The sequence below is a fragment of the Streptomyces sp. NPDC003016 genome (assembly GCF_053591455.1).
Genome location: NZ_JBSFTV010000031.1, coordinates 1 through 56,661, shown reverse-complemented (window position 1 = coordinate 56,661; position 56,661 = coordinate 1). Strand labels below are relative to the sequence as shown.

At 71.2% G+C, this 56,661-nt stretch carries 49 protein-coding genes and 1 pseudogene (1 of these 50 only partly in view); 23 read left to right on the top strand and 27 right to left on the bottom strand.

Annotation, left to right across the window (positions count from 1 at the left end; genetic code table 11):
* From ispG to ACWDZ4_RS25075, 4 genes are all read right to left on the bottom strand, one after another.
* Positions 1–883, bottom strand: the 5' portion of a protein-coding gene (gene ispG, locus ACWDZ4_RS25090) for a flavodoxin-dependent (E)-4-hydroxy-3-methylbut-2-enyl-diphosphate synthase (RefSeq protein ID WP_451510637.1). The gene continues 272 nt to the left of window position 1, outside the view; the window shows 883 of its 1,155 coding nt (coding positions 1–883); it begins with the start codon at positions 881–883; its stop codon lies beyond the left edge, outside the window.
* Between the two features lie 139 nt (positions 884–1,022).
* Positions 1,023–2,324, bottom strand: a complete 1,302-nt coding sequence (locus tag ACWDZ4_RS25085; RefSeq protein WP_451510636.1) for a M50 family metallopeptidase — start codon at positions 2,322–2,324, stop codon at positions 1,023–1,025.
* The gene (gene dxr / locus ACWDZ4_RS25080; protein WP_451510635.1) at positions 2,321–3,574 is read right to left on the bottom strand and encodes a 1-deoxy-D-xylulose-5-phosphate reductoisomerase; all 1,254 of its coding nucleotides are present in this window, start codon (positions 3,572–3,574) and stop codon (positions 2,321–2,323) included. The genes ACWDZ4_RS25085 and dxr overlap by 4 nt, the downstream gene beginning before the upstream one ends.
* Before the next feature lie 47 nt (positions 3,575–3,621).
* Positions 3,622–4,422: a hypothetical protein gene (locus ACWDZ4_RS25075; RefSeq protein WP_451510634.1), complete on the bottom strand. Its 801-nt coding sequence runs from the start codon at positions 4,420–4,422 to the stop codon at positions 3,622–3,624.
* A 129-nt stretch (positions 4,423–4,551) separates the two neighbouring features.
* Between ACWDZ4_RS25075 and ACWDZ4_RS25070 the strand changes: the two genes are divergently transcribed.
* Complete coding sequence (locus tag ACWDZ4_RS25070) at positions 4,552–5,058, top strand: DinB family protein (protein WP_451510633.1); 507 nt, start codon at positions 4,552–4,554, stop codon at positions 5,056–5,058.
* A gap of 56 nt (positions 5,059–5,114) precedes the next feature.
* Here the strand turns inward: ACWDZ4_RS25070 and ACWDZ4_RS25065 are convergent.
* Both ACWDZ4_RS25065 and ACWDZ4_RS25060 read right to left on the bottom strand, forming a co-directional pair.
* Positions 5,115–5,455: pseudogene (locus ACWDZ4_RS25065) on the bottom strand (3-phosphoshikimate 1-carboxyvinyltransferase); the annotation flags it as partial.
* A gap of 97 nt (positions 5,456–5,552) precedes the next feature.
* Positions 5,553–7,493, bottom strand: coding sequence for an acyl-CoA dehydrogenase family protein (locus ACWDZ4_RS25060; protein WP_451510632.1), 1,941 nt, complete (start codon positions 7,491–7,493; stop codon positions 5,553–5,555).
* A 563-nt stretch (positions 7,494–8,056) separates the two neighbouring features.
* On the opposite strand from ACWDZ4_RS25060, the gene ACWDZ4_RS25055 reads away from it, so the two are divergent.
* Positions 8,057–9,103 carry a hypothetical protein gene (locus ACWDZ4_RS25055; RefSeq protein WP_451510631.1) on the top strand — a complete coding sequence of 349 codons (1,047 nt, stop codon included), beginning with the start codon at positions 8,057–8,059 and terminating at the stop codon, positions 9,101–9,103.
* 35 nt (positions 9,104–9,138) lie between these two features.
* Here ACWDZ4_RS25055 and ACWDZ4_RS25050 read toward each other — a convergent pair whose 3' ends face one another.
* From ACWDZ4_RS25050 to ACWDZ4_RS25040, 3 genes are all read right to left on the bottom strand, one after another.
* Positions 9,139–9,681, bottom strand: a complete 543-nt coding sequence (locus ACWDZ4_RS25050; RefSeq protein WP_451510630.1) for an NUDIX hydrolase — start codon at positions 9,679–9,681, stop codon at positions 9,139–9,141.
* Between the two features lie 9 nt (positions 9,682–9,690).
* A complete protein-coding gene (locus ACWDZ4_RS25045; protein WP_451510629.1) occupies positions 9,691–10,815 on the bottom strand; it encodes an adenosylhomocysteinase in 1,125 nt (374 codons plus the stop codon).
* Positions 10,816–11,245: 430 nt separating this feature from the next.
* The gene (locus ACWDZ4_RS25040) at positions 11,246–11,656 is read right to left on the bottom strand and encodes a hypothetical protein (RefSeq protein WP_451510628.1); all 411 of its coding nucleotides are present in this window, start codon (positions 11,654–11,656) and stop codon (positions 11,246–11,248) included.
* 119 nt (positions 11,657–11,775) lie between these two features.
* Here ACWDZ4_RS25040 and ACWDZ4_RS25035 point away from each other — a divergent pair, with 119 nt between their 5' ends.
* Genes ACWDZ4_RS25035 through ACWDZ4_RS25025 form a run of 3 tightly spaced genes read left to right on the top strand, consistent with a single transcriptional unit; the run spans position 11,776 to position 14,275 of the window.
* Positions 11,776–12,837: a helix-turn-helix domain-containing protein gene (locus ACWDZ4_RS25035; protein WP_451510627.1), complete on the top strand. Its 1,062-nt coding sequence runs from the start codon at positions 11,776–11,778 to the stop codon at positions 12,835–12,837.
* A gap of 27 nt (positions 12,838–12,864) precedes the next feature.
* Positions 12,865–13,536, top strand: a complete 672-nt coding sequence (locus ACWDZ4_RS25030; protein ID WP_451510626.1) for a YdcF family protein — start codon at positions 12,865–12,867, stop codon at positions 13,534–13,536.
* Positions 13,478–14,275: a WbqC family protein gene (locus ACWDZ4_RS25025; protein WP_451510625.1), complete on the top strand. Its 798-nt coding sequence runs from the start codon at positions 13,478–13,480 to the stop codon at positions 14,273–14,275. Before ACWDZ4_RS25030 ends, ACWDZ4_RS25025 begins: the two co-directional genes overlap by 59 nt.
* Positions 14,276–14,448: 173 nt before the next feature.
* Here ACWDZ4_RS25025 and ACWDZ4_RS25020 read toward each other — a convergent pair whose 3' ends face one another.
* From ACWDZ4_RS25020 to ACWDZ4_RS25010, 3 genes are all read right to left on the bottom strand, one after another.
* Positions 14,449–15,894 (bottom strand): aldehyde dehydrogenase family protein, encoded by a 1,446-nt coding sequence (locus ACWDZ4_RS25020; protein WP_451510624.1) that lies wholly within the window; start codon positions 15,892–15,894, stop codon positions 14,449–14,451.
* Between the two features lie 347 nt (positions 15,895–16,241).
* Positions 16,242–17,876 (bottom strand): PucR family transcriptional regulator, encoded by a 1,635-nt coding sequence (locus ACWDZ4_RS25015; protein WP_451510623.1) that lies wholly within the window; start codon positions 17,874–17,876, stop codon positions 16,242–16,244.
* A gap of 109 nt (positions 17,877–17,985) precedes the next feature.
* Positions 17,986–20,358 carry an ATP/GTP-binding protein gene (locus ACWDZ4_RS25010; protein WP_451510622.1) on the bottom strand — a complete coding sequence of 791 codons (2,373 nt, stop codon included), beginning with the start codon at positions 20,356–20,358 and terminating at the stop codon, positions 17,986–17,988.
* Positions 20,359–20,711: 353 nt separating this feature from the next.
* Here ACWDZ4_RS25010 and gabT point away from each other — a divergent pair, with 353 nt between their 5' ends.
* Both gabT and ACWDZ4_RS25000 read left to right on the top strand, forming a co-directional pair.
* On the top strand, positions 20,712–22,046 hold the full coding sequence (gene gabT, locus ACWDZ4_RS25005; RefSeq protein WP_093798770.1) for a 4-aminobutyrate--2-oxoglutarate transaminase: 1,335 nt from the start codon (positions 20,712–20,714) through the stop codon (positions 22,044–22,046).
* A gap of 93 nt (positions 22,047–22,139) precedes the next feature.
* Positions 22,140–23,081: a phosphatase PAP2 family protein gene (locus tag ACWDZ4_RS25000; RefSeq protein WP_451510621.1), complete on the top strand. Its 942-nt coding sequence runs from the start codon at positions 22,140–22,142 to the stop codon at positions 23,079–23,081.
* 86 nt (positions 23,082–23,167) lie between these two features.
* Here the strand turns inward: ACWDZ4_RS25000 and ACWDZ4_RS24995 are convergent, their stop codons facing one another.
* From ACWDZ4_RS24995 to ACWDZ4_RS24965, 7 genes are all read right to left on the bottom strand, one after another.
* Positions 23,168–24,586: an NAD(P)/FAD-dependent oxidoreductase gene (locus ACWDZ4_RS24995; RefSeq protein WP_451510620.1), complete on the bottom strand. Its 1,419-nt coding sequence runs from the start codon at positions 24,584–24,586 to the stop codon at positions 23,168–23,170.
* A gap of 21 nt (positions 24,587–24,607) precedes the next feature.
* Positions 24,608–25,414: an ABC transporter permease gene (locus ACWDZ4_RS24990; RefSeq protein WP_451510619.1), complete on the bottom strand. Its 807-nt coding sequence runs from the start codon at positions 25,412–25,414 to the stop codon at positions 24,608–24,610.
* Entirely contained in the window at positions 25,414–26,346 is a 933-nt protein-coding gene (locus ACWDZ4_RS24985) for an ABC transporter permease (RefSeq protein ID WP_451510618.1), read from the bottom strand. The genes ACWDZ4_RS24990 and ACWDZ4_RS24985 overlap by 1 nt, the downstream gene beginning before the upstream one ends.
* The gene (locus ACWDZ4_RS24980) at positions 26,343–27,494 is read right to left on the bottom strand and encodes an ABC transporter ATP-binding protein (RefSeq protein WP_451510617.1); all 1,152 of its coding nucleotides are present in this window, start codon (positions 27,492–27,494) and stop codon (positions 26,343–26,345) included. The genes ACWDZ4_RS24985 and ACWDZ4_RS24980 overlap by 4 nt, the downstream gene beginning before the upstream one ends.
* Positions 27,495–27,546: 52 nt before the next feature.
* Positions 27,547–28,794, bottom strand: a complete 1,248-nt coding sequence (locus ACWDZ4_RS24975; RefSeq protein WP_451510616.1) for an ABC transporter substrate-binding protein — start codon at positions 28,792–28,794, stop codon at positions 27,547–27,549.
* Between the two features lie 51 nt (positions 28,795–28,845).
* A complete protein-coding gene (locus ACWDZ4_RS24970) occupies positions 28,846–30,360 on the bottom strand; it encodes a gamma-aminobutyraldehyde dehydrogenase (protein ID WP_451510615.1) in 1,515 nt (504 codons plus the stop codon).
* A 394-nt stretch (positions 30,361–30,754) separates the two neighbouring features.
* Positions 30,755–31,486: a DUF4190 domain-containing protein gene (locus tag ACWDZ4_RS24965; protein WP_451510614.1), complete on the bottom strand. Its 732-nt coding sequence runs from the start codon at positions 31,484–31,486 to the stop codon at positions 30,755–30,757.
* A gap of 120 nt (positions 31,487–31,606) precedes the next feature.
* Between ACWDZ4_RS24965 and ACWDZ4_RS24960 the strand changes: the two genes are divergently transcribed.
* The 8 genes from ACWDZ4_RS24960 (at position 31,607) to ACWDZ4_RS24925 (ending at position 37,987) form a co-directional block, all read left to right on the top strand.
* Positions 31,607–32,635: an adenosine deaminase gene (locus ACWDZ4_RS24960; RefSeq protein ID WP_451510613.1), complete on the top strand. Its 1,029-nt coding sequence runs from the start codon at positions 31,607–31,609 to the stop codon at positions 32,633–32,635.
* A gap of 19 nt (positions 32,636–32,654) precedes the next feature.
* Entirely contained in the window at positions 32,655–33,389 is a 735-nt protein-coding gene (locus ACWDZ4_RS24955) for a glycerophosphodiester phosphodiesterase (protein ID WP_451510612.1), read from the top strand.
* A 30-nt stretch (positions 33,390–33,419) separates the two neighbouring features.
* On the top strand, positions 33,420–34,193 hold the full coding sequence (locus ACWDZ4_RS24950; protein WP_451510611.1) for an SAM-dependent methyltransferase: 774 nt from the start codon (positions 33,420–33,422) through the stop codon (positions 34,191–34,193).
* Positions 34,194–34,257: 64 nt separating this feature from the next.
* Positions 34,258–34,632, top strand: coding sequence for a hypothetical protein (locus ACWDZ4_RS24945; protein WP_451510610.1), 375 nt, complete (start codon positions 34,258–34,260; stop codon positions 34,630–34,632).
* Between the two features lie 356 nt (positions 34,633–34,988).
* On the top strand, positions 34,989–35,318 hold the full coding sequence (locus ACWDZ4_RS24940) for a hypothetical protein (RefSeq protein WP_451510609.1): 330 nt from the start codon (positions 34,989–34,991) through the stop codon (positions 35,316–35,318).
* Positions 35,318–36,559 (top strand): putative T7SS-secreted protein, encoded by a 1,242-nt coding sequence (locus tag ACWDZ4_RS24935; protein ID WP_451510608.1) that lies wholly within the window; start codon positions 35,318–35,320, stop codon positions 36,557–36,559. Before ACWDZ4_RS24940 ends, ACWDZ4_RS24935 begins: the two co-directional genes overlap by 1 nt.
* Positions 36,560–36,602: 43 nt before the next feature.
* The gene (locus ACWDZ4_RS24930; protein ID WP_451510607.1) at positions 36,603–37,295 is read left to right on the top strand and encodes a hypothetical protein; all 693 of its coding nucleotides are present in this window, start codon (positions 36,603–36,605) and stop codon (positions 37,293–37,295) included.
* Between the two features lie 35 nt (positions 37,296–37,330).
* Positions 37,331–37,987: a hypothetical protein gene (locus ACWDZ4_RS24925; protein ID WP_451510606.1), complete on the top strand. Its 657-nt coding sequence runs from the start codon at positions 37,331–37,333 to the stop codon at positions 37,985–37,987.
* Positions 37,988–38,066: 79 nt separating this feature from the next.
* Here the strand turns inward: ACWDZ4_RS24925 and ACWDZ4_RS24920 are convergent, their stop codons facing one another.
* Complete coding sequence (locus ACWDZ4_RS24920) at positions 38,067–39,230, bottom strand: polyamine ABC transporter substrate-binding protein (RefSeq protein WP_451510677.1); 1,164 nt, start codon at positions 39,228–39,230, stop codon at positions 38,067–38,069.
* A 105-nt stretch (positions 39,231–39,335) separates the two neighbouring features.
* Entirely contained in the window at positions 39,336–40,775 is a 1,440-nt protein-coding gene (locus ACWDZ4_RS24915) for a gamma-aminobutyraldehyde dehydrogenase (RefSeq protein ID WP_093798783.1), read from the bottom strand.
* A gap of 165 nt (positions 40,776–40,940) precedes the next feature.
* On the opposite strand from ACWDZ4_RS24915, the gene ACWDZ4_RS24910 reads away from it, so the two are divergent.
* From ACWDZ4_RS24910 to ACWDZ4_RS24890, 5 genes are all read left to right on the top strand, one after another.
* A complete protein-coding gene (locus ACWDZ4_RS24910; RefSeq protein ID WP_451510605.1) occupies positions 40,941–41,447 on the top strand; it encodes an Lrp/AsnC family transcriptional regulator in 507 nt (168 codons plus the stop codon).
* Positions 41,432–42,811 carry an aspartate aminotransferase family protein gene (locus tag ACWDZ4_RS24905; protein WP_451510604.1) on the top strand — a complete coding sequence of 460 codons (1,380 nt, stop codon included), beginning with the start codon at positions 41,432–41,434 and terminating at the stop codon, positions 42,809–42,811. The genes ACWDZ4_RS24910 and ACWDZ4_RS24905 overlap by 16 nt, the downstream gene beginning before the upstream one ends.
* Before the next feature lie 226 nt (positions 42,812–43,037).
* Positions 43,038–43,766 carry an ABC transporter ATP-binding protein gene (locus tag ACWDZ4_RS24900; RefSeq protein WP_451510603.1) on the top strand — a complete coding sequence of 243 codons (729 nt, stop codon included), beginning with the start codon at positions 43,038–43,040 and terminating at the stop codon, positions 43,764–43,766.
* Positions 43,748–44,899: a hypothetical protein gene (locus ACWDZ4_RS24895; RefSeq protein WP_451510602.1), complete on the top strand. Its 1,152-nt coding sequence runs from the start codon at positions 43,748–43,750 to the stop codon at positions 44,897–44,899. The genes ACWDZ4_RS24900 and ACWDZ4_RS24895 overlap by 19 nt, the downstream gene beginning before the upstream one ends.
* A gap of 112 nt (positions 44,900–45,011) precedes the next feature.
* Positions 45,012–46,139 (top strand): LOG family protein, encoded by a 1,128-nt coding sequence (locus tag ACWDZ4_RS24890; RefSeq protein ID WP_451510601.1) that lies wholly within the window; start codon positions 45,012–45,014, stop codon positions 46,137–46,139.
* Here the strand turns inward: ACWDZ4_RS24890 and ACWDZ4_RS24885 are convergent.
* Both ACWDZ4_RS24885 and ACWDZ4_RS24880 read right to left on the bottom strand, forming a co-directional pair.
* Complete coding sequence (locus ACWDZ4_RS24885) at positions 46,125–47,249, bottom strand: glycosyltransferase family 4 protein (protein ID WP_451510600.1); 1,125 nt, start codon at positions 47,247–47,249, stop codon at positions 46,125–46,127. The genes ACWDZ4_RS24890 and ACWDZ4_RS24885 overlap by 15 nt on opposite strands.
* The gene (locus tag ACWDZ4_RS24880; RefSeq protein WP_451510599.1) at positions 47,246–48,430 is read right to left on the bottom strand and encodes a glycosyltransferase 87 family protein; all 1,185 of its coding nucleotides are present in this window, start codon (positions 48,428–48,430) and stop codon (positions 47,246–47,248) included. Before ACWDZ4_RS24880 ends, ACWDZ4_RS24885 begins: the two co-directional genes overlap by 4 nt.
* A 142-nt stretch (positions 48,431–48,572) precedes the next feature.
* Here ACWDZ4_RS24880 and ACWDZ4_RS24875 point away from each other — a divergent pair, with 142 nt between their 5' ends.
* The 3 genes from ACWDZ4_RS24875 to ACWDZ4_RS24865 all read left to right on the top strand — a co-directional run bounded on the left by ACWDZ4_RS24875 (position 48,573) and on the right by ACWDZ4_RS24865 (position 50,930).
* Positions 48,573–49,754 carry a sensor histidine kinase gene (locus tag ACWDZ4_RS24875; RefSeq protein WP_451510598.1) on the top strand — a complete coding sequence of 394 codons (1,182 nt, stop codon included), beginning with the start codon at positions 48,573–48,575 and terminating at the stop codon, positions 49,752–49,754.
* Positions 49,748–50,413 carry a response regulator gene (locus ACWDZ4_RS24870; protein ID WP_451510597.1) on the top strand — a complete coding sequence of 222 codons (666 nt, stop codon included), beginning with the start codon at positions 49,748–49,750 and terminating at the stop codon, positions 50,411–50,413. The genes ACWDZ4_RS24875 and ACWDZ4_RS24870 overlap by 7 nt, the downstream gene beginning before the upstream one ends.
* Before the next feature lie 121 nt (positions 50,414–50,534).
* Positions 50,535–50,930, top strand: a complete 396-nt coding sequence (locus ACWDZ4_RS24865) for a pentapeptide repeat-containing protein (protein ID WP_451510596.1) — start codon at positions 50,535–50,537, stop codon at positions 50,928–50,930.
* Between the two features lie 59 nt (positions 50,931–50,989).
* Here the strand turns inward: ACWDZ4_RS24865 and ACWDZ4_RS24860 are convergent, their stop codons facing one another.
* From ACWDZ4_RS24860 to rlmN, 4 genes are all read right to left on the bottom strand, one after another.
* The gene (locus ACWDZ4_RS24860; protein WP_451510595.1) at positions 50,990–52,102 is read right to left on the bottom strand and encodes an ABC transporter ATP-binding protein; all 1,113 of its coding nucleotides are present in this window, start codon (positions 52,100–52,102) and stop codon (positions 50,990–50,992) included.
* Positions 52,102–53,721 (bottom strand): ABC transporter permease, encoded by a 1,620-nt coding sequence (locus tag ACWDZ4_RS24855; protein ID WP_451510594.1) that lies wholly within the window; start codon positions 53,719–53,721, stop codon positions 52,102–52,104. Before ACWDZ4_RS24855 ends, ACWDZ4_RS24860 begins: the two co-directional genes overlap by 1 nt.
* Positions 53,722–53,759: 38 nt before the next feature.
* The gene (locus ACWDZ4_RS24850; protein ID WP_451510593.1) at positions 53,760–54,851 is read right to left on the bottom strand and encodes a thiamine ABC transporter substrate-binding protein; all 1,092 of its coding nucleotides are present in this window, start codon (positions 54,849–54,851) and stop codon (positions 53,760–53,762) included.
* 217 nt (positions 54,852–55,068) lie between these two features.
* Positions 55,069–56,175, bottom strand: a complete 1,107-nt coding sequence (gene rlmN, locus ACWDZ4_RS24845) for a 23S rRNA (adenine(2503)-C(2))-methyltransferase RlmN (protein WP_451510592.1) — start codon at positions 56,173–56,175, stop codon at positions 55,069–55,071.
* Positions 56,176–56,661: the final 486 nt, after the last annotated feature.

Below are 56,661 nucleotides of genomic sequence, written 5' to 3'. Positions count from 1 at the left end.
CGGCGAGCTTGTACACATCGACCTGGGCGCGCCCGCAGGACGGGCAGGACACGATCTCCAGACGGCGCTGCTTGAGGTTGAGCGCCTCCAGGATCTGCAGGCCGACCTTGACCTCCTCGGCCGGCGGGGCCGACAGCGAGACCCGGATGGTGTCGCCGATGCCCTCGCTCAGCAGCGCGCCGAAGGCGACCGCGGACTTGATGGTGCCCTGGAAGGCCGGTCCGGCCTCCGTCACACCGAGGTGCAGGGGGTAGTCGGACTGCGCGGCGAGCTGGCGGTAGGCGTTGACCATCACGACCGGGTCGTTGTGCTTGACCGAGATCTTGATGTCGCCGAACCCGTGCTCCTCGAAGAGGGACGCCTCCCACAGGGCGGACTCGACGAGTGCCTCGGGGGTGGCCTTGCCGTACTTCTGCAGCAGGCGGGCGTCGAGCGATCCGGCGTTGACGCCGATGCGGATCGGGGTGCCGGCGGCGGAGGCCGCCTTGGCGATCTCCTTCACCTTGTCGTCGAACTGCTTGATGTTGCCCGGGTTCACCCGGACCGCCGCACATCCGGCGTCGATGGCGGCGAACACGTACTTCGGCTGGAAGTGGATGTCCGCGATCACCGGGATCTGCGACTTGCGGGCGATGGTCGCCAGCGCGTCCGCGTCGTCCTGGGTGGGGCAGGCCACCCGTACGATCTGGCAGCCCGAGGCGGTCAGCTCCGCGATCTGCTGAAGCGTCGCACCGATGTCGGAGGTCCTGGTCGTCGTCATCGACTGCACCGAGATGGGTGCGTCCCCGCCGACCGCCACTGATCCGACCTGGATCTTGCGGCTGACCCTACGGTCGGCGAGCTTCGTCGGAACGGACGGCATTCCGAGAGAAATTGCAGTCATCTGCTGTGCAACCCCAAGGTGTGGATCAAGGTCCCGAGATCGGCGGGCTCCGAGGATCGAGGTTACGTCACCTCGAAACCCCGGAGCACATCACGTCGGCGAAACCACCCCATCGCGGGCGGCCGGTGAACCGCTCGTATCAGGAAATTCGAACAGGGTTCACCACGTCCGCCACCAGGACGAGGGCGGTGAAGCAGATGAAGATCCCGGCGACGACGTACGCCACGGGCATCAGTTTGGCGACGTCGAAGGGGCCCGGGTCGGGCCGTCGGAAGACCTTCGCCACGTTGCGCCTCAGCGACTCCCACAGGGCTCCCGCGATGTGTCCGCCGTCGAGCGGCAGGAGCGGCAGCATGTTGAAGAGGAAGAGGGAGAGGTTGAACCCCGCGATGAGGAACAGCATCATCCCGACGGTGTTCTCCATGGGCAGCCCGAGCCCCAGGATCTCGCCGCCGACGCGGGCCGCGCCGACCACGCCCATCGGGGAATCGGCCTTGCGCTCCTCGCCGTTGAACGCGGCGTTCCACAGGTCGGGGACCTTGGACGGCAGGGCGATGAGCGAGTCCACGCCGGACTCGATCATGACGCCCATCCGGTCCACCGAGTCGCTGAAGGACAGCGGAGTGACGGCCGTGCCGGGGCCGAAGCCGAGGTAGCCCGCCTCGACGTACTCGTCGGCGACCGGCTGGCCCTGGGCGTCCTTCTTGGCCACCTTGTTGGCGATCAGCTCCGCCTGGAGGACCTTCTCCCGGCCGTCGCGCTCGACCGTGATCGAGGCGGGGCCGACGGTGTCGCGGATGCGCTCCGAGAGAGTGGCCCAGTCCTCGACGGGCTTGCCGTCGAAGGCGACGATCCTGTCGCCCTTCTGCAGGCCGGCGGCCTTGGCGGGCGACGCGGGGTCGCTCGTGCGGCAGTCGCGGTTCTCACTCTGCGCGACCACGCAGGGGACGACCTGGTCGACCGTGGTCGTCTGCTGGTTCAGGCCGATCGTCATGAAGACGCCGAGGAAGATCGCCACGGCGAGGATCAGGTTCATGAAGGGGCCGGCGAACATCACGATCACGCGCTTCCACGGCTTGCGCGTGTAGAAGAGGCGGGTCTCGTCGCCGGGGCGCAGTTCCTCGTACGCCGCCGAGCGGGCGTCCTCGATCATGCCGCGCCACGGGGAGGTCGACCTGGACTCTATCCTCCCGTCGGCCTTGGGCGGGAACATTCCGATCATGCGGATGTAGCCGCCGAGCGGGATCGCCTTGATGCCGTACTCCGTCTCGCCCTTGTGGCGCGACCAGATGGTGGGGCCGAAGCCGACCATGTACTGCGGCACGCGGACGCCGAAGAGCTTGGCGGTCGAGAGGTGACCGAGCTCGTGCCAGGCGATCGAGAAGAGCAGCCCGGCGAAGAAGATGACTATCCCGAGGACCGTCAACAGGACCGTCGTCATGCGCGAGCCTCCGCTGTTGCCTGTGCTGCGATTTCACGGGCCCGGGCTCGTGCCCAGGCCTCGGCTTCCAGGACGTCCGCGACCGTGAGCGAGGTTCCCGTACGGGGAGTCCCGTGCTCGGCCACGACTTCGGCGACCGTATCCACGATTCCTGTGAACGGCAGCCGCCCGGCGAGGAACGCGTCGACGCACTCCTCGTTGGCGGCATTGAACACCGCGGGGGCCGTGCCCGCGAGCGTACCGACGTGGCGGGCGAGTCCCACGGAGGGGAACGCCTCGTTGTCGAGCGGGTGGAACTCCCAGGTCGAAGCCTTGGACCAGTCGAAGGCGGGGGCGGCGTCCGGAACGCGTCCGGGCCAGCCGATGCCGATGGCGATCGGGCCGCGCATGTCGGGCGGTGTCGCCTGGGCGAGCGTCGAGCCGTCGGTGAACTCCACCATCGAGTGAACGTACGACTGGGGGTGGACGACGACCTCGATGCGGTCGAAGGGGATGTCGTAGAGGAGGTGCGCCTCGATGACCTCCAGCCCCTTGTTGACCAGGGTGGCGGAGTTGACCGTGATCACCGGGCCCATCGCCCAGGTGGGGTGGGCGAGGGCGTCCTCACGGGTGACGTGGGCGAGCTCGGCCTTCGTACGGCCGCGGAAGGGGCCGCCGGAGGCGGTGACGACGAGTTTGCGGACGTCGGCGCGGGTGCCGCCGGCGAGGGCCTGGAAGAGCGCGGCGTGCTCGGAGTCGACCGGGATGATCTGGCCGGGCTTGGCGATCGCCTTCACCAGCGGGCCGCCGACGATCAGCGACTCCTTGTTCGCGAGGGCGAGGGTGCGGCCCGCTTCGAGGGCGGCGAGGGTCGGGGCGAGGCCGATGGATCCGGTGATGCCGTTGAGCACGGTGTGGCACGGGGAGGCGGCCAGCAGGGTGGCGGCGTCGGGGCCGGCCAGGATCTCGGGGAGGGGCTCGCCGGTGCCGTACTGCTCCCCGAGCGCCTCGCGCAGGGCGGGCACGGCGTCCTCGCGGGCGACCGCGACGGTGTGGACACGCAGCTGCCGCGCCTGCTCGGCGAGCAGGCCGACCCGGCCGCCGGCCGCGGAGAGCGCGGTGACGCGGAAGCGGTCGGGGTTACGGAGCACCAGGTCGATGGCCTGGGTGCCGATGGACCCGGTGGAGCCGAGGACGACGATGTCCCGGCGGCCTTCGGACGGGTCGAAGGCGATGTGCGGGTCGGCGAGGGGGGCTGGGCTGTCGCTCATGCCCCCCATTGTCACCGCAATGGCTCACCGGCCGGACAGCGCCCGGATCAATTGGCGCCGGTCGCCGCCCGGAACTTCGCCCACTGGGCGTCCAGGACTTCCCGCGGCACTCCCCCGGTGTCCTTGGCGTCCTCGGTGCCGGGGATGTCGGCGCGGAAGGAGAGCGTGGCCGAGCCGGACCGTACGACCGTGAGGTACTCATGGAGCTTGAGCTTCCGCTTCGCGTCGAGGATCGTGAAGCGGTACGCCTCGGCCTCGTCCGCGCCGGCCCCGAAACCGGGCGCCTCGACCGGCTCGGCCTCGAGGTACGTGCCCCTGGCGACGGCCCGCTCCTCGCTGAAGCCGCCGGCGCACTCCTTGCCCGCCTTGTCGAGGTCCTTCATGACGCGGGCCGCGTCGCCGTCTCCGTACGAGCGGAGCTGGACGTCGACGGTGAGGCCGAGCGTCGCACCGGGGTCGTCGACCTTGCGGCTCACCTCGGTCCTCAGGTCGTAGTCGGTGACGTCGGCGGCGAGGCTGACGAGGGGCTGGCAGACGGCGGGGTCGGCGGTGTAGTCGTCGCCGTGGGGAGCGCCGAGGGTGAGCTCGGACGCGGTGTACCCGCCGACCGTCTCCCCGTCGGTGAAGGACGCGGCGGTGAGCTGCGCCTCGGTGAGCACCTTGGGCCCCCTCGCGCTCGCGGTGGTCCCGGCCCGGCCCCCGGGCTTCTTGTCGTCCTGGCCGTCGTCGCCTCCGCCACCGCCCCCGCCACCGTCGCCGCCGCACGCGACCGCGCCCGCGAACAGGACACCGCCCATCGCGAGAGCCGCCCCGCGCCGCAGCCTGCCTTGCTTACCCGCCCCGAACATGCCTGACCTCTGGTTCTGTTGATGCGTGAGTGACCGCACGGTGGTGGTGCACGGGGCGGCCGGCTCCATGGCTCCGCCCCTCCCGGTCCCGTAGAGACCCGTAGAGACCCGTACAGAGAGGCCTTCCCCTTGAACACCGAACGAATCGATCCGCCCCTGACCGCGGGTGAGCGCGAGACGCTGCGTGCCTTTCTCGACTTCCACCGCGCGACGCTCGCCATGAAGTGCGACGGGCTGACCGACGAGGAGCTGCGCCGGCGGTCGATGCCGCCGTCGACGCTGTCACTGCTGGGGCTGGTGCGTCACATGGCCGAGGTGGAGCGGGCGTGGTTCCGGCGGGTGATCAACGGCGAGGACATACCGCTGGTGTGGTCGGACGAGGGCGACTTCCAGGTGGCGTACGACGCCGGTTCCGCCACGCGGTCGGAGGCGTTCGCGGCCTGGCAGGCGGAGGTCGGGCACGCGCGCCGCATCGAGCGGGAGGCGGCGTCGCTGGACGTGACCGGCCACCTGGCGAAGACGGGCGAGGACGTGTCGCTGCGGCTGGTGATGCTGCACCTGATGCACGAGTACGCCCGGCACAACGGCCATGCCGACTTCCTCCGGGAGGGCATCGACGGGGCCGTCGGGGCGTGAGGCGGGCGGCGTGCGGCGGGCTCCGGCGTGGGCGGTGGCACCGCTCCGTCCGCGGGCTACCCGGTTCGCCGCAGCGCCGCGAGGACCTCGTGGAAGGCCGGGAAGGTGTTCCGTACGCAGCCGGGGCCGTCGAACGTGACGCCGGGCGCGGCGCGCGGTGACGTGACCGGGAAGGACATCGCCATGCGGGGGTCGCCGTGCGTCGCGGTCTCGGCGGGGCGGGGGTGCCGGGCCGGATCTCGATCCAGTCGGGGCCGGTGGCGACCGTGATGCCCATCCGGCGCAGGTTCTCCGCGCACGCCTCCAGCCGGTCGCACTCCTTCACGCGGGTGTTGGCCACGTCCTCGACACGGGCCGGTCCGGCGGCGTACGGCGCGATGGCCGCCGGCGCCGGCACGGGCGGCGGACCGTTTCGCCCTGTGGACGTACCGGCGTCCGGCGGGGCGGCCGGCCTTCCGCCGGCCGCCCCGCCGGGCTGCGGGTGCGCGGGTTCCTCAGCGGATCGGGCGGTGGACGTTCTCCCGCTGCGAGGGGCCGGGGGCGGCCTCGGCGATCCAGGGGCCTTCGCCGCTCGGGTCGATGATGCCGGCCTCCAGCCAGGTGTACGTGCCGGACAGGACGCCCTTGACGACCTTGTGGTCGAGGTCGTCGGTGTTGGTCCACAGCCGGTTGAAGAGTTCTTCGGTGCGGATGCGGGACTGGCGGCAGAAGACGTCGGCCAGTTGGTACGCCTCGCGGCCGTGATCCGTGGTCGTACGCAGGAGTTCGGCGCGTACGCAGGCCGCGCTCATCGCGAAGAGCTCCGCGCCGATGTCGACGATGCGGCCGAGGAAGCCCTGCTTCGTCTCCATGCGGCCCTGCCAGCGGGACATGGCGTAGAAGGTGGAGCGGGCGAGTTTGCGGGCCGTGCGTTCGGCGTAGCGGAGGTGGACCGAGAGGTCCGGGTGGCCCGCCGGGTGGAATTCGGCGTACGAGCGGGGGAGCTGGCCGGGGCCGGTGACCAGCTTCGGGAGCCACTTGGCGTAGAAGCCCGCCGCGTTCGCGCCCGCCTTCGCCTTCGCCGACAGGGGCTTGTCGGGGTCGATGATGTCGCCCGCGACCTTGAGGTGGGCGTCGACCGCCTCGCGCGCGATCAGCAGGTGCATGATCTCGGTCGAGCCCTCGAAGATGCGGTTGATGCGCAGGTCGCGCAGGATCTGCTCGGCGGGGACGGCCCGCTCGCCGCGCGCCGCCAGGGAGTCCGCCGTCTCGAAGCCCCGGCCGCCGCGGATCTGGACCAGTTCATCGGCCATCAGACAGGCCATCTCGCTGCCGTACAGCTTGGCGAGGGCCGCCTCGATGCGGATGTCGTTGCGGTCCTCGTCGGCCATCTGCGAGCAGAGGTCCAGGACCGCTTCGAGGGCGAAGGTGGTGGCGGCGATGAAGGAGATCTTCGAGCCGACGGCCTCGTGGAGGGCGACCGGCTTGCCCCACTGCTCGCGCACCGACGACCACTCGCGGGCGATCTTCAGGCACCACTTGCCCGCGCCGACGCACATCGCGGGCAGGGACAGACGGCCGGTGTTGAGCGTGGTGAGGGCGATCTTGAGGCCGGCGCCCTCCGGGCCGATGCGGTTCGCGGCGGGGACCCGTACCTGGTGGAAGCGGGTGACGCCGTTCTCCAGGCCGCGCAGGCCCATGAAGGCGTTGCGGTTCTCGACGGTGACGCCCGGGGAGTCGGCCTCCACCACGAAGGCGGTGATGCCGCCCTTGTGCCCCTCGGACGCCGGGACGCGCGCCATGACGACGAGCAGGTCGGCGACCACGCCGTTCGTCGTCCAGAGCTTCACGCCGTCCATGACGTACGTGTCGCCGTCGGGCACGGCCGTGGTCGCGAGCCGGGCCGGGTCGGAGCCCACGTCGGGCTCGGTGAGGAGGAAGGCGGAGATGTCGGTGCGGGCGAGGCGCGGGAGGAAGGCGTCCCTCTGCTCCTGCGTGCCGAAGAGTTTGAGCGGCTGCGGTACGCCGATCGACTGATGCGCCGACAGGAGGGCGCCGATGGCCGGGTTCGCCGAGCCGACGAGCGCGAGGGCCTTGTTGTAGTACACCTGGGTGAGGCCGAGACCGCCGTACTTGGTGTCGATCTTCATGCCGAGCGCGCCGAGCTCCTTGAGCCCGTTGACCACCTCGTCGGGGATCTTCGCTTCGCGGTCGATCCGCGCGCCGTCGATCTTCGTCTCGCAGAAGTCCCGCAGTTTGGCGAGGAACGCCTCGCCGCGCGCGGTGTCGTCCGGCGGCGGCATCGGGTGGGGGTGGATCAGGTCGAGCCGGAGGCGGCCGAGGAAGAGTTCCTTGGCGAAGCTGGGCTTGCGCCAGTCCTGTTCGCGCGCGGCCTCGGCGACCTGGCGCGCTTCGCGCTCGGAGACCTTGGGCTGCTGGGTCGGTTGTGCGGACATGAGGAGCTCACCTCGCCGCGAGTCGGGGCCCGGCCGGTCGCATTACCGCCCGGTTTTACTCGTCCGTATCTACCCGATTCCCGGCATCCTCACCACCCCTGGCACACCGATCGGTTCGCGGGGCAAGGAAACGGCCGGAGCCCCCGCACAGTGCGTTCCTCACGCCGCCCCTGACCTGCGGTTTCGCTCTGACCTGCACGAACGGCCCAACACTTCGGCCCGCATCTCCACTCATCCGACCGCATCTCTTCGCATACGCCCCCACCTATGTTCCCGCGGGAACACCCTGGGGAACACCCACTTCGGAAGCACTCGAGACTCGCAGGCGTCCTCAACACAGCAGCAGAGCGCCCAGCGGGTCTTCCCTAGGGCCAGTTCACGAGGCCCGAGGGCGTCTGGGCTCACAGTTCCCCTTGGCCATACTCCCGCGTCGGCTAAGAGGTCCTGCGAAGAAGGGTTTCGGGCCTACACACCGAGGCCATGAAGCACGCAGGACAAGGTCATATGACCCATGGAGCTGGGAGTGGCGTCGGCTCCGGTGTCTCGCAGGCTGCGGCGAACCCGTGAAGCGCAATGTGCATGCGTGGGTGGAGCTCTGCGGAACGCGGTCCGGCAGTTGGCTCTCTGCCACCCGCATAGACGCGGGAAGGGGATTCGCCGACCCGCTTCCAACCCCTGTCGGTGAGTCGCTGTACATGCTGGGAGCCGCACACCGGGCTTGCCTGGACGCGGCGGTCGACCTGCTCCGACAGCGACGCGCCGTCTTCGATCACCCTCTCCAGGAAGCGTTCGTCGACGTACCTCCGCATGGGCAGGCACACACCAACTGGCTACCCGTGCAACGCGGCCGGTGTCCCTTCTGCCAGGACCTGCACCCGAACCCGACCAAGGAGCACATCTACCCAAAGTGGCTGATCAAGGAGCTGCGTCGGCTGGGCATGAGGAACAGTTCGACCGATCCCCGACAGCGAAAGATCGAATGGCCTACCACTCCGGTGTGCCAGCAGTGCAACAACAACTGGATGTCGGTTCTCGATAACGATGCCTCTTCGATCTTGCTGCCCATGTTCTTCACCACACGTCTCGTGAGTGAGCAAGAGCAGGTTCGACTGGCTCTGTGGGCGGCCATGAAGGCGGTGTTGTTCGACTCTGCCGGCGAGGCTGTGATCCCTCACGGATTCGGTCAGAGCCTGGAGATCTTCCGTCGTCCGCACCCCGGCATGCACGTATGGATCGCTGCGTATCACGACGTCAATCCCCTGTCCCTGGTTGTTCGGCCCATTTACGCGTCTCAGGAGACTGATGGGGGGCGTGACCAGCTCAACGGTTGGTGCGCCACCTTTTCCGTGCTGCGAGTCGCCTTTCAGGTCTTCATCCCGTTCGTGGAAGGAGACCTCGCTCCGCTCCCGGACTTTCACGGCTCGGTGGTCAGGTTGTGGCCCCCGTCGGGCGAGGTTCTGGACTGGCCGCCGCCGTACTACTTCGACAGCAAGTCCATCAACGGCCTCGCGGCACGGATCAACGACAACCGGGAGGCCGTTCAGGTGGAGGTCACCCTCATCGAGGCTGTTCGGGAACCCGGGCCGCCTGGCACTGCACCTAACCCGTAGGCCGGGACCCCGGGACCAGGCGACTCCGGAGTGCTTCAGCGCAGGGCTGCGAGTACCCGAGCCCGCAAGGTCTCTTTTTCGATCGTGTCTGCGTAGCGCCAGGCCGCAGCCGTGACCTCCTCTTCCTGGAGCTCAACCGCCTCGGTGTGGGTGCGGAAGATGTAGCGGAAGTCGAAGTGGCGGTGGCCGGGCTCGTCTTTGGCCGGGTTGGCGGGGATGTGGTGGGCGTCGATGTGGAGGGGACGGTGGCCAGCGGGGATGAGCGCCGAGGCCGGGATGCCAGTCTCCTCGGTGAGCTCGCGCTGTGCGGCTTCGAGGAGGCTCCCGTCCTGGGGTTCCAGGTGACCTCCGGGGAGGAGCCAGCGGTTCAGCGCACGGTGCTTGATCAGGAGGATGCGGCCGGCGGGGTCGGCGAGGATCACTCCAACGGTGGCGTGGCCGTCGAAGGTCTTGCGGCTGGTGACGTCGTGGTCGGCGTCGAGCAGTTCACCGATGGGCGAGAGGCGCCACTTCTCGTCGGGGTGCGCGTCGAGGTACTCGTCGAGCGTCTCACGGATGTGGCCGGGCTTGATGGGCAAGGCATCTCCTCAGTGGTGGAAGCAGTCGAGCCAGGTCGCGGCGATGGCGGCGCGGTCGGTGGGGCTGATCTCGTGCATGCCGGGCTCCAGGCCGCCACGGGCGAGGGCGGCGGAGGCGGCGAGTATCTCGGCCTGGACGAGGAAGATGAACGGGCCCACGCTGGCGCCGTGCAGGAAGTTGACGGCGTTGCCACCGTTGAGCAGGTCGAAGTGGTGGTCGACGGTCAGGTAGCGGGTGACGTGCTCGCCGACGTGGACGCGCTGATAAATCGGCGGCAGCCCTGCGAGGTCGAGCTCGTCCTCGCTGCTGGTCACCGTGGCGACGTAGGCGCCGACGCGCAGCCTCGGGAAGTCCTGGCCCCGGAGTGCCAGGGAGCCGGTGGCGCACAGGACCAGTCCAGCCTCGGCGAGGCTGGACTCGCGGTCGGAGGTCACCACGAAGCCCTGCGAGAGGGCCTGGGTGCGCTTGACGGGGTCGATGTCGTGGACGGTGACATGCACGCCCTTGCCGTGGAGCAGGCGAGCAATACTTGAGCCGAGTTTGCCAAAGCCGATCACGAGGGCAGAGCGGCCGATCAGGATGTCGCCACGGGAGCGCATGAGCGCCTCGGTCGAGAAGACGATCGACTGGCCGACGAGGTAGTCCTCGGGGTCCTTCAGGGGCGAGCGGGCCACGGAGACGACGGGGCAGGGCAGCTTGTCGAGTTCGGCGTACCGGCGATGGCCGTTCTCGGTGTCCTCGACGACGCCGAGGAGCCGGCCGGAGAAGCGGTCGCAGAGCACACCGAGCGTATGGGCGAAGTAGCCGCCGACGTCCAGCAGTACGACCGGCCGGCCCGCTGCCCGTGCCTCCAGGAAGCCGAGTGCCCGGTCGGGGTCGGCGAACAGCTCACGGGACAGTTCGGCGCAGCCGTATCCGTCCTCCTCGATCTGGCGAAGGGCGTGCGGGTCGACCGACTTCGGCTTGGGCAGGACGGTCCGCAGGTCGGTGACCGTGCCCACGCCGCGCACGAAGGCCGGCCGCTCGGGCAGCACGTGTGTGATCAGGACCGAGGCAGGGCGTTCAGCGGGCATGAACCGTCGGGCGATGCGCTCGAAGTACGTGTCGAGACGGGCCCGTTCCAGTGTGTCCATGGTGGTGTCTCCTCTGGGACGGCGGTCAGGTGTCGCACAGGGTCGGTGTGCTGTGGCCCCAGGGCGCGGCGAAGGGCAGCGGGGTCGGTCAGGGTCTCGTCGTCGGGCAGCTCACACCATCCGCCGGTGTGACCGTCCGAGCAGGTGGGGTCCGGTGCCACGAGCCAGGAACCGGTCCCAAGCAGGTGCACGGGCAGGTCTTGCCAGAGGCCGCCGCTCCCGGTGGGTACGGCGAAGTACAGGCGTTGGCTCAGGCGGTCGTACAGCACAGGACCGAGTTCCTCCTCGGCAGCCCGGAGCCGGGCGAGTGCGAGGAAGCCCGTCTCGGCCGGTACCCGCACCGCGTCCCAGTCCTGACCGGGAGGAAGAAGGCGGAGGTCGGGGAGCTTGTCTACGTGGGCGGCGCTCCTCAGGGAATCGCGGAGGGACATCAGGCTCCTCCGCGTTGCCGGACGACCGGCCGCGCCTCAGCCGAACGCACCCTGTCAGGTCGGGGGCTGATTCTGCGGACGACGATCAGGGAGGCCCCGGTCTTCTCGATGCGGTGCCCGCGCTCGGCAGCGAGCCCCTTCGGCCCCAGGTGGCTGCGCGAGGGCACGACCACTCCGTAGATGCCGGCCAGGGCGAGCACGTCGAGGAGGCCGACGAAGGCCGGGGCGAGCGGATTCGTGGTCGCCTCGCGCTCCGTGAAGACGCCGTGCAACGACAGCTCATGCTGAAGGCAGTACTCGGCAAGGGAGTCGATCAAGGCCGCGTGCCGGGCTGCCGAGCCCGCCGTATGGCGCAGGTAGCCGTAGACGTGGACCTCACCGACCTCGCGGTGTTCCGTGATGTGTTCCATGCATTGAGCGTCCCGGTGACTGAACGGCCTCGAAATGACCGTCTGTTGTACTTCCGTTGCACTTCCCACCCCTCACGTGCGCTCGGCGTGCTTCGATACGCGGCGGAGGGAGGCAGCCCGTGGTCAGCGTGCAGCAGTGGACCGGCCGAGAGGCCAAAGCTCTGCGCTCGGCGCTCCGGATGAGCACCCGCACCTTTGCGGAGCACCTGGGCGTAGCGCTGCGCACCGTGGCCAAGTGGGAGAAACACGGTGCCGACACTCACCCGCGCCCCGACACGCAGGCCATCCTCGACACCGCTCTCGCCCGCGCCGACGAAGCTGCGCACGCGCGCTTCGACGAGGCGTTGCACGGCCGGCGGGCCGCCCCGTCCGTGGATCACGAGGCATGGACAGAGGACATCGACCGCGCCATCGTCTGCCTCAGCCACCAGCGGTTCACCTTCGCCTCGGACCTGCTGAACAGGTGGCTGGGCCGCCACGAGCCGCGCGGCCTCGACGACAAGGGCGCCTATCTCTACGGCCGTTCCCTCGTCCTCCTCGGAGACTTACAGCGCGACCAGGGCGCCATCCTCGGGCCGCTCTCCGCACGCCACTCCTACCTGCGCGCGCATGGACTGTTCCACGACCTGGCCATCCCTCGGCGCACAGCTCAAATCGAGCTCTCCCTCGCCGTGGTCACGGAGATGGCCGGGCAGCTCGAAGCCTCGGCCCGCCGGTACGAGCAGTTGGCCGCCGACGATCGCCTCAGCCACCGCGACCGGGCCCGCGCCCGTCTCTGGGTGGGCACGGCACTCAGCAAGCACGGCAACAACGAGTACGCCACCCAGGTCATGCGCTCCGCGATCAGGGACTTCGAGGAACTGGGCGAGCCCGAGGACTGGTCGGTCGCCCACCAGAAGCTCGCCCTCGCTCATCGCGGGGCCGGCGAGCTCGGCCAGGCACTGCGCTACATCAGCATCGCCCGCTCGACCGGATCCGTCGACTCCCCCATGCAGCACGTCCGGCTGGACACCGCGTACTCGCACATCCTTCTGTCCGACCCAGCCACCCGCGATGATGGGTTGACCGTTCTCGACGACGCGGCGCGCATGGCCTCCCAGCACGGCCTGAGCCACCAGCTCCGCAGCATCGAGGGAATCCGGCGGTCGTACGACGACCCGCGGACTCTCGTGTCGAGGTGAAGGCAGCGATGATCGAGGGAGTCCCCCGTGCCGGACCGCACAGAGCGCACCATTACCAACGAGCAGTGGAACGACGCCGTGCTGATCTGGCGCTATCACCAGATGAGCCACGAGGTACGGCCCTGCTCGGCGGCCATCGGCCTGGGCAGCCACGACCTCGGCGTCGCCACCACCACCGCCGACCTCTATGGGACCGGCTTGTTCCCCGTCGTCGTCTTCAGCGGTGGAAACAGCCCGACCACCGCGGCCCGCTTCCCGCGCGGCGAAGCAGTCCACTACCGCGAGCACGCTCTCGACCTGGGTGTCCCCGACGAAGCGATCCTGCTGGAGACCATGGCCGGGAACACAGGCCAGAACATCACGCTGTCCCGTGAGGTGCTGCGCGAGGCTGGCGTGGAGGTGGAGTCGCTGCTCCTGATCTCCAAGCCGTACATGGAGCGCCGCTCGTACGCCACCTGCCGCAAGCTCTGGCCGGAGGTCGAGGTCGTCTGTGCCTCCGAGCCGCTGGAGTTCGACGACTACATCAAGTCCATCGGCGACGAAAAGCTCGTCGTCGACATGCTCGTGGGTGACCTGCAACGGGTCATCGAGTACCCGGCGCTCGGCTTCGCCGTCGAGCAGGACGTACCGAGGGATGTCCATGACGCGTACGAGCGCCTCCTGCGCGCCGGTTTCGACAGCAGGCTCATCAGCTCCTGACACCGGCACCGTCCCTCCGGGGGCGGTGTGCGCGATCCACCAGCCGAACTTCTTCCCACGGCTGTCCACGCTGGCGAAGCTGTTTGCATCGGACGTGTGGATCGTCCTGGACGGCGTCCAGTTCGCCCGCCGGGACTACCAGCACCGGGCCCGGCTGGCCGCCCTGGCAGACCCTGGCGACAGGCGGTGGCTGTCCCTGGCCACCCACCTGCCGCAGGGCCGCAGCACGCTGATCCGCGATGCGCGGCGTGCCGATCCCGAACGCTGTCGCCAGCGGGTCCAGCAGCTCACCCACCAGGCGTACGGGCGGAGCTCGAACTGGCCCGCCGTGAAGGCGGTCGTGGACCGTGCGCTGGAGGAGTTCAACTCCACGAAGCGGACGGCTGCTGTCGCCGAGGCGTCGACGTTGGCGCTTCTGACGGCCGTGGAGTGGTCCGGGACGGTCGTCCGCAGCAGTGCACTGACCGCTCGCACCGGCCGATCTACGCGCCTCGCGGACCTCACTGCGGCAGCGCACTGCAGGACGTACCTGTGCGGCCGCGGCGGCATGCGCTACGTCGAGCACCGTGCCTTCTCGGACGTCGACGTGGCCGTCGTGCCCTTCCTGCCACCGGAGAGATCGGTGCCGCCGTGGGAGCATGCGCAATCCATCAGCGCCCTGTGGGCCTTGGCTGCGGTGGGCGCTCGTGGAGTGCGCCACCAGTTGCAGGACGCTGCTTCCCGCGCGCGTGGAGCGTAGCGACGGGTCGCGGAAGCACGCTCAACTTGGCCAAGACCGTTGGGCCGGTGTTCCCACGCGTTCTGGAGATTCAGCCGAGATCCGACGCTTTTCGCAGGTCAGGGCAGGGAAAAGGGGAACGGCCGGAGCCCCCGCACAGTGGGCTCCGGCCGTGGCTCAGGTGTCGTACGAGATCAGAGGGCGAGGCCGGTGAGGACCATGACCCGCTCGTACGTGTAGTCGTCCATCGCGTACCGCACGCCCTCGCGGCCGACGCCGGACTGCTTGACGCCGCCGTACGGCATCTGGTCCGCGCGGTACGAGGGGACGTCGCCGACGACCACGCCGCCGACCTCCAGCTCGCGGTGGGCGCGGAAGGCCGTCTGGAGGTCGTGCGTGAACACGCCCGCCTGGAGGCCGTACTTGGAGTCGTTGACCGCGGCGAACGCCTCGGCCTCGCCGTCGACCCTGCGCACCGTCAGGACCGGGCCGAAGACCTCCTCGCAGGAGATCGTGGTGTCGGCCGGTACGTCGGCGAGCACGGTCGGGGCGTACGACGCGCCGTCGCGCTTGCCGCCGGTGAGCAGCGTCGCGCCCGCCTTGACGGCCTCCTCGACCCACGACTCGACGCGCTTGGCGGCGTCCTCGCTGACCAGCGGGCCGACGTCGGTGGCGGCGTCGTTCGGGTCGCCGGTCACCTGGGCCTCGACGGCCGCGACGATCTTCGGGACGAGACGCTCGTACACGGACGCGTCGGCGATCACGCGCTGCACGGAGATGCAGGACTGGCCGGCCTGGTAGTTCGAGAAGGTCGCGATGCGGGTCGCGGCCCAGTCCAGGTCCTCGTCCGAGGCCCAGTCGGCCAGGACGACGGCCGCGCCGTTGCCGCCGAGCTCCAGGGTGCAGTGCTTGCGCGGCACCGAGTCCATGATCGCGTAGCCGACGGTCTCGGAACCGGTGAAGGAGATGACGGGCAGGCGCTCGTCCTGGACCAGCGCCGGCATCTTGTCGTTGGCGACGGGCAGGACGGACCAGGAACCGGCCGGGAGGTCGGTCTCGGCGAGCAGCTCACCCAGGATCAGGCCGGACAGCGGCGTCGCGGGCGCCGGCTTGAGGATGATCGGGGCGCCGACGGCGATGGCCGGGGCGACCTTGTGGGCGCACAGGTTCAGCGGGAAGTTGAAGGGCGCGATGCCGAGGACGGTGCCGCGGGGGAAGCGGCGCGTCAGGGCGAGGCGGCCGGTGCCGCCGGCGTCGGTGTCGAGGCGCTGGGCCTCGCCGCCGTTGAAGCGGCGGGCCTCCTCGGCGGCGAACCGGAACACGGACACGGCGCGGCCGACTTCACCGCGCGCCCACTTGATCGGCTTGCCGTTCTCGGCGGAGATCAGCTGGGCGATCTCTTCGGTGCGCTCGGCGAGACGCTTGCTGACGTGGTCGAGGGCGGCGGCGCGGACGTGCGCGGGGGTCGCCGCGAACTCGGCCTCGACGGCGTACGCGGCCGCGACGGCCTCTTCGACCTGCGCGTCGGTGGGGATGCTCACCGACGCGACGAGCCGCCCGTCCCAGGGGGACGTGACGTCGAACGCGTCCTCGCCGGTGGCCTGGCGGCCGGCGAGCCAGAAGGCGTGGGGGGAAGTCATGTCGTTTCCGGCCCTTCCGAGGGGGTGGGTGCTGATGTCCCCCACGGTAGGGGTGCGGAGGCAGGAGGTCGTTTGTCCGGGGTGGAGTGCTGCGGGCGCGCGGGACGCCGCTTTGGAGGACGACACGTGCGTACGCCCTGGCGGGGCGGGGCGGTACGGGCGCCGGGGAAGGGGCGGGGGCACGGAATTCTCCCCTCCCCCGCCCCTTCCCCTCCCGCCCCTCCCCGGAACCGGGGCGCCGCCCCGGGCCCCGCTCCTCGAGCACCGGAGGGGCTGGGACCGACCGCGGGTCCTGGGGCCGTGCGGCCGGGGCGGAGCCGGAACGTGCCGCCCTCCGCACCGCCCACTCAGCCCGAGCCCGTCCCCGGCCCCGCCGTCGCCTTCAGCGCCAGCCACAGCTCCATCCGCACGTCCGCGTCGTCCAGCGAACGGCCCAGGATCTCCTCCACCCTCCGCATCCGGTAGCGCAGCGTGTGACGGTGGACGCCCAGGTCCGCCGCCGCCGCGTCCCACTGCCCGTGGCGCGAAAGCCACGCCCGCAGGGACGCGATCAGGTCGCCCCGGCCCTTCGCGTCGTGCTCGCGCAGCGCCCGCAGCATCCCGTCGGCGAAGGACCGCACCGCGTCGTCCGCCAGCAGCTGCATCACCGACCCCGCCGCCAGCTCCTCGTGCTCGACCAGCGCACGCCCCCGTCGTCGCGCCACCGACAGGGCCTGTTCCGCCTGCTTGTACGCCCCGACCGCCGCGATCGGCCCCGCCGGTGCCGACAGTCCCACCACCAGCTCGTCCTCGCCCGCCGGCTCGTGCGGCCGCGCCGCGTCGCCGCGCCGTGCCTCCGTATGGGCGAGACAGGCGTCCACCGCGTCGCCCCCGTCCGCCGCGAGCACCACCAGCCGGCCGCCGTCCGGCACCACCAGCACCGGCTCGCCCGCCCGCAGCGCCGCGGATTCCATCGCGTCGGCCAGGCCCTGGAGCGGGTCGGACACGCCTACGGCGGACGCGTTCTCCGGCTCCGCGGCCGCCGGCTCGGCGATGAGGAGGCGGAACGGGGCGTCGAGCAGCGCCCCGTACAGATCGCCGGCGACGGCCCGCGCGTGGTCCGGCTCGCCCGCCAGCAGCATCCGCAGCACCGCCGCACCCAGCCGCTGCTCGGCCGCCTGCAGGGAGCGCGACCGTTCGGTGGTCAGGGTCAGGAGCGCGATCGCCGAGTGCACGGCGTACCGCTCGGCCGTCCCCAGCGGGGCCCCCGTCCCGACCGCCAGGACGCCCCGCACGCGCCGTCCCGCGCCCAGCGACTGCAGTTCGACCCGGTCGTCCGCCTCGGCGTCGCCGTCCGTCCCGCCACTGCCCACGACGGAACTCGCAGGCGCCGGCCGCTCCCGCAGCCGTTCGACGTCGGCGGTGAGCCGGGCGGCGCGGCGCGCGGCCCAGTCGGGCGCGGCGGCGACCACCGCGCCGGAGACGTCGTACAGCGCGGCCCAGCCCTTCACGTGCGACGCGAGGCGGGCCAGCAGGTCACCGGGCCCGTCTCCGGACAGCGCCGCCTTCGTCAGCTCGCGCTGCGCCTCGAAACCGGCGGTCACCGCGCGGTACTGGTCGGCGGCGTTCGCGGCGGAGACGGCCTTGCTGATGGCGAGGAAGGGCGTACGGCGCGGCACTTCCAGCAGCGGCAGGCCCTCCTCGGTGGCGGCGTCGACGAGAGCCTGCGGAATGCCGTCGTAGTGGACGCCGATGGCGAAGCCGAGCCCCACGACGCCGGCGCCGGCCAGCCGCCGCACGTACCGGCGCATGACCTCGGGGTCCTCGGCCTCCAGCTTCACCGCGGTGACGAGGAGCAGCTCGCCGCCCTCCATGTACGGCACGGGGTCGGGGAGCTCGCTGACGTGGGCCCAGCGCACCGGCGTGTCCAGCCGGTCCTCCCCGGCGCGGACGGTGAGCTTGAGCGCCGAGTGGTGGACGAGGGAGGCGAGGGTGGGCGGCATGGACGGTCAGACCTTAGGACGGAGGATTTTCGCCGTCGCGTATGAACGGCTCATATCGATTCTGCCAGGCTGTACGGGTACCCGGCACCGCGCCGCTCACCTCCGCCGCTCACCTCCGCAGGTCGACGAGCAGCGGCGGGGCGTGCTCCCCGCGCACCGTCGTCAAGGAGAGCACCGCGTGTCCGGCGGGCACCGAATGCGCCAGGTCCGACGCGGACCACCGCTCCCGCTCGACCTCGCGCACCGTGACGGCGTCCCGCGTGACGGCCTTTCCGGTGACCAGTTTGCGCAGGGCGTGGACCGCCCGGGTGAACGGCTGATCGGCGAAGACCGTGTGCTGGGCGACCTCTCTGGTCTCGACCCACTCCGTGCCCCACGCCTCCGCGAACTGCTTGCCGTCCCAGGTGGTCACCCCGGAGAAGACCATGGCGCAGCCCACCGCGCCGAGCAGCGGTTTGTGCAGCGTCTCCGCCACGTCGTCGACGGTCCGCAGGCAGAGCACGACCCCCGCGTTGGCGGTCCGCAGCCGCCGGATGCCCCGGACCGTTTCGGCCGTGAGCGTGCCGGCGGCGTCGTCCAGGACCAGGCAGCTGAAGAGCGAGGAGTCGGAGCGGCTGGTGGCCATGGCCGTGAACTGGGCCAGGATCAGCCGGGCGAGCAGCCGCGACGCCTGGGCGTGGCCGCGTTCCGGCAGGTCGACCCGGACGCGCAGCGGGTGCCCGCGCAGGGCCCGCAGGGAGAAGGACCGCTCCTTCGCCGTGTCGAAGAAGTCGGCGAAGGCGGGACGGTCGAGCAGGAAGAGCCGGTCGGCGAGCGCCGCGCAGGGGTCGGCCGCGCTCCCCCTCTGCCGTAGGTGGGACGCCAGTTCGCGCTGCATGGCCTGGTTGTCGTCGGCTTCGAGCGCCTGGCGCAGCTCCTCGAAGGGGGCGGGTGCGCCGTGCAGGAGTTCGCCCAGTTCGGGCACGTCGGGAAACCGTCCGTGGGCGGCGCGGTACGGTCCGAGCAGCTGGGCCAGGGCCGTCGCGGCCCGGCGGCTGTCGACGCCGGGCAGATCACCGACGAGTCCCTCCGCCAGTACGGCCGCCGCCTCGTCGGCGTCGGAGGTGCCGCCGTACAGGTCGAAATCGTGGACGGACGCGGCGTCACCGGGTTTGACCACGATGTCGTACGCCTCGTCGGGGCCCAGCGGGGTGCCTTCGGCGCAGACCACCATGACGCTGCACTGCCCGGCGAGTGCCTGCAGGGCGAGCGACTCGGCGACGGGCCGGACGAGCCGGTGCGTCTTGCCCGCGCCGGGAGGGCCGACCGCGAGCAGGGAGGTGCCGAGCAGCGCGGGTTCGAGGGCGACTCCGCAGCCGCGGTGCTGGTAGGGGTTCCGGTCGTCGTCCGCGTAACTGCCGAGGCGCACCTGGCCTGCGAGCAGGTCGTGGGTGGCCGTGCGTCCGGGCAGATCACGGTCGCCGGAGGGGTGGGTCCAGGCCGCCCCGCCATGACGGCGGACGGCGTCGGCGAAGGACGCCGTCCGGGCGGGATCGCGCCGCACCGAGCTCCAGACGTGCCGTACCCGTACGCAGTCGACATCGTTCATCCGGCCGGCGGCCACCTCGGCGGCGAGCCGGTCCGCCACCTCCCGCTGGCCGGCCTCCCTGAGGTCCGGCCAGTCGGCCGCAGGGGTGTCGGGAACCGCGAGGGCCTGGCTCCGGGGAGGCTGCGCAGTGCCCCCGGCGGAGCGCCGCCGGAGCGAGCGTACGGCTCCGGCCCAGTCACCGAGCCGGGCGAAGGGCCACAGCAGGGCCGCCGTGATCAGCGCGTACAGGAGGTAGACGACCGTCGCCGCCGCATAGCGGTTGCCGCCGCCCGCCAGCCAGGCGTCGGGCACCAGGATCATCACCGGCGCGACGACGGGGACGTTCCCCGTCCAGGTGGCCGCCTGGACGAAGGCTGCGCCCAAGGCCGTGGCCGAGGCGCGGAAGGGCTGCCCGCGACTGACGACGAAGCGCCTGAGGACCTCCGTCCAGTTGCCGAGCCGGCCGAAGCCGTAGACCAGCAGCGCCGCGAAGAGCCCCTGGTACACGACTACGGCGTCGTACCCGTCCCTCGTCCGTGCCCCGCCCCTGAAGCCCGGGTACCACCACTCGGCGGGCGTGAGCAGCTTCATCGGGACGTCCCAGTACGGGATGTACCCGTTCCACCAGAGCGTCCAGGTCAGGATTCCGGACAGCAGCGCGATCAGCGCTCCGAGCAGCAGCCCCCGGTTGGCGACCACGTCCGGCTGTGCCTGCGGCGGCCTCGGGACGTGACCGTACTTCCAGATCCCGGGGGCCGGCGCGCGCCGCGGCGTGTTCAGCCACTCACCGAGTGCCGAACGGGCCGCGGGAGCCTGCGCCGGGACGGGTGGGGCAGCCGGCGGCGGCGGTGGCCCCGCCGGTGTCACCGGAGTGGCCTTGGCGCCCGGTGCGTCGTATGTGCCCTCGGTGTCCATGTGCTGCCCCTCGTCCCCTGACCGGCTCAGTGCGTGCCTGTGCCTGTGCCTGCGCAGGACCTCAATCTAGTGCCCGGGGCTGGGCAGTTCACCGTCCCGCGCCCGGCCTGCGGGACGCGCCCCGGCCGCTGCCCCTTCCCGCGGCCGGCCCCGTCCCCGCGCCCGTCCCCCGGGCGCCGGGCGGGGCGGACGCTCCGGGCAGGGGCGGAAAACCGGCGCGGCGGTCCATGGCGCTATGTCCGTCACGGACAACGACACCTCCGCACTTCTCCCGAACGGAACATGCCTCCTCCCACCCCCCACCCCTAGCCTGCGAAGTAAAGAAGCGTCCGGAACACCCCCAGGAGCCCCCCATGACCGCAATCCCGCAGGAGCGCCGCGTCGTCACCGCGATCCCCGGCCCGAAGTCGGCCGAGCTTCAGGCCCGGCGCACCGCCACGGTCGCCGGTGGCGTGGGCTCCGTGCTGCCCGTCTTCACCGCGCGCGCGGACGGCGGCATCATCGAGGACGTCGACGGCAACCGTCTGATCGACTTCGGCTCCGGCATCGCCGTGACGTCGGTGGGCGCCTCCGCCGAGGCCGTCGTACGCCGCGCCTCCGCGCAGCTCCAGGACTTCACCCACACCTGTTTCATGGTCACGCCGTACGAGGGCTACGTCGAGGTCTGTGAGGCGCTCGCCGAGCTGACCCCGGGCGACCACGCCAAGAAGTCCGCGCTGTTCAACTCGGGCGCCGAGGCCGTCGAGAACGCCGTCAAGATCGCCCGCGCCTACACCAAGCGCCAGGCGGTCGTCGTGTTCGACCACGGCTACCACGGCCGTACCAACCTCACGATGGCGCTGACCAGCAAGAACATGCCGTACAAGAACGGCTTCGGCCCGTTCGCCCCCGAGGTCTACCGCGTCCCGGTCGCCTACGGCTACCGCTGGCCGACCGGCGCCGAGAACTGCGGCCCCGAGGCCGCCGCGCAGGCCATCGACCAGATCACCAAGCAGGTCGGCGCCGACAACGTCGCCGCGATCATCATCGAGCCGGTGCTCGGCGAGGGCGGCTTCATCGAGCCGGCCAAGGGCTTCCTGCCGGCGATCGTGAAGTTCGCCAACGACAACGGCATCGTCTTCGTCGCCGACGAGATCCAGTCCGGCTTCTGCCGCACCGGCCAGTGGTTCGCGTGCGAGGACGAGGGCATCGTCCCCGACCTGATCACCACCGCCAAGGGCATCGCGGGCGGCCTGCCGCTCGCCGCCGTGACCGGCCGCGCCGAGATCATGGACGCCCCGCACGGCGGCGGCCTGGGCGGCACGTACGGCGGAAACCCGGTCGCCTGCGCCGGTGCGCTCGGCTCCATCGAGACGATGAAGGAGCTCGACCTCAACAAGAAGGCGAAGCGCATCGAGGAGGTCATGAAGGGCCGTCTGGCCGCCATGGCCGAGAAGTTCGACATCATCGGCGACATCCGTGGCCGTGGCGCCATGATCGCCATCGAGCTGGTGACGGACCGCGACACCAAGGAGCCGAACGCGGCCGCGGCCGGCGCGCTCGCCAAGGCGTGCCACGCGGAGGGCCTGCTGGTCCTGACCTGCGGCACCTACGGCAACGTGCTGCGCTTCCTGCCGCCGATCGTCATCGGCGAGGACCTGCTCAACGAGGGCCTGGACATCATCGAGGCGGCCTTCGCCGGCGTGTGACCGGGCGCGAGCTGTGAAGAAAGGGTGGGGGGCCAATGGCGGGATGGAGATCCTCCTGTCGGTCCCCCACCCCCTGCCGTACGGTTTCTGCAGATGAGAGAAACACCCCGCTCGCAGGAGACTGCGGGCGGCTCCAGGTCGGAGCCCTCCCTGCCCCGCCCTGGTCGTGCCTTCGCGCACGCGGCCGGAGCCTTCGGCTCCGGAACTCCTCACCGATCGGACGGCCGCTCGCCCCACACCCCCCGGGGCGCGCGGCAGCCCGGTCCGGGCGGCTGCCCCGGAACTACCCCCCCTGTTCCGGGGCAGCCGCCTTTCCTCTCCGGGAACTCCGAGGACTCCGGGAATTCCGAGGACGCCGGGAACTCTGAGGACTCCGAGGACTCCGGGAACCCCAAAAACTCCGGGTTCCCCGGGCCCTTCGCCCTCTGCGGGCTCTTCGGGCTCCTCTTCGCGCTGATCACCTGGCAGGTCGCCGCAGCCGGCCCCCTGCGCCGCGCCGACGAGCGGACCGGCCTGGCCCTCGTGGGCCACGGCCCCGCCCCCTTCACGGAGTTCCTCGCCGATCTCGGCAACACGGCGGTCGCGCTGCCCGTGCTGGCCGCGGCCGTCGTCTGGGCGCTGTGGCGCGACGGCCGGGGCGCACTCGCCCGCGCGACGGCCGCCGTGCTCGCCATGGCGGCCGTGCCCGCGCTGGTCGTCCCGCTCAAGTCCTGGATCGCCCGCCCGGGCCCGCTCACGCAGGACACCGGCTACTACCCGTCCGGGCACACGGCGACAGCGGCCGTCGCCTACTGCGGTGCGGCCCTGCTCCTGCGCGCGTACGTACGCCGCCACCGGTGGTGGCCACCGGCCCTCGCCCTCGTGCTCACGCCCGCCACCGGCGCCGGCCTGGTCCTGCGCGGCTACCACTGGCCGCTGGACGTCCTCGGCAGCTGGTGCCTGTGCCTGGTACTGCTTCTGCTCAGCCACCGTCTTCCGGCGCGGTACGCGCGGCCGCCTCGCGCCTCCCGGACCCCGGCGGCGCCGGACCGGTGAGCGTGCCCGGCCCGCCCGGCAGGACGGGCCGGGCACGGCGGGGATCCTTCCCCGGGCCCGGCCCCACTCATCCGGGCCCGGCCCCCTCAGCTGTCGAAGCCGAGTCCCAGCTTGTCCATGGCCTTCAGCCACAGGTTGCGGTGGCCGCCGTTGTCGTCCGACCGGGCCAGCGACCACTTGGTGATCCCGATACCGGCCCAGGCGAAAGGTTCCGGCGGGAAGGGCAGCGGCTTGCTGCGGACCATCTCCAGCTCCGTACGCTCGGTCCGCTCACCCTCGAGCAGGTCGAGCATGACGTCCGCGCCGAAGCGGGTGGCGCCGACGCCCAGGCCGGTGTACCCGGCGGCGTACGCCACCTTGCCCGCGTGGGCCGTCCCGAAGAAGGCGGAGAAGCGCGAGCAGGTGTCGATCGCACCGCCCCACGCGTGGCTGAAGTTCACGCCCTCCAGCTGCGGGAAGCAGCGGAAGAAGTGGCCGGCCAGCTTGAGGTACGTCTCCGGGCGGTGGTCCATCTCGGCGCTGAGCCTGCCGCCGAAGGGGTAGACCGCGTCGTAACCGCCCCACAGGACGCGGTGGTCGGCGCTCAGCCTGAAGTAGTGGAACTGGTTCGCGCTGTCGCCCAGCCCCTGCCGGTTCTTCCAGCCGATCGAGGCGAGCTGGTCGTCGGTGAGCGGCTCGGTCATCAGCGCGTAGTCGTAGACCGGGACGGTGTACGGGCGGACCCGCCTGACCAGCGACGGGAAGATGTTGGTGCCCAGCGCCACCCGGCGGGCGAAGACCCGGCCGTAGGGCGTGCGCACCGCCATCCCGGCGCCGGTGGAGACCAGGTCCAGGCCCCGGGTGTGCTCGTAGATCCGTACGCCCAGGCCGAGGCACGCCTGCTTGAGTCCCCACGCCAGCCTGGCCGGGTTCAGCAGGGCGACGCCCCGCCGGTCGAGCAGCCCGCCGATGAAGGTGGGCGAGTCGACCTCGGCGCGCACCGCGTCCTGGTCGAGGAGTTCGAGGCCGTCGGTGAAGCCCAGCTTCCGGGCCTCCTCGTACATCTGCTTCAGCTCTTCGAGCTGGTGCGGCTCGGTGGCGACGTCGATCTCGCCGGTGCGCTCGAAGTCGCAGTCGATGCCGTACGCCGCCACCGCCGCCTCGATCGCGTCGAGGTTGCGCTCGCCGAGCTCCTCCAGCTTCGCCAGCTCACCGGGCCAGCGGGAGATGCCGTTGCTCAGGCCGTGGGTGAGGGAGGCGGCGCAGAATCCGCCGTTGCGGCCCGAGGCGGCCCAGCCCACCTCGTGCCCCTCGATCAGTACGACGTCCCGCCCGGGGTCGCGCTCCTTGGCGAGGAGCGCGGTCCACAGTCCGCTGTATCCGCCGCCGACGACGAGCAGATCGCAGCGCTCGTCTTCGGTGAGGGCGGGCCGCGGTGCGGGCCTGTCGGGATCGTCCAGCCAGAACGACACCGGCTTCGCGCCGGAAAGGGATTGTGCTGCACTACGCATGGCAACTGGGGCCATGGTTTCCAACTCCTTCAGGACTTACTGGGGCTGCGCGCTTTTCTTCCGGCGGCTCGCAATGAGCTGACCGCCGAGAACCGTCAGCACGGCGATGGCGAACATGGCCGTGCCGATGACGTTGATCTGTACGGGCGTGCCGCGCTGCGCCGATCCCCACACGAACATGGGGAAGGTGACGGTCGAGCCCGCGTTGAAATTGGTGATGATGAAATCGTCGAAGGAGAGCGCGAAGGCGAGCAGCGCTCCCGCCGCGATTCCGGGCGCCGCGATCGGCAGGGTCACCCGTACGAACGTCTGGACCGGACCCGCGTAGAGATCGCGCGCGGCCTCTTCCAGGCGCGGGTCCATCGACATCACGCGCGCCTTGACCGCCGTCACCACGAAGCTCAGGCAGAACATGATGTGCGCGATGAGGACGGTCCAGAAGCCCAGCTCGGCGCCCATGTTGAGGAAGAGCGTCAGCAGCGAGGCGGCCATCACGACCTCGGGCATCGCCATCGGCAGGAAGATCAGCGAGTTGATCGCGCCACGCGCCCGGAAGCGGTAGCGGACCAGCGCGAAGGCGATCATCGTGCCGAGCGCGGTGGCGCCGACCGTCGCCCAGGCGGCGATCTGGAGCGAGAGGGAGAGCGAGCCGCACAGATCGGCGACGCCGCACGGGTCCTTCCACGCGTCCAGCGAGAATTCCTGCCAGGCGTAGTTGAAACGCCCCTTCGGATTGTTGAAGGAGAACACCATGACGACGATGTTCGGCAGGATCATGTAGGCGAGCGTCAAAAGCCCCGCGAGGACGACGAGATTGCGCCGTATCCAGCGAATCAAAGGCATCAGACCAGATCCTCCGTCCCGGACTTGCGGATGTACACGGTGACCATGGCCAGCACGATCGCCATCAGGATGAAGGACAGCGCGGCCGCCGTCGGATAGTCGAGCACCCGCAGGAATTGCGACTGGATGACGCTGCCGACCATTTTCGTGTCGGTCGAGCCGAGCAGTTCCGCGTTGACGTAGTCGCCGCTCGCGGGAATGAAGGTGAGCAGCGTGCCCGAGACGACGCCCGGCATGGAGAGCGGGAAGGTCACCTTGCGGAAGGTGGTCGCCGGGGTGGCGTACAGGTCGCCGGCCGCCTCGTGGAGCCTGCCGTCGATGCGCTCCAGGGAGGTGTAGAGCGGCAGGATCATGAAGGGCAGGAAGTTGTACGTCAGACCGCAGACCACGGCCATCGGCGTGGCCAGCACCCGGTCGCCCTCGGTCCAGCCGAGCAGGCTGGTGATGTCCAGGACGTGCAGGGTGTTCAGTACGTCGACCACCGGGCCGCCGTCCGCGAGGATCGTCTTCCACGCGAGCGTACGGATCAGGAAGCTGGTGAAGAACGGCGCGATGACCAGCACCAGGACCAGGTTCCGCCAGCGGCCCGCCTTGAAGGCGATCATGTAGGCGAGCGGGTAGCCGAGCAGCAGGCACAGCAGGGTGGCGGTGCCGGCGTACAGCAGCGACCGGACGAACTGGGGGGAGTAGTCGGTCAGCGCGTCCCAGTACGTCCGGAAGTGCCAGGTGACCTCGAAGCCCTTCTCCAGCGAGCCGGTCTGGACCGAGGTCGACGCCTGGTAGACCATCGGCAGCGCGAAGAAGACGATCAGCCACAGGATGCCGGGCAGCAGCAGCCAGTACGGTACGAGCCGCTTGCGGGTGGCGGGCTTGCGCGGAGCGGGCGGCTCCACCGGTGCGGGCGCCAGGGGCGGCGCGTCGGTGACGCTCACGCGCTCTCCTCCACCGTCTCCACGCCCGCGTCGATGTCCTGGTCGGCGTCGAGCCCGAAGGTGTGCGCCGGGTTCCAGTGCAGGACGACCTCGGCACCGGGCACCAGCCGGGCGTCGCGCTCGATGTTCTGGACGTACACCTCGAAGTCGGAACAGGCCGGGCTGTCGACGATGTACTGGGTCGAGACGCCGATGAAGCTGGAGGCGACGATCCGGCCGGTGATCCTGTTGCGGCCGGTCGCGACACCGCCCGCGTCGTCGGCGTGCGCGACCGAGACCTTCTCCGGGCGTACGCCGACGAGCAGCTTGCCGCCGCTGCGAGGCTGTGAGGCGCACCGCTCGCCGGGGACGCGGAGCTTGGCACCGCCGCAGGTGACGACGGTGTCCTCGCCCGAAGCCTCGACGACCTCGGCCTCGATGAGGTTGGACGTACCGAGGAAGTTGGCGACGAACGTCGTCCTCGGGTTCTCGTAGAGGTCGGCGGGGGCGCCGAGCTGCTCGACGCGGCCGCCGTTCATCACCGCGACCTGGTCGGCCATGGTCATGGCCTCCTCCTGGTCGTGCGTGACGTGCACGAAGGTGATGCCGACCTCGGTCTGGATGCGCTTGAGCTCCAGCTGCATCTGGCGGCGCAGCTTGAGGTCGAGGGCGCCGAGCGGCTCGTCGAGGAGCAGCACCTGGGGGTGGTTGATGAGCGCGCGGGCCACGGCGACGCGCTGCTGCTGGCCGCCGGAGAGCTGGTGCGGCTTGCGGCCGGCGAAGGCTCCGAGCTGGACGAGGTCCAGCATGTCGTCGACCTGCTTCTTCACCGACTTGATGCCGCGCCGGCGCAGGCCGAAGGCGATGTTCTCGCAGACGCTGAGGTGCGGGAAGAGCGCGTAGCTCTGGAAGACGGTGTTGACCGGGCGCTTGTACGGCTGGAGGTCGGTGACGTCCTTGTCGCCGAGGAAGACCGTGCCGGTGCTCGGGTCCTCCAGACCCGCGATCATCCGCAGGGTGGTGGTCTTGCCGCAGCCGGACGCGCCGAGCAGGGCGAAGAAGGAGCCCTGCGGGACGGTCAGGTCGAGCGGGTGCACGGCCGTGAACGAGCCGTACGTCTTGCTGATCCCGGAGAGGCGGACGTCGCCGCCTGCTGTCTTCTGCGTCATGGGGTGTGGTCCCAGGGTGGTGAGAGGGGGCGGAAGCGGACAGCGGCTCGGCTCAGGCGCCGATGAGCTTGGCGAACTTCTCCTCGTACGCCGTCTCTTCCTTGCTGCTGAGCGAGCGGAAGGCGCGGGACTTGGCGGCCATCGCCTTGTCGGGGAGGATCAGCGTGTTGGAGGCCATCGACTCGTCGATCTTCGCCAGTTCCTCGCGGACGCCCTCGACCGGGCACACGTAGTTGATGTACGCGGCGAGTTCGGCGGCGACGGGCGGCTCGTAGTAGTAGTCGATGAGCTTCTCGGCGTTGGTCTTGTGCCGCGCCCTGGCCGGGACCAGCAGGTTGTCGCTGGAGGTGATGTAACCGGCTTCCGGGATGACGAACTTGATGTCCGGGTTGTCGGCCTGGAGCTGGATGACGTCACCGGCCCAGGCGAGACAGGCCGCGAGGTCTCCCTTGCTCAGGTCCGAGGTGTAGTCGTTGCCCGTGAAGCGGCGGATCTGCTTCTTGTCGACGGCCTTCTGGATCCGGGCGACGGTGGCGTCGAAGTCGTCGTCGCTGAACTTCCCCGGGTCCTTGCCCGAGTCGAGCAGCGTCATGCCGATCGAGTCGCGCATCTCGGACAGGAAGCCGACCTTCCCCTTGAGGGAGGGGTCCTCCAGCATCTGGCTGACGGAGTCGACCTTCTTGCCGCCGGTCGCCTTGGAGTTGTACGCGATGACCGTGGAGATGCCGGTCCAGGGGTACGAGTAGGCCCGGCCCGGGTCCCAGTCGGGAGAGCGGAACTGCGCGGAGAGGTTGGCGAACGCGTGGGGCAGGTGCGCCGGGTCGAGCTTCTGCGCCCAGCCGAGCCGGATGAGCCGGGCGGCCAGCCAGTCGGTGACGCAGATCAGGTCGCGTCCGGTGTCCTGGCCGGCCGCGAGCTGCGGCTTGATCTTCCCGAAGAACTCGACGTTGTCGTTGATGTCCTCGGTGTACTTGACCGTGATCCCGGTGCGCTTGGTGAACGCCTCCAGGGTGGGCCGGCTCTTCTCGTCCTCGCTGACGTCCATGTACTCGGTCCAGTTGGAGAAGGCGACCCGCTTCTCCTCGGCCGAGTGGTCGTCGGAGGCCGGCGCGCCGCCCTCCCGCTTGGCGGGCGGGATGCCGCACGCGCTCAGTGTGCCCACGCCGCCGACCGCCAGCGCGCCGACGCCCGAGGCGCGCAGCAGCGAGCGGCGGGTGAGGGCGCCCCTGCCGGTGCTCAGGCTGCGGCGCACGGCGGCCATCTGGGCCGCGGAGAGGCGGTCGGGCTCGTACTGCTCCATGCGTAAGTGCCCTTTCGGGTGGGTGGGGCCGCTGGTCGTGCGGCGCAGTGACTATCGGTCCCCGAAGATCGTGCGGTGCCAGTCCTTGCGGGCGACCGCGGTGTTGTCGTACATCACGTGCTTGACCTGCGTGTACTCCTCGAAGGAGTACGACGACATGTCCTTGCCGAAGCCGCTGGCCTTGTAACCGCCGTGCGGCATCTCGCTGATGATCGGGATGTGGTCGTTGACCCAGACGCAGCCCGCCCTGATCTCGCGGGTGGCGCGGTTCGCGCGGAACACGTCGCGGGTCCAGGCGGAGGCGGCGAGTCCGTACGGGGTGTCGTTGGCGAGGCCGATGCCCTCGTCGTCGGTGTCGAAGGGCAGCACGACGAGGACCGGGCCGAAGATCTCGGCCTGGACGATCTCGCTGTCCTGCGGGGCGTCGGCGACGAGCGTGGGACGGTAGTACGCCCCCTTGGCGAGATCGCCGGCGGGCGCTTCGCCGCCGGTCACCACCCGGGCGTACGCACGGGCGCGCTCGACGAAACCGGCGACCCGGTCGCGCTGGGCGTGGCTGATGAGCGGCCCGAGGTCGGTGGAGGGGTCGAAGGGGTCGCCGAGCCGCACGCTCTCCATCAGCTCGGCGACGCCCGCGACGAAGGCGTCGTAGAGCGGGCGCTGGACGTAGGCGCGGGTCGCGGCCGTGCAGTCCTGCCCGGTGTTGATGAGCGAGCCCGCCACCGCGCCGTGCACCGCGGCTTCGAGGTCGGCGTCGTCGAAGACCACGAAGGGCGCTTTGCCGCCGAGTTCGAGGTGGAGGCGCTTGACGGTGGAGGTGGCGATCTCGGCGACGCGCCTGCCGACGGCGGTCGACCCGGTGAAGGAGGTCATGACCACGTCCGGATGTCCGACGAGGTGCTCGCCGACGTCCTTGCCGGCGCCGGTGACGATGTTGATCACACCGTCCGGGATGCCGGCCTCCTTCGCCGCCTGCGCGAACATGACCGAGGTCAGCGGCGTGATCTCGGCGGGCTTCAGGACGATGGTGTTGCCCGCCGCGATCGCCGGCAGGATCTTCCAGGCGGCCATCTGGAGGGGGTAGTTCCAGGGGGCGATGGACCCTACGACACCGATCGCCTCACGCCGTACGTACGAGGTGTGGTCGCCGGAGTACTCGCCGGCCGCCTTGCCCTCCAGGTGACGGGCCGCGCCCGCGAAGAAGGCGGTGTTGTCGACACTGCCCGGCACGTCGAACTCGGTGGACAGCTTGATCGGCTTGCCGCACTGGAGCGATTCGACGTACGCGAAGTCCTCGGCCTGCTCGGCGAGCACGGCGGCGAAGCGGTGCATCGCCTCGGAGCGCTCCCCCGGGGTGGCACCCGACCAGCCGGGGAACGCCGCGCGGGCGGCCGCGACCGCCGCGTCGACGTCGGCGGTGGACGCCAGCTCGTATGCGTAGACCTTCTCGCCGGTCGCGGGGTCCACGACGGCGTGTGTCCGACCCGAGGTGCCCGCGCGCAGCTGTCCGGCGATGTACTGCGCACCCTCCGCGAATCGGTCCTGCACCGGGAAGCGGTTGACCATGACGCTCTCCTCCGCCGTTCTCCCCGCTCGGCGGGTGTCGGCGTAGCTCCAGCTGGATTTGAGTGCCGATCCTGACAGAGCCACACAGGGTCAACAAGGGATTCCGTTGTTGCCTTTTGGTTACGCGACGGAATCGGTCGACCATGTGTCGCGTCGAGGAGGAAATACCGTACGGAGTGTCCGTGGCGCGCGCCGAAACGGCGTGGCATGGCCACGTTACCGGGCGAAACCCCAGGTGAAGCGGGTGTCGGCGGTGTTTTCCCTCCCCGCGCCCGGCCGGACGCCCTCGGACGCCGGACGGGCCGGATTCTCCGGGTGAGAATCCGGCCCGCAGGGCGTCCGCGAAGTGTCCGGGAGGTGGGACGGGGGGAGGGAGGACCGGCCGGACGCCGCTCTAGCCCCGGGCGGGGGCCTCGACCACCAGCGAGGAGTGCGCGTAGGGGTCGTACGAGTCGAGTTCCCTGTCGCGCTCGTCCTCGGACTGGACGACCGCCCAGACGATGACCGCGATGAACGCCGCGCCGGCCACGAAACCGACGATGCCGAGGATGATCCCCGCCAGCGCCATGCCGCTGTTCGTCGCCTCGCCGCGCTGGGCGCGCTTGCGGCCGAGGATGCCGAAGATCAGCGCGAGGATGCCGAGGATGATGCTGAGGCCGTAGGCGCAGAAGAACGTGACGGAGATGATGCCGAGCACCATCGCGGTGATGCCGAAGCCGTTCGCCGGGCCCTGCTGTCCGCTCCAGGCGGCCGGGCCGCCGTATCCCGGATATCCGGGATAGCCGCCGGTGCCGTACGGGGCCGGGGCCTGCGGGGCCGGGTAGGCGGGATAGCCGTACTCGCCGGGCGGGGTCTGCGCCGGGCCGGTGGGGGCGAGGGGCGGCGGCGGTACCGCGCCCTGCTCCGGGGCAGCTCCCGTTCCCGTCCCCGCGGTGCCCGTTCCCGTGCTCGGGCCGAAGCCCGGTGCCGGTTCTCCGGTCGGCACCGATGTGATCGTCTGCTGGTCGTGCACCGGAGGCGGACCGGCCTGCGGCTTGTCCAGCGGCACCGTGCGCTCGGGCGGTGCCCAGGGGTCTCGCGGCCGCTCGGGCGGCGGGCCCGAGGGGTGCTGTGCGTTGTCTGACATGTGCCTCCCCCATCGTGGTTCCGTCATGCTACGGCCTGCGTTCCGGGCCGTACCGCCCGCCTACGATGACCTCTGAACCGCCCCCCAGGGCCCGTACAACCCGTACATCCGGAGGATCCGATGACCGATCTGCACCCCTTCATCGCGGGGCTGCCCAAGGCCGAACTGCATGTGCACCACGTCGGATCCGCCTCGCCCCGCATCGTCGCCGAGCTGGCCGCCCGCCACCCCGACTCCAGGGTCCCGACCGACCCCGAGGCGCTCGCGGACTACTTCACCTTCACCGACTTCGCGCACTTCGTCGAGGTCTACCTCTCCGTCGTGGACCTGATCCGCACCCCGGAGGACGTCCGGCTGCTGACCTTCGAGGTCGCCCGCGACATGGCCAGGCAGAACATCCGGTACGCCGAGCTGACCGTCACGCCGTTCAGCTCGACCCGCCGGGGCATCGACGAGAAGGCCTTCATGGAGGCGATCGAGGACGCCCGCAGGGCGGCGGAGGCCGAGCTGGGCACCGTACTGCGCTGGTGCTTCGACATCCCCGGCGAGGCCGGCCTGGAGGCGGCGGAGGAGACGGCGAGGCTGGCCGTGGACCTGCACCCCGAGGGCCTGGTGTCGTTCGGTCTCGGCGGGCCCGAGATCGGCGTACCGCGTCCGCAGTTCAAGCCGTACTTCGACCGGGCGATCGCGGCCGGGCTGCGCTCGGTGCCGCACGCCGGCGAGACGACCGGGCCGCAGACGATCTGGGACGCGCTGAACGACCTGCGCGCCGAGCGCATCGGCCACGGCACCAGCGCCGTCCAGGACCCGCGGCTGCTGGCCCACCTGGCCGAGCACCGCATCCCGCTGGAGGTCTGCCCGACGTCCAACATCGCGACGCGCGCCGTGGCCACGCTGGACGAGCACCCGCTGAAGGAGATGGTGGACGCGGGCGTGCTGGTCACCGTCAACAGCGACGACCCGCCGATGTTCGGCACCGACCTCAACAGCGAGTACGGCGTGGCGGCCCGTCTGCTCGGCCTCGACGAGCACGGGGTCGCCGGCCTCGCCAGGAACGCCGTGGAGGCGTCCTTCCTCGACCCGGCGGGCAAGGCGCGGATCGCCGCCGAGATCGACGCGTACACCGCGGACTGGCTCGCGCGGCGGTAACGCCCCGGACAATGGGCCCATGTCCTTGTCCATGTCCGGGCGGTCCACGCGGTCCACGCGGCCCACGAGCGCCGTCACCGCCGTGGCTCACCGCGGCGACCCGTACCGGTTCCGTGAGAACACCCTCGCCTCGCTCCGCTCCGCGGTGGAGCGGGGCGCGGACGCCGTCGAGATCGACGTCCGGCCGACCCGCGACGGCGTCCCCGTGCTGCTGCACGACGACTCGCTCAAGCGGCTGTGGGGCCACGACCGGCTGCTCGGGTCCGTCACCGAGAAGGACCTGCGCGAGCTCACCGGCGGCGGCGTGCCCACCCTGCGCGAGGCGCTGCACGCCGCCGGCGACCGCCGCCTCATGATCGACCTGCCGGGTGCCACCGCCGAGTCGGTGCGCACGGTGGTCGGCGTCGTCCGCGAGTCCGGGTCCGGCGAGCGCGTCTACTACTGCGGGGGCGTCTTGGCCATGGCGGCCGTACGCGCCGCCGACCCCGGCGCCGAGATCGCCATGACCTGGACGACCCTCACCCCGCCCCGCGCCACGCTGCTCGACGCGGTGAGGCCCCGCTGGCTCAACTACCGGTTCGGGCTGATCGGCCGCGACCTGACGGACCGCGTGCACCGGGACGGGCTGCTGGTCTCCGCGTGGACCGCCGACACCGGGTTCACGATGCGCCGCCTGATCGGCCGCGGCGTCGACTCCATCACCACCAACCGGATCGACGTCCTGTGCGCGCTCACCAAGGTCCCTCTCCCGTAGGCGAGTCGGCCCCTGCGGCATGATGGCCGAATGGACAGAATCCGCACGGACATCGCACACAATGCCCGCGTCTGGAACCACTGGCTCGGCGGCAAGGACAACTATCCCGTCGACCGCGCGGTGGGCGACCGGGTCACCGGCATGTACCCCGGCATCGGCGAAGTGGCGCGCGCGGACCGGGAGTTCCTCAAGCGGTCGGTGAGCCACCTGGTGGCGGACGCCGGAGTGCGGCAGTTCCTGGACATCGGCACCGGCCTGCCCACGGCCGACAACACCCACGAGGTCGCCCAGCGCATCGCCCCCGACGCGCGTGTCGTGTACGTCGACAACGACCCGATCGTGCTGGCCCACGCCCGCGCGCTGCTCACCGGTGGCCCCGGCGGCGTGACCGAGTACATCGACGCGGACGCCCACGCCCCGGCGGAGATCCTGCGCGCCGCGGCGCCGGTACTGGATTTCGGGCAGCCGGTCGCGGTGATGATGCTGGGCATCCTCAACTTCGTACAGGACACCGGAAAGGCGCGGGCGATCGTACGGGAACTGATGGACGCCGTACCGTCCGGCAGCCACCTGGTGCTCACCCACCCCACCCTCGAACTGGGCGGGGAGGGCAACGCGGAGGCGATGCGGTTCTGGAACGGGAACGCCACGCCGCCGATCGTGGCGCGCGACCGCGCCGAGTTCGCGTCCTTCCTCGACGGCCTGGAGATCCTGGAGCCCGGCATCGTGTCCTGTGCGCGCTGGCGCGCCGAGGAGGGCGCGCCGGAGGTGGCCCAGTTCGGCGCGGTGGCCCGCAAGCCCTGATGGCCGTAAGGGGCCGGGGCGCCGCCGCACGCGGTCCGGGCGCGCGGCTGCGCGGCGCCGGCCCGTGGGCGGCGGACGTGGGGGCGCCCTGCTGGTGCAGGCGGCGATGACCATGCCGTGGGTGATTCCGCGGAGCCCCGGCCTGCCGGAACCGACCCTGACCGCGTCTCTGCTGACCACGCTCACGGTGGTGCCGCGGCTCGCGGAGGGCGAGGCGACGCACAGCGCCGGCCTGACGTCCTGGAAGCTCGGCGGCCGCCAGGTGTGGGGCAGGACGGGCGGCCGCTGGGGTTGCAACGCGGGCATCGGCGGCACCCGCGACCGCTCCCGCATCCTCCTCTGCAGCGTCAACTCCACCGATGCGAAGGGCCAGGACAGGAACCCGGTCGTGACGGACCTGGTGCGGGCGGTCTTCGGCGCGGCGAGTCCTCGGAGGTGACCGTGAGCGGTATGGCCGTCACCATCGGCCAGTCGGTACAGCCTTGCCGGCCGGCATCAGCCTGGGCGGCCCTCAAGGCCCTCTCCCCTGCGCCGTCCGCCGACCAGCGCGAGTGACGGTCGTACGCGGGGATGTCCGAACCGTTCGCACGGGCGGATCAGCACCGGCAGGTGCCGTCGACCCACGCGGGCGACGATCCTGTGGCGCTCCTGTGGCGGTTTTCCGCAGAGCGACGGGGCTACCGGAACCCGGCACGGAACGCCTGCTCAGGGCATATATGGTGTCGACAAGGCCTGGGTGATCAGCTGCATCACCCGGGCCCGGTGTGTCAGAGCCGAGTGGGGAGAGACCGGCCCGTGGGGGAACACTTCAAGACGGACATCGGGCAACTCCAGCAGTTCCTGACGAATCTGGAGAAATGCGTCGCCGAGCTGAACGAAGCCCGGTCCGCCCTCGACCACGTGCGCGCCGACCAGATCGGCACCCCCCGGCTCGACGAGGCCTGTGACACGTTCCAGGACGAGTGGAAGTACGGGTCCGAGAAGACCAGGGAACTGATCGACGAGATCAAAGAGGGCGTGAAGGCCAACAAGAAGGGCTACGAAGAGGTCGAGGAGGCCCTGGAGAAGGCCCTCAAGCAGATCGCGGACAGGAGCCTCCCGGGTGGCGACGGGGGTGACAGGTAATGGCCGCGAACCCGTACCCCAACATCGGCTGGAACCCCGTACCGGGCATCCCGGCCGAGGTCACGAAGTTGCAGCAGAAGGTGGGCGCAGCCGCGACGGCGCTCGAGAACACGCACCGGCAGCTGACGAAGCTCACCGCCGAGAGCAGCTACTGGGAGGGCGACGCGGCGGAGGAGTTCCGCAAGAACCTCGAGGGCGAGCTGCCGGATTACCTCAAGAAGGCCGCCTCGGCGCTGCGCAGCGCCGCGACCCAACTGCACAGCTGGGACGGCCACTTGACCTCCAACCGGGGGTTGGCGAAGAAGTACGACACCGAGGCGGCCGAGAAGAAGACCGCGGCCGACAAGGCCAAGAACGCGTACGACTCGGCCGCCCGGCACCCGGACCTGAAGCTCGCCGGCCAGACCTTCCCCTCGCAGGAGGAGGCCGACAACGCGACCGCGCGGCTGCGCTCCGCCGAGCGGGAGCTCAACGAGGCGAACTCGGCCCTCGCCAAGGCCAACAACGCGTACGAGTCGCTCAACCGCAAGATCAAGGAGCTGGAGTCCGAGCACTCCCACGACGCCGAAATCGTCGCCAAGGCGCTGGAAGGCACGGCGGAGAAGGCCCCCGACAAGGGCTTCTGGGAGAGCGTCGGCGACATCCTCGGGTCGGTCGGCAAGTTCCTGGTGGAGCACGCGGGAACCATCGGCGCCATCGCCGGTCTGCTCGCCCTCATCCCCGTCCTGACCCCGTTCATGGCGCCCATCGCGCTTGCGGCGAGCGCGGTGTCCATGGGCAAGAACCTTCTGGACCCGAAGTTCAGAAGCGATTTGCTCGGTAACGGCAGCGGCATGGACCAGTTCGCCGCCATAGCATCCCTGGCCGGCGACGCGGTCGGCATCATCCCGGGCGCCAAGGCGCTGGGTGTGGCCGCGAAGGAGGGTTTCGAGGGCGCGGCCGACGGGGCCTCGCTCCTGGCGAAAACCGGGGCCGGTGCGAAGGGCGGGTTCCTCGGGGTCGGCCGCTCGGCGGGGGCTGATGCCTCCGCCACCTGGGGCGCTGTCGGGGACAGCGCCAAGGACTCGGCGAAGTTCCTGCTGGACATCAAGGCCAACGGCCTGAACGCCGCCGCGAACGTCGTCTCCTCGGCGGAGACCTTCGGCGCCGTGGACGACGACGGCACCGAGCACAACGCGGCGGAGAGCACGAAGGCCGCCGCGACGGCACACGGCCTCGCCGGATTGCTGGGGTGGTTGTGAACGGTCACGGCGAGAGTGAAGGCACCGAATGACGGTGAACGAAGTGACCATCGCACCGCAGGACACCCGCAAGCCGTCTTTCTGGTACGGGCTGCCCGTCGGATATACGTCCCTGGACCTCCTGCCGCCGGCCGAGCGGCTCATGGAGATCGTCGACCAGCTCCGTGGACTGCCCGGACAGGAACGGGACGAGGCGGACCGGGCCCTGCGCCTGTACGCGGGCATCATCGGCCTGCTGAACACCAACCGGGTGCAGGAGTGCGCGCTCGGGGTGCATCCCGACGACGCCGGTGGTTTCACGACCTCGGTGTTCACCGTGTCGACGCTGCCGACGCCGGGCAGCGCGAAGCTTGTGGTGGCGGGCCTCGCGGGCAGCGCCGCAGACGCCCCGGACGAGGGCATGCGCCCGCTGGAGCTGCCGTGCGGTCTCGGTTGCCTCGCCGAGAAGCGGGCGCCCGCCCCGCGGTCGTCCCGGCACCCGGAGAGGAGCGACGCGGCCTCGGGCCGCATCTGGCAGGGCACCGTCGCGGTGGCGGCACCGGGCGCCCCGGAACTCATCGTGCTCCAGATGGTGACCCCGGATCTCGACTCCGCCGACGACTACCGGAACATACTGCTCGGGATCGCCCGCACCCTGACCTTCACCGATCCGTCGCGAGCCACGGCCGACGGTCGGGACCGGGAACCGGAGGCGCCGACCGGCGCCGCCGCCGCCATGCGGAACGACTTCGGATAGCACCAGCCACGCTGGGGCGGACTGCAGGAGAACCAGTGCCGGAACACACTCGAGGTGCCCACGCGCCCGGAACATTGGACACCGCCGCGCTGCGGCGGAAGCTGACCAACCGGATGTGGTGGGCCGGTATCCGCAACACCGGGATCTACGGGCTCATGGCCTTCGCGATGCCGGGACTGGGCCAAGCCGCGAAGCACGCCGGCATGCCATGGGTGCCCGTGGTCGGGGGGCCGGTAATCTTCGTCGGCATCCTCGGCTTCATCGCCTCGCTCTACACCATCCCCCTCGCGGTCACCATCACGGGCAGCTGCCGCAAGACGCTCGCGCAGTACTCCTTCGACACGTTCTGCCCCCGGATCACCAAGGTGGACGGCGCCGAGGCGACCAAGGGCCGCCCGAAGAACATGACACTCACGCTGCACACCGCCGAGGGTCAGGAGTCACCGCTGATGCGGATCAACCCGGCTCCCCGGCGCGGCCCGTGGCGCAACCCCTGGCCCGAGGGCATCGAGAACGGTGTGTACGTCGCGGGAGACCTGCCCTTCGGCGCGGTCGGCTACGTACCGAGCTCCGGAGCGTTCTTCCTCATGCAGCCCGAGGACTGGGACGCGTCCGCCCACGACCGCAGGCAGGCGGACCACGACCGCACCGCCAGGGCTCGGGGTGCCGACCTCACGCGCAGAATCATCTAGCTCCGCACGACCGACGCCGCCGGCTGTCCCTCTTCTGCGCCCCCTGCACATCGCCGGCCACCGGCGCCCGGGGCGTGGGCTACAGCCCGACGATCGCGTTCCACTCCTTCGCGAACCCCACACGCTCCTGCGCCGTGATGTCCCGCGCGATCGCCAGCCGCTCCCGCATCACGTCGTCGGGGAAGATCAGCGGGTCCTCGGCGAGTGCGGCGGTCTCCCCGTCCTTGGCGGCGGCCAGGACGTCGCGCGCGGCCGGCACCGGGCAGACGTAGTTGACCCAGGCGGCCAGCTCCGCCGCGACCTCGGGCGCGTAGTAGTGGTCGACGAGCTTCTCCGCGTTGCGCTTGTGGCGGGCGAGGTCGGGGATCATCAGGCTCTCCGCCCACAGCTCCGCCCCCTCCTCCGGCACCACGAACTCGATGTCGGGGTTGTCGGCCTTGAGCTGGACGACGTCGCCCGAGTACGCCTGGCACGCCAGGACGTCGCCGCTCGCCAGGTCCTTGATGTAGTCGTTGCCGGTGAAGCGCCTGATGTGCTTGCGCCTGACCAGCTTCTCCATCTGCTCGCACACCGTGTGGAAGTCGTCGGCGGTCCAGCGCGTGACGTCGGCGCCGTTGCCCTGCATCAGCAGTGCGAAGCTCTCGTCGAGTCCGGAGAAGAGCGTCACCTTGCCGCGCAGGTCGTCGGCCCACAGCTGGGAGGTGGAACGGATGTCGTGGCCGAGCTTCCTGCGGTTGTACGCGATGCCGGTGATCCCGGACTGCCAGGGCACGGAGTGCAGCCGCCCCTCGTCGAAGGCGGGCGTACGCAGCTGCGGGTCCAGGTACGTGGCGACGTTCGGCTGCTGCGCACGGTCCATCTCCTGCACCCAGCCCAGGCGTACGAACCGGGCGGCCATCCAGTCGCTGACGACGATCAGGTCGCGGCCGGTCTCCTGGTGGTTCATCAGCGCGGGACTGATCTTCCCGAAGAACTCGTCGTTGTCGTTGATCTCTTCGGTGTAGCGGACGGATACCCCGGTCCGCTCGGTGAAGGCGTCGAGGGTGGGCCGCCGCGACGCGTTCTCCTCGTCGGTGTCGATGTAGAGCGGCCAGTTGGCGAACCGAAGGCTGCGGTCGCGCTCCGACCGGTCGGCGGCGGCCCGGTCGCCCGGTTCGACGTACGCCGCCGGCACCCCGCACCCGGCGAGCGCGGCCAGCGCGCCCGCCGCCGGGAATCCGCGGAGCAGCGCACGGCGTGACACACGGGCACGGCCAAGATCACTCATGTCGTCCACTCTCGTCCCACGCGCGAAGGGCGGGCAATAGACAGTCTGTCTATCGCCCGCCCTCCTGGAACAGCGTCCTGATCAGCCCTCGATCGAGGTCATCACGTGCTTGATGCGCGTGTAGTCCTCGAAGCCGTACGCCGAGAGGTCCTTGCCGTAACCGGACTTCTTGAAGCCGCCGTGCGGCATCTCCGCGACCAGCGGGATGTGGGTGTTGATCCACACGCAGCCGAAGTCGAGGTTCTTGGACATGCGCATCGCCCGCGCGTGGTCCTTGGTCCACACCGAGGACGCCAGCGCGTAGTCGACGCCGTTGGCCCACTCCAGGGCCTGCGCCTCGTCCGTGAAGGACTGGACGGTGATGACGGGGCCGAAGACCTCGTTCTGGATGATCTCGTCGTCCTGCTTGAGGCCGGAGACGACGGTCGGGGCGTAGAAGTAGCCCTTGTCGCCGACCCGCTCGCCGCCCGCCTCGACCTTGGCGTGCGCCGGGAGGCGCTCGATGAAGCCGCTGACCTGCTTGAGCTGGTTGGCGTTGTTCAGCGGGCCGTAGAGCACGTCCTCGTCGTCCGGCTGCCCGGTCTTCGTGTCGGCGGCGGCCTTCGCCAGCGCGGTCACGAACTCGTCGTGGATCGACTCCTGTACGAGCACGCGCGTCGCGGCGGTGCAGTCCTGGCCGGCGTTGAAGAAGCCCGCGACCGAGATGTCCTCGACGGCCTTGGCGATGTCGGTGTCGTCGAAGACGACGACCGGCGCCTTGCCGCCGAGCTCCAGGTGGACGCGCTTGACGTCCTTGGCGGCGGACTCGGCGACCTGCATGCCGGCCCGTACGGAACCGGTGATGGAGGCCATCGCCGGGACCGGGTGCTCGACCATCGCGCGGCCGGTGTCACGGTCGCCGCAGACGACGTTGAAGACGCCCTTGGGGACGATCGAGCCGATGATCTCGGCCATCAGGACGGTCGACGCCGGGGTCGTGTCCGAGGGCTTGAGGACGACCGTGTTGCCCGCGGCGAGCGCCGGGGCGAACTTCCACACGGCCATCATCATCGGGTAGTTCCACGGCGCGACCTGCGCGCAGACGCCGACCGGCTCGCGGCGGACGATGGAGGTCAGCCCCTCCATGTACTCGCCGGCCGAGCGGCCTTCGAGCAGCCGGGCCGCGCCCGCGAAGAAGCGGATCTGGTCGACCATGGGCGGCAGTTCCTCGGTCCGCGTGAGACCGAGCGGCTTGCCGGTGTTCTCGGACTCGGCCGCGATCAGCTCCTCGGCGCGCTCCTCGAAGGCATCCGCGATCTTGAGCAGCGCTTTCTGACGCTCCGCGGGCGTGGTGTCGCGCCAGGCCGGGAAGGCCGCGGCGGCGGCGGCCATGGCGGCGTCGACGTCCTCCTGGCCGGAGAGCGGCGAGGTGGCGTACACGTCGCCCGTGGCCGGGTTGACCACGTCGATGGTCCGCCCGTCGGCGGCGTCGCGGAACTCTCCGTCGATGTAGTTGCGCAGGCGGCGCAGTTCGGTGGTCACAGCCACCCCTTCCCTGGTCGGATGTCCGATTACTGAGATCCCCACCCTAGTCGCTCGGTTGTCGCTTTCGACATACCCGGATGCCAGGAACTTCGGATTCAGCAAGTTCCAGCGCCTCAAACAACGAATTTCATCGGTTTGGGGTTGCGGAACGGTCGAGACGTCGTGCACAGTGAAGACGTGGCCAGTAGAAGCGCAGATTCCAGAACCGGGAACGGCTCGTCCCCAACGGTCGATGCCGTGTCTCTGGCGATCATCGAGCAGCTCCAGGAGGACGGACGCCGTCCTTACGCCTCCATCGGCAAGGCCGTGGGCCTCTCCGAGGCGGCCGTGCGCCAGCGCGTGCAGAAGCTGCTCGACCAGGGCGTGATGCAGATCGTCGCCGTCACCGACCCGCTCACCGTGGGCTTCCGGCGGCAGGCCATGGTCGGCATCAACGTCGAGGGCGACCTCGACCCCGTCGCCGATGCGCTGACGGCCATGGCCGAGTGCGAGTACGTGGTGATGACCGCGGGCTCCTTCGACCTCATGGTGGAGATCGTCTGCGAGGACGACGACCACCTGCTCGAAGTGATCAACCGACGGATCCGGACGCTCCCCGGCGTGCGATCCACCGAGAGCTTCGTCTACCTCAAGCTGAAGAAGCAGACCTACATGTGGGGAACCCGATAGTCGTGAGCCAGGACCTCTCCAAGACCGCGTACGACCACCTGTGGATGCATTTCACCCGCATGTCGTCGTACGAGAACGCGCCCGTGCCCACCATCGTGCGTGGTGAGGGCACCTACATCTACGACGACAAGGGCAGGAAGTACCTCGACGGCCTCTCCGGCCTCTTCGTGGTGAACGCCGGCCACGGCCGCCACGAGCTCGCCGAGACCGCGTACAAGCAGGCGCAGGAACTCGCCTTCTTCCCGATCTGGTCGTACGCCCACCCCAAGGCCGTCGAGCTGGCCGAGCGCCTCGCCAACTACGCCCCGGGCGACCTGAACAAGGTCTTCTTCACCACCGGTGGCGGCGAGGCGGTCGAGACCGCGTGGAAGCTGGCGAAGCAGTACCACAAGCTCACCGGCAACTACACCAAGTACAAGGTGATCTCCCGCGCGGTGGCCTACCACGGCACCCCGCAGGGCGCCCTGTCCATCACCGGCCTGCCGGCCCTGAAGGCCCCCTTCGAGCCGCTCGTCCCGGGTGCGCACAAGGTGCCGAACACCAACATCTACCGCGCGTCGATCCACGGCGACGACCCGGTGGCCTTCGGCCGCTGGGCCGCCGACCAGATCGAGCAGGAGATCCTCTTCGAGGGCCCCGAGACCGTCGCGGCCGTCTTCCTGGAGCCGGTGCAGAACGCCGGCGGCTGCTTCCCGCCGCCGCCCGGATACTTCCAGCGGGTCCGCGAGATCTGCGACAAGTACGACGTGCTGCTCGTCTCCGACGAGGTCATCTGCGCCTTCGGCCGCCTCGGCACGATGTTCGCGTGCGACAAGTTCGACTACGTACCGGACATGATCACCTGCGCCAAGGGCATGACGTCGGGCTACTCCCCGATCGGCGCGTGCATCATCTCGGACAAGATCGCCGAGCCGTTCTACAAGGGTGACAACACCTTCCTGCACGGCTACACCTTCGGTGGCCACCCGGTCTCCGCGGCGGTCGGCTGCGCGAACCTCGACATCTTCGAGCGCGAGGGCCTCAACCAGCACGTGCTCGACAACGAGGACGCGTTCTTCTCGACGCTGAAGAAGCTGAACGACCTGCCGATCGTCGGCGACGTCCGCGGCAACGGCTTCTTCTACGGCATCGAGCTGGTCAAGGACAAGGCCACGAAGGAGACCTTCACGGACGAGGAGACGGAGCGCGTGCTCTACGGCTTCCTCTCCAAGGCCCTCTTCGAGAACGGTCTGTACTGCCGCGCCGACGACCGTGGCGACCCGGTCGTCCAGCTCGCCCCGCCGCTGATCTCCACCCAGGAGACCTTCGACGAGATCGAGGGCATCATGCGTCAGGTGCTCACGGAGGCCTGGACCAAGCTCTGAGCCAGGTCAGGCTGCTCTGATCGTATGACCCCAGCGCGGCCCGGATTCGCCCGTTCGAGTGAGAACGGACGCATCCGGGCCGCGCGCTTGACACGCCACCACGTCCTGAATACTTACGGTGCCCAGTGACCGATCGGCCCCGTCTTCGTTCCGCCATACGGGGGAACGGGATATCTGCTGTGACACTCAAGACGCGCTGTGACATTCAAGACGTGAGGTGTACGCCATGGTGGCCCCGCCCGACAACGATGTGCTCTGGGCACGCTCCCTGCACTACTCGCACAGCGGCTCCCCCGCCCTCACCGGCGTCTCGCTGGGCGTGCGCGAGGGCGAGATCCTCGCCGTCGACGGCCCGCGCGGCAGCGGCAAGACGACCCTCCTCCAGTGCCTCTCCGGCCAGCTGGTCCCCGAGGAGGGCGAAGTGTGGTTCAACAGCGCGCCCGTGCACACCATGAGCCCCGTGCTGCGCGAGCGGCTGCGCCGCGACCGGTTCGGCTGGATCGACCCCGAACCCCGGCTCCTGCCGGAACTGAACGCCTGGGAGAACGCGGCCCTGCCGCTCCTCCTGCACGGCACCTCGCACCGCGCCGCGAAGAAGACCGCCATGGAGTGGCTGGAGCGGCTCGACATCGGCGCGGTCGCCCGCAAGCGGCCTGCCGTGCTCCTGCAGTCCCAGCGCCAGCGGATCGCCATCGCCCGCGCGCTGGTCGGCACGCCGGCGGTGCTGTTCGCGGACGAGCCGACGGCGCCGCTGCACCGCAGGGACCGCGCCCAGGTGCTGCGCACGCTCACCGCCGCGGCCCGCTCGCACAACATCACGGTCGTCCTCGCGACGCACGACGCGGAGGTGGCGATGCTCGCGGACCGTACGGTGTCGCTGCTCGACGGGCGCCGCGTCACCCCCGTGCAGACGGACGGCGCGGAAGGCCGGGCCGCGTGCTCGCTCTCCGTCTAGCCCGTGGCACCCGCCCGCCGGTCCTGCTGCGCCGACTGCTGGTCGCGGTGGCATCGGGCGGCGTGGGTCTCCTCCTCCTGTGCACCCTGGGTCACGCGATGGGCCATCCCGCGCAGTCCCGGGACTCCGGGCTGCGCCTGCTCTGGTGCCTGGCCCCGCTCGCGGCCACCGTGTACTTCGCGGTGGCCGTGGCCCGCACCGAACCCGGTACGAACCCGCCGCGCGCGGGGCTCTCCGCCGTCGGCCTCGGCCCGGCCCGCCTCGCGGTGCTCGCGGCCGTGTCCACGGCCGCCTCCTGCACCCTGGGCAGCGCGCTGGCGCTCCTCCTCTTCCTCCACCTGCGCGGCGGTCTCGTCCGCCTGCCCTTCGACGGTGCGGCGGCCGGGCTGCTGGCCGCGGGCCGGCCGTTGCCGTCGGCCGCCGTGCTCACCCTGCTGAGCCTGGTGCCGGTCACGGCGGCGGCCGCGAGCGCCGTGGCGCTGCGCCCGCGCCGCCCGAAGCGCGCCGGTGAGCAGCCCTCCGCGCCCCTGCCTCCCGCCGGTCTGCCGTGGGGGGTGGCCCTCGTCGCCGCGGGCCTCGCGGTCGAGACCTACGCGAGCCGCGGCGCTCCCGGCGCGCCGCTCCCGCTGCCGGGCCGGCTGGACGTGGTCCCGCCCGGTGTCCTGGCCGGCTGGGCCCTGACCGCCCTCGGCCTCGCCCTCGCGGGCCCCGGGCTGACCCACCTCGCCGGCCTCCTGCTCCAGTGCGCGCGCCCGGGCGCGGTGCGGCTGCTCGCGGGCCGCGTCCTGATGGACGAGGCCCGCCGGATCGGCCGCCCGCTGGGCGTGGTGTGCGCGGTGGCGTCGGCGGGGATCGCCGCGGCGACCCTGCGCGACGCCGGCTCCGCCCCCTTCGGCCCCCTGACCGGCCTGGGCGCGGCGCTGGTGACGGGCTGCACGGTCGCCACGCTGCTGATGGCGGCCCTGGAGGCGAAACACGCCCGCACGGCCACCACGGAAACCCTGGCCCGCATGGGCGCCCCCGCCCAGGCCCTCCGTACGGCAGCGGCCCTGAGAGCGACCGCCGTCCTGACCGTCTTCACCCCGGTGACCTGCGCCCTGGCCGTCCTGGCGGCCCTCCCCCTGACCGCCTGATCCCCGCCCGGCCCACGTCCCGCCCGAGCGGCCCCCACCCCGGGGCCGGGCCCGTCCCCGGCCCCGCTCCCCCCGGCGACACGCCGCACCGCCCACCGCCTAGCATCGTCGCGTGCCTCACCTCACGGACCCCGACGCCCGCCACGACCACGACCACGAGATCGAGACCCTCGCCGAGTTCGACGCCGTCGTGGCGCGCGGCTCGCTCGGCGGCTACCGCGTCCAGGCCGTCGACCTGACGGCCCGTACCCCCGACCTCCTCGCCGTCACCACGTCCGGGGCCGTGTTCCTCGGCTGCCCCATGCATCCCGACGGCCTCGCCAAGGTCCGCGCGGACGGCGCCCTCGTCTTCCCGCCCGTCCCGGACCTGCCCTTCGACCCGTACCGCGGTCTGCTCTACACCGCCGACACCCTCTTCGAGCACCTGGAGCAGGGGTACGACGCCACCCCCGACGCCCTCGCGTACGCCTGGTTCCAGCGCACCAAGGCCGACGGCGACATTTTCGCCTCGATGCTCCGCTCCCTCCACGACGACGCCGTCTCGGACGCCCTCGACGAACACCTCGCCGGCGCCCGCGTCGTCGGCGTCATGGGCGGCCACGCCATGGCCCGCGGCACCACCGCCTACGCCGGCGCCGCACGCCTCGGCCGCACCCTCGCCCGCAGCGGCCTGACCGTCGCCACCGGCGGCGGCCCCGGCGCGATGGAGGCGGCGAACCTCGGCGCGTACCTGGCCCCCCTCCGGGACGACGCCGTACTCGACGACGCCCTCCAGCTCCTCGCCAAGGTCCCGTCCTTCACCCCCTCCGTCACCGACTGGGCCCGCACCGCCTTCGAGATCCGCGACCGCTGGCCGTCCGGCGGCGACTCCATCGCCGTCCCCACCTGGTTCTACGGCCACGAGCCCCCGAACGCCTTCGCCGGCCACATCGCCAAGTACTTCGCCAACGCCACCCGCGAGGACGGCCTCCTCGCGCGCTGCAACGCCGGTGTCGTCTTCCTGCCCGGCGCGGCCGGCACGGTCCAGGAGGTCTTCGACAACGCGACCCCCAACTACTACGAGTCGCGCGGCGAACCGACCCCCATGGTGCTGGTGAACCGCGCCCACTGGACCGAGAAGCTCCCCGCCTGGCCCCTGCTCCGGTCCCTGGCGAAGGCCCGCCCGATGGAGTCCCGCATCGCCCTGGTCGACACCGTCGAAGAGGCGCCGGCGGCGCTGGCCCGGCTAGCCGCCGAGTAAGCCGGCGAGGCGCTCGTACGACCGGTCCCAGCTCCACTCCGTACGCACCCGGTGCCGCCCCTTCTCGCCCATCGCCCGGGCGATGAGGGGGTCGTGGAGCATCCGCACCAGCCGCTCCGCGACGGCCGTCCCCGACCGCCCGTCGACGACGTACCCCGTCTCCCCGTCCCGTACGGCGTCCGGCGCGCCGCCCGAGTCGCCCACCAGCACCGGCAGTCCGGCGGCGGCCGCCTCCAGGAAGACGATGCCGAGCCCCTCCACCTCCAGCCCGCGCTTGCGCGTGCGGCACGGCATCGCGAAGACGTCGGCGGCGGCGTAGAAGGACGGCATGGTCCCGTGCGGGTGGCCGCCCGCGAAGACCACGGCGTCCGTGACCCCGTGCTCGGCCGCCAGCCGGCGCAGCCGGCGTTCGTACGGCCCGTCGCCGACGAGCAGCAGCACGGCGCCGGGCACTTCGCGCCGCACCCTCCCCAGCGCTCTGATCAGCGTGTCCTGTCCCTTGCGGGCGACGAGCCTGGCGGCGCACAGGATCACCGGCCGGCCGGCGAGGCCGTACCTCTCCCGTACCGGCGCCGCGTCGAGACCGGGCCGGAAGACGGCGGTGTCGACCCCCGGAACGAGCCGTTCCAGCCGCACGCCGGGCCCGAGGGCCGCCGCGACGGGGGTACGGGTGCTCGCCCCGAGGTACGTCACCGTGTCGACCCGCGCCCCGATCCGCCGCAGCGCTGCCCGCGCGCCCGGCGTGCGCGCCCACCACACCTCGTGACCGTGCGTCGTCGCGACGGCGGTCCGTATCCCGGCCTCGCGGCGCAGCCGCTCCGCCATCAGTCCCAGCGGCGCCGCCGCCCCGAACCACACCCGGTCGCAGCCGTACCGGCGGGCGATCTCGGCCGACCGGACGGCGGTCCGGCGGGTGGGCAGCAGCGTCCGCACCGGTTCACGGACGACGGGGTACGGGAGAGTCGCGTCATAGGCCGCCCAGCCCGGCTCCGACGAGGTGTGGACGACCACCTCGTCGGCGGGGAAACGGCTGGTCATGGCGTGCACGAAGGTCTCTATGCCGCCCTGCCGGGGCGGGAAGTCGTTGGTGACGACGAGGGTGCGGGTCATGTCAGGGCCTTTCGCGGAACGGGGGCGGGTACGCGCCGGGCGCCCGGGGGGCACCGGGGCAGCGCCCAGAGCACCAGCGGGTAGACGAGGTAGCCGAAGCGGGTGGCGGGCATCAGGGACATGGCGAGCCCGAGGCCGAGCGCGAGGCGGTCCGCGGCGGCGAGGACGGTGCGGGGCGGCCGTACGCAGAGGGAGACCGCGATCAGCAGGGCGCTCACCGCCAGCAGCGTCAGGGCGATCACCGTGCCGCCCGGGACGTACGCGGCGAGGAGGTGGCCGGGCAGCGGGCTGGCCGCCGGCGAGGCCGCCGCACCGAGGCCGAGGGGGAAGGCGACGACGTTCGCGTGGAAACCTCCGGGGTCCGCGATCACGAACGGCGCGACGGCCACCGCGGCCGCCGCCAGGGCCACCGCGGCGCACCGCGTCGCGGCCCGTCCCCCGTGCCGTACGGCGAGAAGGGCGAGAGCCACCGCGAGGGCCGGCCAGGCCGTCCACTTGAGCGCGGCGGCCGCGCCGAGGACCAGCCCCGCCTGCCAGGGCCCGCCCCGGCCGGCCAGCGCGAGCCCCAGGCACATGAGCCCCACGACGGGCAGGTCCGTGCCGCCCACGCACAGGGGCAGGGCGACGACCGGGCACGCGACCAGCCACGCCGTAGCGCCACCGCGTCCCGTACCCGTACCCGTGCCCGCGCCCGCGCCCGCGCCCGCGCTCGCGGCGGCCAGTGCACCGGCGAACACCGCGCCCGTCCACCAGCGGGGATCACCGGGCAGCAGGCCGAAGACCGCCATGCCCGGCAGGTACGGGTTGAAGTCGGCGACGACGGAGGGATCGGGGGCGTACGGGCTGCCGGTCGCGAGCAGCAGCTCTCCCGAGCGCTCCACGACGGCGACTTCGAGCTGTGCGAGCCCGGTGGAGGCGAGGACGGCGAGCGGCGCCAGCACCGCGCCGGCCACGGCGACCGCCCGGGAGGCGGTCAGGGACGCGGGCCTGGAAGGGGTCCTGGAGGCGGCCCGGGACGCGGTGAGCGCGGCGACGCCGTAGCCGAGGGCCGCGGTCAGGCCCCACACCCGGTGGGGCGCGAGGCCGGACAGCGCGGCGAGGGCGAGCGCGGCGGCCGCGCAGGCGGCCCATCCGTACCGCTCGCGGGCCGGTGCGCAGACCGGAACACGGAGCTCATTCATGCGGTGCAACGCTAGGAATCGCCCGCTTCCACGGCGTCACACGACGATCCGATCCTTGCCGTCAACCCGTGGCATGACATCCGGCGCCCGGCTCCACCCGTGCGGTGACGCGCACCGTCGGTCCCGTACGAAGAATGGGGGCATGAGTCCGTCCCCCCGGCAGCGCTTCCGCGCCTGGATCGCCGCCCCCGCCTACCCCTGGATCACCGGTGGCGCGCTGACGGCCCTCGCGGTCGCGGAACTGTTCGCCTACTCCGGTTCCGTGACGATCGCGACCGGGGTGCTGCTCTCCGCCGCCTCGCTGATGTGGCGGCGCTCGTGCCCGCCCGTCGCGGTGCTCACGGTCGCCGCGGGCCTGGTCGCCTTCGCCGCGGGCACCAGCCTCTACGTCTGCACCATCGTCAGCGGACTGGCGGGCTTCTACACGCTGGGGCGCCACCGAGTCCACCACCCGGCGATCCTCGTCGCGGGCGGCGCCCTGGGCTCCCTCGCCGTGAACCTCGCGCACATCGCCGGCTGGTCGCGCCAGGACGGGCTGCCGGTCCCCGACCTCGGGGGACCCGGTTCGCTGGGCCTCTTCGCCGAGGCGTTCGTGCTGTCGGTGGTGCTCCTGGGGGCGGTGTCGATGGGTGACGCGGTACGTGCCCGCGAGGAGACCCGCTGCGAACGCGCCCTGACCCAGGCCCAGTTGATCGCCATGGAGCGGCAGCAGGCCGCCGAGGCGGAACGGGCCGCCATCGCCCGCGAGTTGCACGACATCGTCGCGCACTCGGTGTCGATGATCGCGGTGCAGGCGGAGAGCGCGACGTACACCGTCCCGGGACTCTCCCCCGGCGCCCGCGACGGCTTCCAGCAGATCGCGTCCACCGCCCGCGCCTCGATGGCCGAGCTGCGCCGCCTGCTCGGCGTGCTGCGCGCCCCGCAGGGCTCCACGGCCCTCACGGCCCCGCAGCCCACCCTCGCCCACCTCGCCGAACTGCTCGACCAGCACCGGGCGGTGGGCGGCGAGGCCGAGCTCAGGATCACCGGCGAGCAGGTCGCGCTGCCCGCCGCCTGGGAGCTGTCGGCGTACCGCATCGTGCAGGAGGCGCTGACCAACGCGCGCAAGCACGCGCCGGGCGCCCGTACGGTGGTGGAGATCGATTACGGCTCGGACCGGCTGGCGCTGCGCATCGGCGACGACGGACCGGGGCCCGCCGGACCGCGTACGACCGGCCACGGGCTGACCGGGATGCGCGAGCGGGCGGCCCTGGTCGGCGGCGGACTGAGCGCGGGCCCGGGCCCGGACGGCGGTTTTCTGGTGGAGGGGGAGCTTCCTTGGTGATCAGGGCGATGGTGGCCGACGACCAGGCGGTCGTACGGACGGGGTTCGTGAGCCTGCTCGCCACCCAGGACGACATCGAGGTGGTCGGCGAGGCCGAGGACGGCGCGCAGGCGGTCCGGGTCGCCGCCGAGACGCGCCCCGACCTGGCCCTGCTCGACATCCGCATGCCGCACAAGAACGGCATCGAGGCCGCCCGTGAGATTCTCGCCGCCTCCGACGGCGCGACGAAGGTGCTGATGCTGACGACCTTCGGTCTGGACGAGTACGTGTACGAGGCGCTGGCCGCCGGAGCCGGTGGCTTCCTGCTCAAGGACGCGACCTTCCCCGAACTGCTGCACGCCGTGCGGGTGGTGGCGGCCGGGAACGCGCTGCTCTCGCCCGAGATCACCAAGCGGCTGATCGGGGAGTTCATCAGCGGACGGGCCGCCCCGCGGCCGGTGCGCACGGTCGGGGAGCTGACCGCCCGCGAGGCCGAGGTGCTGGTGCTGATCGCGCAGGGCCTGTCGAACGCCGACATCGCCCACCGGCTGACGATCACCGACCACACCGTGAAGACCCACATCAACCGGCTCTTCACGAAGATGGGGCTCAGGGACCGCGCGCAGGCGGTGATCCTGGCCTACGAACTGGGTCTGGTACGCCCGGGAACGAGCGCCTGACGAGCGTGACCACCAGAGCCGCACGCGCGAACATCGACCCCGTCTCCGCCGGGGCCCCGGTCCCCGGCCCGGACCGGGCCGTCCACGACGAGGACGGTACGGCCACGGCCTGCCGGGGCGCGTGCCCGAGTGCTGGGCCTTCCTCGACACGGACTGGACCGAGGTCGCGAACACGGGCGCGGCCTTCGACCGCTGCACCTTCCCCGGCGTACGGTTCCACGTCTCGCGGCACTCGGGCGCGGCCTTCACGAACTGCACGTTCCGTCGCTGCACGTTCTTCGACACCCGCTTCACCGCCTGCGAGTTCGCCGGCAGTCCCTTCCGGCAGTCGACGTTCACGCTCTTCCAGGTGACCGGCGGGAACTGGTCGTTCGCCGGCCTGCCGGGCGCCGACCTGCGCGGGGCCGTCTTCGACGGCGTGCGGATGCGGGAGGCCGACCCGACGGCCGCGCGGCTGGAGAAGGCGGGTATGACCGGGACGGACCCGTCCGGGGCGATGCCGCACAGCTCCGGCTGACCGGCGCGGACCTGCGCGGCAGCGATCTGTCGGCCCTGGATCCGCTGACGGTGGAGCTGTCAGGCGCGACGGTCGGCCTCGATCGGTCCACCGTGATCGCCGGCGCTCTGGGGCTCGCCGCCGCCTGACGCGTCACCTGACGCACCTGACGCGAGGGGCTCCAGCACCACGACGTCCTCCACGGCGAAGGCGACACCCACCCGTGCCCCCTCCTCGGGCGCTTCCCGCAGCGCGCACTCCGCCTCCAGCCCCGGCCCGTCCGCGGGCCGCAGCAGTACGGCGACGTGGTTGCCCCGGAAGGTGCGCGCCGTGACCGTGCAGGGCAGCCCGTCCGCGGCCGGGACCATCCTGACGCCCGCCGGACGGACCAGCAGACGGCCCTCGCCCTGCGCCGATCCGGCCGGGACGGGAATCTTGCCCCACACCGTGTCGGCGGCCTCGCCACCGACCGTCGCCGCGACGACGTTGTCGAAGCCGAGGAAGCGGGCGACGAACTCGGAGGCCGGCCGCTGCCAGACCTCCAGCGGCGTACCGGTCTGCGCGATCCGCCCGTCGCGCATGACCACCACCCGGTCGGCGAGCGCGAAGGCCTCGCCCTGGTCGTGCGTGACGGCCAGTACGGTCGTGCCCAGCCGCCCGAAGAGCTGACGCAGCTCGACGACGAGGCGCTCGCGCAGGCCCCGGTCGAGCTGGCCCAGCGGCTCGTCGAGCATCAGCAGCTTCGGCTGCGGCGCGAGCGCCCGCGCCAGCGCGACCCGCTGCTGTTCACCGCCCGACAGGGTGCTGATCGCCCGGTGTCCGGCGCCCGGCAGGCCGACCAGCTCCAGCAGCTCGGCGACCCGCCACGCCTGCTCCGCCTTCCCCTCCCCCCGCATCCGCAGCCCGAAGGCGACATTGCCGCCGACGTCGCGCTGCGGGAAGAGCTGGTGGTCCTGGAACATCAGGCCGACCCCGCGCCGGTGCACCGGCACCCCGCGCTGGTCGCGCCCGTCGAGCAGCACCCGCCCCGCGTCCGCCGGCTGAAGGCCCGCGACGACCCGCAGCAGCGTGGACTTCCCGCTGCCGCTCGGCCCGAGCACACACACGATCTCGTGGTCGGCGACCTCCAGGTCCACGGCGTCCAGTGCCGCCCGCTTCCCGAACCGCACGGTCGCCCCGTCCAGTCGCAGCATCAGAACTCCCCGGATACGGATCGGTCGGGCCGCATGCGTTCGAGGACCAGCAGCGACACCGCGCACACCACCATCAGAATCGTGCTCAGGGCCATCGCCTGCCCGTAGCTGAGGTCCCCGGCCCGCCCGAGCAGCCGCGCCACGGCCACCGGCAGCGTCGGGTTGTCGGGCCGCGCGATGAAGACGGTCGCCCCGAACTCGCCCAGCGACACGGCGAAGGCGAACCCGGCGGCGACGAGCAGCGCCCGCCGCACCATCGGCAGGTCGACCTCCCGCCACGCCCGCAGCGGCGAGGCCCCGAGCACGGCCGCCGCCTCGCGCAGCCGCCCGTCGACCGCCCGCAGGACGGGCAGCATGGTCCGTACGACGAAGGGCACACCCACCAGCGCCTGCGCCAGCGGCACCAGGATCCACGACGTCCGCAGATCCAGCGGCGGCCGGTCGAGCGTGATGAGGAAACCGAAGCCCACCGTCACGGCGGACACGCCCAGCGGCAGCATCAGCAGCGCGTCGAAGCCGCGCACGAGCCGCCCGGCGCGCCGGGTCAGGGCCGCCGCCGCGAGCCCGCCCACGACCAGCGCGACGGCGGTCGCCACCAGGGCGTACTCCAGCGAGTTCCATACCGCCTCAAGCGGCGGCACGAGGAAGGTGCCCCCGCTCGCACCCGCCGACTGAAGGGCGCGGTAGTAGCCGAGCCCGTACCCGTCGGGCCCGTCCAGCGACCGCTCGACGAGCACCCCGAGCGGCACCAGAACCAGGAGCACCACCGTCACCAGCACGCCGCCCAGCAGCGTCCACTGCCCGGCCCCGCGCGGCGGCCGCGACGTCCGCGCCGCGTCGACGAGCCTCAGGGCGCTCTCCCTGCGCCGTACGGTCCACGCGTGTACGGCGAGGATCGCGCCCACCGCCGCGAACTGCACCAGCGTCAGCACGGCGGCGGTCGGCAGGTCCAGGAGCTGCGCGGTCTGCCGGTATATCTCCACCTCCAGGGTGGAGTAGGCGGGCCCGCCGAGGATCTGCACGACGCCGAAGGAGGTGAAGGTGAAGAGGAAGACCATCAGCGCGGCGGCGGCGACGGCGGGCACGAGCGCCGGCAGCGTCACCCGCCGCCAGGCCGCGAACCGCCCGGCCCCGAGGACCCGCGCGGCCTCCTCCTGGCGCGGGTCGAGCTGCGACCACAGGCCGCCCACGGTCCGTACGACGACCGCGTAGTTGAAGAAGACGTGCGCGAGCAGGATCGCCCACACGCTGGTGTCGAGCCGTACGCCCCACACCTCGTCCAGCAGCCCGCCCCGCCCGAGCAGTGCCAGGAACGCGGTTCCGACGACGACCGTCGGCAGCACGAAGGGCACGGTGACCACGGCGCGCAGCAGCTGCTTGCCGGGAAAGTCGAGCCGGGCGAAGACGTACGCCGCCGGAAGCGCGATCAGCAGGGTCAGCGCCGTCGAGGCGAGCGCCTGCCACGTGGTGAACCACAGCACGTCGAGGACGGCCGGATCGGCGAGCACCTCACCGATCCGGCCGAGCCGCCAGACGCCGTCCACCTGGAGCCCGCGCCCCACGATCGCGGTCACGGGGTAGGCGAAGAAGACCGCGAAGAACGCGACGGGCGCGGCCATGAGACCGAGCCGCACCGCGCTCCCGCGCGTCTTCCTGGTTACTTCAGGACGAGCGAGGACCACGACTTGACCCACTGCTCACGGTGGTCGGCGATCTTCTCCGGGGCCACGGTCCGCGGCTTGTCGACGACCACGCCGTGCTCCGTGAACAGCTCCGGCAGCTTCGCGTCCTCGACCACCGGGTTCACGAACATGTTCAGCGGCATGTCCTCCTGGAACTTCTTCCCGATGAGGAAGTCGATGAGCGCCTTGCCGCCCTCCTCGTTCTTCGCCCCCGTCAGCAGCCCCGCGAACTCGGTCTGCCGGAAGCAGGTACCGGTCGCGACACCGGTCGGCGCCTCCTCGGGCCGCGGCTCCGCGTACAGCACCTCGACGGGCGGGCTGGAGGCGTACGAGACGACGAGCGGCCGGTCGGCCTTCGCCTTCCTGCCACCGGCGGAACCGGAGAACTCCTCGTTGTACGCCTGCTCCCAGCCGTCCACGACCTTGACGCCGTTGTCCTTGAGCTTCTTCCAGTAGTCCTGCCAGCCGTCGTCGCCGTACTCCCCGACCGTGCCGAGCAGGAAGCCGAGGCCGGGCGAGGAGGTCGCGGCGTTCTCGGTGACGAGGAGGTTCTTGTACGCCGGCTCGACCAGGTCGTCGAAGGTCTTCGGCGGCGCGAGCTTCTTGTCGGCGAAGTACTTCTTGTCGTAGTTGACGCAGATGTCGCCGGTGTCGACGGGCGTGACGCGGTGCTTGTCGCGGTCGAGCTGGAGCTCGGCGGGCACCTCGCCGATCCCCTCGGCCTCGTACGGCGTGAAGATGCCGTTGTCCAGGGCCCGCGAGAGCAGCGTGTTGTCGACGCCGAAGAAGACGTCGCCGCGCGGGGAGCCCTTGGTCAGGATCTCCTGGTTGAGCGCGGCGCCCGCGTCCCCGCTCTTGAGGATCTCGACGGTGTAGCCGGTCTCCTCGGTGAACGCCTTCAGTACGGCGTCGGAGGCGTTGAACGAGTCGTGGCTGACCAGCGTCACGGTCTTGGACTTCGCTCCGTCACCGGACGCGGAATCGTTCCTGCTCCCGCACCCGGCGAGCGTCGAGGCGGCGAGCGCCGCGGCCACGGCGGTGACCGCGAGCTTCTTGGTGGTGTGCACTGAATTCCTCCTGGGATGGGACATCCAGGAAGAGACGCGGCCCTGCCCGCGGAAAACGGGCAGGGCGCAACAGCTCGAGTAGTGACCGAACTTCCTACCCAGAATGACCTGGGCAAGGTTCAGAGGGTCTGCGGCGTGCCGCACTCTCAGCGCTGTGGCGCTCCCCTGTCGGAATATGAAGATGTGCGGCCCACCGTACACGGGCCTTCCCGGCGGCCTATCGCTCGGTGGCCGCCAGCTGTCCGCACGCTCCGTCGATCTCCTGGCCACGGGTGTCCCGTACGGTCACGGGCACGCCGTGGGCCGCGATCGCCTCGACGAACGCCTTCTCGTCCTCGGGGCGGGAGGCGGTCCACTTCGAGCCCGGGGTCGGGTTGAGCGGGATCAGGTTGACGTGCACCCGCTTGCCCTTGAGGAGGCGGCCCAGCAGGTCGCCGCGCCACGCCTGGTCGTTGATGTCGCGGATCAGGGCGTACTCGATGGAGATGCGGCGGCCGGACTTCTCGGCGTACTCCCACGCCGCGTCCAGTACCTCCCGGACCTTCCAGCGCGTGTTGACCGGCACGAGGGTGTCGCGCAGCTCGTCGTCGGGCGCGTGCAGCGAGACGGCGAGGCGGCACTTGAAGCCCTCGTCGGCGAAGCGCAGCATCGCCGGCACCAGGCCCACGGTCGACACGGTGATGCCGCGCTGCGACAGCCCGAGGCCGTCCGGCTCCGGGTCGGTCAGACGGCGGATCGCGCCGACGACCCTCTTGTAGTTGGCGAGCGGCTCGCCCATGCCCATGAAGACGATGTTGGACAGCCGCGCGGGGCCGCCGGGGACCTCGCCGTCGCGCAGCGCGCGCATGCCGTCCACGATCTGGTGCACGATCTCGGCGGTCGACAGGTTGCGGTCGAGTCCGGCCTGTCCGGTCGCGCAGAACGGGCAGTTCATGCCGCACCCGGCCTGCGACGAGATGCACATGGTGACCCGGTCCGGGTAACGCATCAGAACGGACTCGACGAGCGTCCCGTCGTGCATCTTCCACAGGGTCTTGCGCGTGGTGTCGTCGTCGCAGCTGATGTGGCGCAGCACGGTCATCAGCTCGGGCAGCAGCTCCGCCCGGAGCTTGTCGCGCGAGCCGGCGGGGATGTCGGTCCACTCGGCCGGGTCGTGCGCGTACCGCCCGAAGTAGTGCTGCGACAGCTGCTTGGCGCGGAACGGCTTCTCGCCGATCGCGGCCACGGCCTCGCGGCGCTCGGCGGGCGTGAGGTCGGCGAGGTGGAGCGGGGGCTTCTTGGCTCCGCGCGGCGCGACGAAAGTGAGTTCTCCAGGTACAGGCATGGTCCATCCAGTGTCGCAGACGCTGCGCTGTGACCAGCCTGACAACGAATCCGCAGCGGTCGTCAATGGGGGTCATTGGTCATCATTGGCGAGCCTCGGACGGCCCACAGACGGCCCGACCATGGGGCCTTGGTGGGCGCTAACGTTAGCGGCGCCGCTCGCGCGCGGCCCTTACTTCGATGCCCGCCATGGGTCGCTAACGATAGCGCCCCGGGTTGCTATCGATAGCAACCCTGATAGCGACCTAAACCATCCTTGATCAGGCCGTTAGCGGATAGCAGTCCTTCACCGCAGACCAGCGAAAACGGCTCTACAAGGGATCTCGCGACCCTTCCCATGGTCGCTATCACCGGGCGGCTGGCCGAACCGCGCGGCAGGGCGTAGAGCTAGAAGGACCGCCCTTCGGGCGGGCGTCTTCTTGGCCGCCTGCCCTGGTACGGCGGTGCGCGCCGTGGGCGGCTGCGGGCCGCCGGGCGGCTCTCCTAG

What these genes read in the sequence shown, in the direction of transcription:
- ACWDZ4_RS24900 (WP_451510603.1), top strand. Translation starts at nt 43,038, where the DNA reads ATGGTGGCCCCGCCCGACAACGATGTGCTCTGGGCACGCTCCCTGCAC.
- rlmN (WP_451510592.1), bottom strand. Translation starts at nt 56,175, where the DNA reads ATGCCTGTACCTGGAGAACTCACTTTCGTCGCGCCGCGCGGAGCCAAG.
- ACWDZ4_RS25025 (WP_451510625.1), top strand. Translation starts at nt 13,478, where the DNA reads ATGACGCGTACGAGCGCCTCCTGCGCGCCGGTTTCGACAGCAGGCTCA.
- ACWDZ4_RS24990 (WP_451510619.1), bottom strand. Translation starts at nt 25,414, where the DNA reads ATGCCTTTGATTCGCTGGATACGGCGCAATCTCGTCGTCCTCGCGGGG.
- ACWDZ4_RS24960 (WP_451510613.1), top strand. Translation starts at nt 31,607, where the DNA reads ATGACCGATCTGCACCCCTTCATCGCGGGGCTGCCCAAGGCCGAACTG.
- ACWDZ4_RS25075 (WP_451510634.1), bottom strand. Translation starts at nt 4,422, where the DNA reads ATGTTCGGGGCGGGTAAGCAAGGCAGGCTGCGGCGCGGGGCGGCTCTC.
- ACWDZ4_RS24970 (WP_451510615.1), bottom strand. Translation starts at nt 30,360, where the DNA reads ATGGTCAACCGCTTCCCGGTGCAGGACCGATTCGCGGAGGGTGCGCAG.
- ACWDZ4_RS24955 (WP_451510612.1), top strand. Translation starts at nt 32,655, where the DNA reads ATGTCCTTGTCCATGTCCGGGCGGTCCACGCGGTCCACGCGGCCCACG.
- ACWDZ4_RS24950 (WP_451510611.1), top strand. Translation starts at nt 33,420, where the DNA reads ATGGACAGAATCCGCACGGACATCGCACACAATGCCCGCGTCTGGAAC.
- ACWDZ4_RS25045 (WP_451510629.1), bottom strand. Translation starts at nt 10,815, where the DNA reads ATGGACACACTGGAACGGGCCCGTCTCGACACGTACTTCGAGCGCATC.
- ACWDZ4_RS25040 (WP_451510628.1), bottom strand. Translation starts at nt 11,656, where the DNA reads ATGGAACACATCACGGAACACCGCGAGGTCGGTGAGGTCCACGTCTAC.
- ACWDZ4_RS25000 (WP_451510621.1), top strand. Translation starts at nt 22,140, where the DNA reads ATGAGAGAAACACCCCGCTCGCAGGAGACTGCGGGCGGCTCCAGGTCG.
- ACWDZ4_RS25020 (WP_451510624.1), bottom strand. Translation starts at nt 15,894, where the DNA reads ATGACTTCCCCCCACGCCTTCTGGCTCGCCGGCCGCCAGGCCACCGGC.
- ACWDZ4_RS24995 (WP_451510620.1), bottom strand. Translation starts at nt 24,586, where the DNA reads ATGGCCCCAGTTGCCATGCGTAGTGCAGCACAATCCCTTTCCGGCGCG.
- ACWDZ4_RS25060 (WP_451510632.1), bottom strand. Translation starts at nt 7,493, where the DNA reads ATGTCCGCACAACCGACCCAGCAGCCCAAGGTCTCCGAGCGCGAAGCG.
- ACWDZ4_RS24880 (WP_451510599.1), bottom strand. Translation starts at nt 48,430, where the DNA reads ATGAATGAGCTCCGTGTTCCGGTCTGCGCACCGGCCCGCGAGCGGTAC.
- ACWDZ4_RS24875 (WP_451510598.1), top strand. Translation starts at nt 48,573, where the DNA reads ATGAGTCCGTCCCCCCGGCAGCGCTTCCGCGCCTGGATCGCCGCCCCC.
- gabT (WP_093798770.1), top strand. Translation starts at nt 20,712, where the DNA reads ATGACCGCAATCCCGCAGGAGCGCCGCGTCGTCACCGCGATCCCCGGC.
- ACWDZ4_RS25015 (WP_451510623.1), bottom strand. Translation starts at nt 17,876, where the DNA reads ATGCCGCCCACCCTCGCCTCCCTCGTCCACCACTCGGCGCTCAAGCTC.
- ACWDZ4_RS24860 (WP_451510595.1), bottom strand. Translation starts at nt 52,102, where the DNA reads ATGCTGCGACTGGACGGGGCGACCGTGCGGTTCGGGAAGCGGGCGGCA.
- dxr (WP_451510635.1), bottom strand. Translation starts at nt 3,574, where the DNA reads ATGAGCGACAGCCCAGCCCCCCTCGCCGACCCGCACATCGCCTTCGAC.
- ACWDZ4_RS24975 (WP_451510616.1), bottom strand. Translation starts at nt 28,794, where the DNA reads ATGGAGCAGTACGAGCCCGACCGCCTCTCCGCGGCCCAGATGGCCGCC.
- ACWDZ4_RS24980 (WP_451510617.1), bottom strand. Translation starts at nt 27,494, where the DNA reads ATGACGCAGAAGACAGCAGGCGGCGACGTCCGCCTCTCCGGGATCAGC.
- ACWDZ4_RS24935 (WP_451510608.1), top strand. Translation starts at nt 35,318, where the DNA reads ATGGCCGCGAACCCGTACCCCAACATCGGCTGGAACCCCGTACCGGGC.
- ACWDZ4_RS24965 (WP_451510614.1), bottom strand. Translation starts at nt 31,486, where the DNA reads ATGTCAGACAACGCACAGCACCCCTCGGGCCCGCCGCCCGAGCGGCCG.
- ACWDZ4_RS24855 (WP_451510594.1), bottom strand. Translation starts at nt 53,721, where the DNA reads ATGGCCGCGCCCGTCGCGTTCTTCGCGGTCTTCTTCGCCTACCCCGTG.
- ACWDZ4_RS25085 (WP_451510636.1), bottom strand. Translation starts at nt 2,324, where the DNA reads ATGACGACGGTCCTGTTGACGGTCCTCGGGATAGTCATCTTCTTCGCC.
- ACWDZ4_RS25010 (WP_451510622.1), bottom strand. Translation starts at nt 20,358, where the DNA reads ATGGACACCGAGGGCACATACGACGCACCGGGCGCCAAGGCCACTCCG.
- ACWDZ4_RS24885 (WP_451510600.1), bottom strand. Translation starts at nt 47,249, where the DNA reads ATGACCCGCACCCTCGTCGTCACCAACGACTTCCCGCCCCGGCAGGGC.